The sequence below is a fragment of the Stenotrophomonas sp. SORGH_AS_0282 genome (genome assembly GCF_030818125.1).
Lineage (GTDB): Bacteria > Pseudomonadota > Gammaproteobacteria > Xanthomonadales > Xanthomonadaceae > Stenotrophomonas > Stenotrophomonas rhizophila_A.
Map to the genome: position 1 here is coordinate 3,773,282 of NZ_JAUTAB010000001.1, position 54,394 is coordinate 3,827,675.

General features: G+C 65.9%; 58 protein-coding genes, 1 tRNA gene, 1 pseudogene and 1 riboswitch (1 of these 61 only partly in view). Of the genes and pseudogenes, 18 read left to right on the forward strand and 42 right to left on the reverse strand.

The genetic code is table 11. The annotated features are described in order from the left end of the window. Positions 1-11: 11 nt before the first annotated feature. The 4 genes from QE395_RS17085 to birA form a co-directional block, all read right to left on the reverse strand. Positions 12-87: transfer RNA gene (locus QE395_RS17085), tRNA-Thr, on the reverse strand. A 39-nt stretch (positions 88-126) separates the two neighbouring features. Next, the gene (locus QE395_RS17090; RefSeq protein WP_095362575.1) at positions 127-948 is read right to left on the reverse strand and encodes an SPOR domain-containing protein; all 822 of its coding nucleotides are present in this window, start codon (positions 946-948) and stop codon (positions 127-129) included. A gap of 9 nt (positions 949-957) precedes the next feature. Then, complete coding sequence (locus tag QE395_RS17095; RefSeq protein ID WP_093535042.1) at positions 958-1,695, reverse strand: type III pantothenate kinase; 738 nt, start codon at positions 1,693-1,695, stop codon at positions 958-960. Further along, a complete protein-coding gene (birA, locus tag QE395_RS17100) occupies positions 1,692-2,657 on the reverse strand; it encodes a bifunctional biotin--[acetyl-CoA-carboxylase] ligase/biotin operon repressor BirA (protein WP_306990001.1) in 966 nt (321 codons plus the stop codon). The genes QE395_RS17095 and birA overlap by 4 nt, the downstream gene beginning before the upstream one ends. Before the next feature lie 135 nt (positions 2,658-2,792). On the opposite strand from birA, the gene QE395_RS17105 reads away from it, so the two are divergent. Further along, complete coding sequence (locus tag QE395_RS17105; protein ID WP_068848566.1) at positions 2,793-3,065, forward strand: hypothetical protein; 273 nt, start codon at positions 2,793-2,795, stop codon at positions 3,063-3,065. After that, positions 3,032-3,829, forward strand: a complete 798-nt coding sequence (locus QE395_RS17110) for a M90 family metallopeptidase (RefSeq protein WP_306990002.1) — start codon at positions 3,032-3,034, stop codon at positions 3,827-3,829. Before QE395_RS17105 ends, QE395_RS17110 begins: the two co-directional genes overlap by 34 nt. Positions 3,830-3,893: 64 nt before the next feature. On the opposite strand, the gene QE395_RS17115 is transcribed toward QE395_RS17110, so the two are convergent. From QE395_RS17115 to dusA, 4 genes are all read right to left on the reverse strand, one after another. Next, positions 3,894-5,318, reverse strand: a complete 1,425-nt coding sequence (locus tag QE395_RS17115; RefSeq protein ID WP_306990003.1) for a sensor histidine kinase — start codon at positions 5,316-5,318, stop codon at positions 3,894-3,896. A 23-nt stretch (positions 5,319-5,341) separates the two neighbouring features. Further along, positions 5,342-6,025: a response regulator transcription factor gene (locus QE395_RS17120; protein WP_004136763.1), complete on the reverse strand. Its 684-nt coding sequence runs from the start codon at positions 6,023-6,025 to the stop codon at positions 5,342-5,344. A gap of 72 nt (positions 6,026-6,097) precedes the next feature. Then, a complete protein-coding gene (locus QE395_RS17125; protein WP_083214038.1) occupies positions 6,098-6,466 on the reverse strand; it encodes a hypothetical protein in 369 nt (122 codons plus the stop codon). Between the two features lie 213 nt (positions 6,467-6,679). After that, complete coding sequence (dusA, locus tag QE395_RS17130) at positions 6,680-7,693, reverse strand: tRNA dihydrouridine(20/20a) synthase DusA (protein WP_306990004.1); 1,014 nt, start codon at positions 7,691-7,693, stop codon at positions 6,680-6,682. A gap of 139 nt (positions 7,694-7,832) precedes the next feature. Here dusA and QE395_RS17135 point away from each other — a divergent pair, with 139 nt between their 5' ends. Both QE395_RS17135 and QE395_RS17140 read left to right on the forward strand, forming a co-directional pair. Next, positions 7,833-8,147, forward strand: coding sequence for a type II toxin-antitoxin system RelE/ParE family toxin (locus QE395_RS17135; protein WP_068848526.1), 315 nt, complete (start codon positions 7,833-7,835; stop codon positions 8,145-8,147). A gap of 3 nt (positions 8,148-8,150) precedes the next feature. Beyond that, entirely contained in the window at positions 8,151-8,447 is a 297-nt protein-coding gene (locus QE395_RS17140) for a helix-turn-helix domain-containing protein (protein ID WP_068848524.1), read from the forward strand. Between the two features lie 32 nt (positions 8,448-8,479). Here the strand turns inward: QE395_RS17140 and QE395_RS17145 are convergent, their stop codons facing one another. Next, complete coding sequence (locus tag QE395_RS17145) at positions 8,480-8,956, reverse strand: hypothetical protein (RefSeq protein WP_095362572.1); 477 nt, start codon at positions 8,954-8,956, stop codon at positions 8,480-8,482. Positions 8,957-9,065: 109 nt separating this feature from the next. Here QE395_RS17145 and QE395_RS17150 point away from each other — a divergent pair, with 109 nt between their 5' ends. Both QE395_RS17150 and QE395_RS17155 read left to right on the forward strand, forming a co-directional pair. Further along, positions 9,066-10,022: a cation transporter gene (locus QE395_RS17150; protein WP_249833543.1), complete on the forward strand. Its 957-nt coding sequence runs from the start codon at positions 9,066-9,068 to the stop codon at positions 10,020-10,022. 186 nt (positions 10,023-10,208) lie between these two features. Then, on the forward strand, positions 10,209-10,667 hold the full coding sequence (locus QE395_RS17155; RefSeq protein ID WP_249833542.1) for a hypothetical protein: 459 nt from the start codon (positions 10,209-10,211) through the stop codon (positions 10,665-10,667). Here the strand turns inward: QE395_RS17155 and QE395_RS17160 are convergent. After that, positions 10,660-11,490 carry an AraC family transcriptional regulator gene (locus QE395_RS17160; RefSeq protein WP_249833541.1) on the reverse strand — a complete coding sequence of 277 codons (831 nt, stop codon included), beginning with the start codon at positions 11,488-11,490 and terminating at the stop codon, positions 10,660-10,662. The genes QE395_RS17155 and QE395_RS17160 overlap by 8 nt on opposite strands. Positions 11,491-11,601: 111 nt before the next feature. Between QE395_RS17160 and QE395_RS17165 the strand changes: the two genes are divergently transcribed. Then, positions 11,602-12,027: an organic hydroperoxide resistance protein gene (locus QE395_RS17165; RefSeq protein ID WP_093535056.1), complete on the forward strand. Its 426-nt coding sequence runs from the start codon at positions 11,602-11,604 to the stop codon at positions 12,025-12,027. A gap of 167 nt (positions 12,028-12,194) precedes the next feature. On the opposite strand, the gene mmsB is transcribed toward QE395_RS17165, so the two are convergent. The 5 genes from mmsB to QE395_RS17190 are packed head-to-tail and all read right to left on the reverse strand — an operon-like array spanning position 12,195 to position 17,747. Further along, on the reverse strand, positions 12,195-13,085 hold the full coding sequence (gene mmsB, locus QE395_RS17170) for a 3-hydroxyisobutyrate dehydrogenase (RefSeq protein ID WP_068848514.1): 891 nt from the start codon (positions 13,083-13,085) through the stop codon (positions 12,195-12,197). Further along, a complete protein-coding gene (locus QE395_RS17175; protein WP_249833540.1) occupies positions 13,082-14,257 on the reverse strand; it encodes an enoyl-CoA hydratase/isomerase family protein in 1,176 nt (391 codons plus the stop codon). The genes mmsB and QE395_RS17175 overlap by 4 nt, the downstream gene beginning before the upstream one ends. Then, complete coding sequence (locus tag QE395_RS17180) at positions 14,254-15,054, reverse strand: enoyl-CoA hydratase (RefSeq protein ID WP_095362568.1); 801 nt, start codon at positions 15,052-15,054, stop codon at positions 14,254-14,256. Before QE395_RS17180 ends, QE395_RS17175 begins: the two co-directional genes overlap by 4 nt. Then, positions 15,051-16,217 carry an acyl-CoA dehydrogenase family protein gene (locus tag QE395_RS17185; RefSeq protein WP_095362567.1) on the reverse strand — a complete coding sequence of 389 codons (1,167 nt, stop codon included), beginning with the start codon at positions 16,215-16,217 and terminating at the stop codon, positions 15,051-15,053. Before QE395_RS17185 ends, QE395_RS17180 begins: the two co-directional genes overlap by 4 nt. A gap of 24 nt (positions 16,218-16,241) precedes the next feature. After that, positions 16,242-17,747 (reverse strand): CoA-acylating methylmalonate-semialdehyde dehydrogenase, encoded by a 1,506-nt coding sequence (locus QE395_RS17190; protein ID WP_095362566.1) that lies wholly within the window; start codon positions 17,745-17,747, stop codon positions 16,242-16,244. Positions 17,748-17,860: 113 nt separating this feature from the next. On the opposite strand from QE395_RS17190, the gene QE395_RS17195 reads away from it, so the two are divergent. Further along, positions 17,861-19,231: a short-chain fatty acyl-CoA regulator family protein gene (locus QE395_RS17195; protein ID WP_249833538.1), complete on the forward strand. Its 1,371-nt coding sequence runs from the start codon at positions 17,861-17,863 to the stop codon at positions 19,229-19,231. A gap of 124 nt (positions 19,232-19,355) precedes the next feature. Here QE395_RS17195 and QE395_RS17200 read toward each other — a convergent pair whose 3' ends face one another. The 12 genes from QE395_RS17200 to QE395_RS17255 all read right to left on the reverse strand — a co-directional run bounded on the left by QE395_RS17200 (position 19,356) and on the right by QE395_RS17255 (position 30,835). Next, positions 19,356-21,239, reverse strand: coding sequence for a patatin-like phospholipase family protein (locus QE395_RS17200; RefSeq protein ID WP_306990005.1), 1,884 nt, complete (start codon positions 21,237-21,239; stop codon positions 19,356-19,358). 73 nt (positions 21,240-21,312) lie between these two features. Next, positions 21,313-21,861, reverse strand: a complete 549-nt coding sequence (locus QE395_RS17205; protein WP_217537589.1) for a lipocalin family protein — start codon at positions 21,859-21,861, stop codon at positions 21,313-21,315. A gap of 20 nt (positions 21,862-21,881) precedes the next feature. Beyond that, complete coding sequence (locus QE395_RS17210; protein ID WP_306990006.1) at positions 21,882-22,955, reverse strand: class I SAM-dependent methyltransferase; 1,074 nt, start codon at positions 22,953-22,955, stop codon at positions 21,882-21,884. After that, entirely contained in the window at positions 22,952-23,746 is a 795-nt protein-coding gene (locus tag QE395_RS17215) for a DUF1295 domain-containing protein (RefSeq protein WP_306990007.1), read from the reverse strand. Before QE395_RS17215 ends, QE395_RS17210 begins: the two co-directional genes overlap by 4 nt. After that, positions 23,743-24,297 (reverse strand): DUF2878 domain-containing protein, encoded by a 555-nt coding sequence (locus QE395_RS17220; protein ID WP_306990008.1) that lies wholly within the window; start codon positions 24,295-24,297, stop codon positions 23,743-23,745. The genes QE395_RS17215 and QE395_RS17220 overlap by 4 nt, the downstream gene beginning before the upstream one ends. 1 nt (position 24,298) lies before the next feature. Further along, positions 24,299-25,555, reverse strand: coding sequence for a cyclopropane-fatty-acyl-phospholipid synthase family protein (locus QE395_RS17225; protein ID WP_306990009.1), 1,257 nt, complete (start codon positions 25,553-25,555; stop codon positions 24,299-24,301). Beyond that, positions 25,552-26,319 carry a DUF1365 domain-containing protein gene (locus tag QE395_RS17230; RefSeq protein WP_306990010.1) on the reverse strand — a complete coding sequence of 256 codons (768 nt, stop codon included), beginning with the start codon at positions 26,317-26,319 and terminating at the stop codon, positions 25,552-25,554. Before QE395_RS17230 ends, QE395_RS17225 begins: the two co-directional genes overlap by 4 nt. Then, positions 26,316-27,596 carry an FAD-dependent oxidoreductase gene (locus QE395_RS17235; RefSeq protein WP_095362557.1) on the reverse strand — a complete coding sequence of 427 codons (1,281 nt, stop codon included), beginning with the start codon at positions 27,594-27,596 and terminating at the stop codon, positions 26,316-26,318. The genes QE395_RS17230 and QE395_RS17235 overlap by 4 nt, the downstream gene beginning before the upstream one ends. 1 nt (position 27,597) lies before the next feature. Beyond that, positions 27,598-28,557, reverse strand: a complete 960-nt coding sequence (locus tag QE395_RS17240) for an acyl-CoA desaturase (RefSeq protein WP_306990011.1) — start codon at positions 28,555-28,557, stop codon at positions 27,598-27,600. 94 nt (positions 28,558-28,651) lie between these two features. Next, on the reverse strand, positions 28,652-29,422 hold the full coding sequence (locus QE395_RS17245; protein WP_068848485.1) for an anti-sigma factor: 771 nt from the start codon (positions 29,420-29,422) through the stop codon (positions 28,652-28,654). Beyond that, positions 29,419-29,988 carry a sigma-70 family RNA polymerase sigma factor gene (locus QE395_RS17250; protein WP_306990013.1) on the reverse strand — a complete coding sequence of 190 codons (570 nt, stop codon included), beginning with the start codon at positions 29,986-29,988 and terminating at the stop codon, positions 29,419-29,421. The genes QE395_RS17245 and QE395_RS17250 overlap by 4 nt, the downstream gene beginning before the upstream one ends. 70 nt (positions 29,989-30,058) lie before the next feature. Further along, positions 30,059-30,835 (reverse strand): hypothetical protein, encoded by a 777-nt coding sequence (locus QE395_RS17255; RefSeq protein WP_306990016.1) that lies wholly within the window; start codon positions 30,833-30,835, stop codon positions 30,059-30,061. 336 nt (positions 30,836-31,171) lie between these two features. Between QE395_RS17255 and QE395_RS17260 the strand changes: the two genes are divergently transcribed. From QE395_RS17260 to pncA, 5 genes are all read left to right on the forward strand, one after another. After that, complete coding sequence (locus QE395_RS17260) at positions 31,172-31,690, forward strand: helix-turn-helix transcriptional regulator (RefSeq protein WP_306990017.1); 519 nt, start codon at positions 31,172-31,174, stop codon at positions 31,688-31,690. Then, positions 31,687-32,958 (forward strand): HipA domain-containing protein, encoded by a 1,272-nt coding sequence (locus QE395_RS17265; RefSeq protein WP_306990019.1) that lies wholly within the window; start codon positions 31,687-31,689, stop codon positions 32,956-32,958. The genes QE395_RS17260 and QE395_RS17265 overlap by 4 nt, the downstream gene beginning before the upstream one ends. Positions 32,959-33,010: 52 nt before the next feature. After that, positions 33,011-33,242, forward strand: a riboswitch (cobalamin riboswitch). A 213-nt stretch (positions 33,243-33,455) separates the two neighbouring features. Then, positions 33,456-35,753 carry a 5-methyltetrahydropteroyltriglutamate--homocysteine S-methyltransferase gene (gene metE / locus QE395_RS17270; RefSeq protein ID WP_249833528.1) on the forward strand — a complete coding sequence of 766 codons (2,298 nt, stop codon included), beginning with the start codon at positions 33,456-33,458 and terminating at the stop codon, positions 35,751-35,753. Between the two features lie 66 nt (positions 35,754-35,819). Beyond that, entirely contained in the window at positions 35,820-36,491 is a 672-nt protein-coding gene (locus QE395_RS17275) for an epoxyqueuosine reductase QueH (RefSeq protein ID WP_093535527.1), read from the forward strand. Between the two features lie 57 nt (positions 36,492-36,548). After that, entirely contained in the window at positions 36,549-37,175 is a 627-nt protein-coding gene (pncA, locus tag QE395_RS17280) for a bifunctional nicotinamidase/pyrazinamidase (protein ID WP_249833527.1), read from the forward strand. Between the two features lie 247 nt (positions 37,176-37,422). Here pncA and QE395_RS17285 read toward each other — a convergent pair whose 3' ends face one another. Together QE395_RS17285 and QE395_RS17290 are read right to left on the reverse strand one after the other, a co-directional pair. Then, positions 37,423-42,051, reverse strand: a complete 4,629-nt coding sequence (locus QE395_RS17285) for an autotransporter-associated beta strand repeat-containing protein (RefSeq protein WP_306990022.1) — start codon at positions 42,049-42,051, stop codon at positions 37,423-37,425. 249 nt (positions 42,052-42,300) lie between these two features. Then, positions 42,301-42,900 (reverse strand): TetR/AcrR family transcriptional regulator, encoded by a 600-nt coding sequence (locus QE395_RS17290; protein WP_306990024.1) that lies wholly within the window; start codon positions 42,898-42,900, stop codon positions 42,301-42,303. Between the two features lie 75 nt (positions 42,901-42,975). Between QE395_RS17290 and bdcA the strand changes: the two genes are divergently transcribed. Continuing rightward, the gene (bdcA, locus tag QE395_RS17295; protein WP_306990026.1) at positions 42,976-43,686 is read left to right on the forward strand and encodes an SDR family oxidoreductase; all 711 of its coding nucleotides are present in this window, start codon (positions 42,976-42,978) and stop codon (positions 43,684-43,686) included. 26 nt (positions 43,687-43,712) lie between these two features. Here the strand turns inward: bdcA and QE395_RS17300 are convergent, their stop codons facing one another. Together QE395_RS17300 and QE395_RS17305 are read right to left on the reverse strand one after the other, a co-directional pair. Continuing rightward, a complete protein-coding gene (locus QE395_RS17300) occupies positions 43,713-44,144 on the reverse strand; it encodes a DUF4279 domain-containing protein (protein WP_306990028.1) in 432 nt (143 codons plus the stop codon). Positions 44,145-44,516: 372 nt separating this feature from the next. Continuing rightward, positions 44,517-45,386 carry an NmrA/HSCARG family protein gene (locus tag QE395_RS17305; RefSeq protein ID WP_306990029.1) on the reverse strand — a complete coding sequence of 290 codons (870 nt, stop codon included), beginning with the start codon at positions 45,384-45,386 and terminating at the stop codon, positions 44,517-44,519. Between the two features lie 97 nt (positions 45,387-45,483). Here QE395_RS17305 and QE395_RS17310 point away from each other — a divergent pair, with 97 nt between their 5' ends. Together QE395_RS17310 and QE395_RS17315 are read left to right on the forward strand one after the other, a co-directional pair. Next, a complete protein-coding gene (locus QE395_RS17310) occupies positions 45,484-46,380 on the forward strand; it encodes a LysR family transcriptional regulator (RefSeq protein ID WP_306990031.1) in 897 nt (298 codons plus the stop codon). Between the two features lie 150 nt (positions 46,381-46,530). After that, positions 46,531-46,763: pseudogene (locus QE395_RS17315) on the forward strand (transposase); the annotation flags it as partial. A gap of 143 nt (positions 46,764-46,906) precedes the next feature. Here QE395_RS17315 and QE395_RS17320 read toward each other — a convergent pair. The 9 genes from QE395_RS17320 to QE395_RS17360 form a co-directional block, all read right to left on the reverse strand. Further along, entirely contained in the window at positions 46,907-47,083 is a 177-nt protein-coding gene (locus QE395_RS17320) for a hypothetical protein (protein WP_306990033.1), read from the reverse strand. A 58-nt stretch (positions 47,084-47,141) separates the two neighbouring features. Beyond that, positions 47,142-47,267: a hypothetical protein gene (locus QE395_RS17325; RefSeq protein WP_306990036.1), complete on the reverse strand. Its 126-nt coding sequence runs from the start codon at positions 47,265-47,267 to the stop codon at positions 47,142-47,144. Between the two features lie 69 nt (positions 47,268-47,336). Next, entirely contained in the window at positions 47,337-47,687 is a 351-nt protein-coding gene (locus QE395_RS17330; RefSeq protein ID WP_306990038.1) for a hypothetical protein, read from the reverse strand. Between the two features lie 155 nt (positions 47,688-47,842). Continuing rightward, the gene (locus tag QE395_RS17335) at positions 47,843-48,286 is read right to left on the reverse strand and encodes a hypothetical protein (protein ID WP_306990040.1); all 444 of its coding nucleotides are present in this window, start codon (positions 48,284-48,286) and stop codon (positions 47,843-47,845) included. Between the two features lie 77 nt (positions 48,287-48,363). Further along, entirely contained in the window at positions 48,364-48,834 is a 471-nt protein-coding gene (locus QE395_RS17340) for a nuclear transport factor 2 family protein (protein WP_306990042.1), read from the reverse strand. Between the two features lie 12 nt (positions 48,835-48,846). After that, positions 48,847-49,854, reverse strand: a complete 1,008-nt coding sequence (locus QE395_RS17345) for a saccharopine dehydrogenase NADP-binding domain-containing protein (RefSeq protein ID WP_306990044.1) — start codon at positions 49,852-49,854, stop codon at positions 48,847-48,849. Between the two features lie 18 nt (positions 49,855-49,872). Beyond that, positions 49,873-50,226, reverse strand: coding sequence for a nuclear transport factor 2 family protein (locus tag QE395_RS17350; RefSeq protein WP_306990046.1), 354 nt, complete (start codon positions 50,224-50,226; stop codon positions 49,873-49,875). Next, positions 50,219-50,623 carry a VOC family protein gene (locus QE395_RS17355; protein WP_306990048.1) on the reverse strand — a complete coding sequence of 135 codons (405 nt, stop codon included), beginning with the start codon at positions 50,621-50,623 and terminating at the stop codon, positions 50,219-50,221. The genes QE395_RS17350 and QE395_RS17355 overlap by 8 nt, the downstream gene beginning before the upstream one ends. A gap of 19 nt (positions 50,624-50,642) precedes the next feature. Beyond that, positions 50,643-51,386: an SDR family oxidoreductase gene (locus QE395_RS17360; RefSeq protein WP_306990049.1), complete on the reverse strand. Its 744-nt coding sequence runs from the start codon at positions 51,384-51,386 to the stop codon at positions 50,643-50,645. A gap of 138 nt (positions 51,387-51,524) precedes the next feature. Between QE395_RS17360 and QE395_RS17365 the strand changes: the two genes are divergently transcribed. Next, positions 51,525-52,421 (forward strand): AraC family transcriptional regulator, encoded by an 897-nt coding sequence (locus tag QE395_RS17365; RefSeq protein WP_283938966.1) that lies wholly within the window; start codon positions 51,525-51,527, stop codon positions 52,419-52,421. A gap of 71 nt (positions 52,422-52,492) precedes the next feature. On the opposite strand, the gene QE395_RS17370 is transcribed toward QE395_RS17365, so the two are convergent. Next, positions 52,493-53,242, reverse strand: a complete 750-nt coding sequence (locus tag QE395_RS17370) for a glucose 1-dehydrogenase (protein ID WP_068848441.1) — start codon at positions 53,240-53,242, stop codon at positions 52,493-52,495. Between the two features lie 176 nt (positions 53,243-53,418). Here QE395_RS17370 and QE395_RS17375 point away from each other — a divergent pair, with 176 nt between their 5' ends. After that, the gene (locus tag QE395_RS17375) at positions 53,419-54,324 is read left to right on the forward strand and encodes an AraC family transcriptional regulator (RefSeq protein ID WP_208856122.1); all 906 of its coding nucleotides are present in this window, start codon (positions 53,419-53,421) and stop codon (positions 54,322-54,324) included. 8 nt (positions 54,325-54,332) lie between these two features. Here the strand turns inward: QE395_RS17375 and QE395_RS17380 are convergent, their stop codons facing one another. Next, positions 54,333-54,394: the end of a LysR substrate-binding domain-containing protein gene (locus tag QE395_RS17380; protein WP_306990053.1), read on the reverse strand. Its footprint extends 325 nt past the window's final position; only the last 62 of its 387 coding nucleotides appear in the window; its start codon lies off the right edge, out of view — the gene reads right to left on this strand; its stop codon occupies positions 54,333-54,335.

Here is a 54,394-nt window from a genome sequence, read left to right on the forward strand (position 1 = left end):
CTGGAGGAAAATGGTGCCGACACCCGGATTCGAACTGGGGACCTACCGCTTACAAGGCGGTTGCTCTACCAACTGAGCTATGCCGGCAAAGGCACGGCGACGGCATTGCCGGCGCGGAGGGCGATTCTAGCGCAAGCCCGCGCATTCCAGCGAGCGTTGCTGGGCCGCGCCACTGCGCTGGCGGGCTGCGCCCGGGCTGGCCTTGTCGGCCAGGGCCGCATCCACCCACCACTGCGCGCTGCCTTCACTGCCGCCGACCAGGCGGGCGCTGAAGCCGGCCGCGCTCAGGGCGGCCAGGCGGCGCTCGGCGCCTTCGCGGTTGCGGTACTGGCCCAGGGCGATGGCGTTGGCGTCTTCGCCCTGGGCCATGATGTAGTAATCGCTGATGCCCGCGGCGGCAATGCGTTTGACCGTGGCCTGGGCCTCTTCGCGGCTGGCGGCCGCCGGCATCATCACCCGGTAGGTGCTGCTGGCGCCGGGTTTGGGGACTTCACGCAGGCGCGAACGCTGAACGAGTTCGCCGGCCTTGCCCTGGGCGGCCATGGCGGTGTCGCGATCGGCGAAGGGGCCGAGGCTGATGCATTGGAGGGGGCCGGGGGGTGTGGGGGCCGGCGGCGTTTCCGTGGGCCGGCCAACGGCCGGCGCCACCGAAGCCGTCGTCGGCGCGGGGTTGGGTGCGGCCGGTTCCGGAGTGGCTGGCGCGGTGGGCTTGGGCGGTGCCGGGGTAGTGTCTGTCAGTGCCGTGGTGGTGGCAGCGGGCTGCGCGCTTGCGGCGCCCGGTGCGGGTGCGGCCGCTGCCGGTGCACTGGGGCTGTCGAGCAGCTGCAGCTGGGCTACGCCGGTAGGCGTGGCGGGCGGCGCCGCCGCGGGTTCGCCGCGCAGCATCCACCACAGCGCAACGCCTACGTTGAGGATGGCCAGTACGACGATCAGGGCACGGGTAAGCATGCCGCGATCCTACCGCGACGCCGGTGGCTGGTGCACCGCCCAGCGCGCGAGACCATCGAGCACCAGCGCCGGCTGGAACTGTGCATCGGCCAGCAACGGCATCAGCGCCGGTGCGCCACCGCCGTGCACCAGCAACGCCGGCACCCTGCCCAACACAGCGGCGGCCTGCACGCGGCTGCGTTCGATCAGCGCGACGGCTGCGCCGTCGCAGCCCGACGCGAGGGCGTCGGCGGTGTCGTTGGCGAACTCGCTGTAGTCGCCACCCTGCGCCGGCAGCTGCACCGCGCGTGCATGCAAGGCTTCGCGCATGGTGGTCGGCGAGGCAGCGATGCGGCCGCCGTGATGCTGGCCATCGGCATCAAGCAGGTCGATGGTGAGCGCGGTGCCGACACCGGCCACGACCACGGCTTCGTGCCGTTCGGCGGCGGCGATCAGCGCCAGATAACGGTCCACCCCGAACTTCGACGGATCGGCATAGGCGATGCGCACGCCGGCGCAGCTGGCTTCGGTGGTTGCCACGCGAACGTGGGTAAAACGAGCGCGCAGCACCTCGAGCATGCTGGTGGTGAGAGCCGCGGCGGCCACGCTGGCCACGTAGGCGGTGTCGCCGCTGGGCAGCTGCGCCAGCGCATCGGCCGGCATCGCTTCGGCGCCATGCGGCCAGGCCTGCACATCGCCCGCGCGGATGCCCTGCAGCGGTGCGAACTTGAACCGCGAATTCCCCAGGTCGAACAACCAATCGCTCATTGCGCCCTCACGCTGACTTCCCCGGCATGGAACACCCGCTCGCTGCCGTCGATACGCACCCGCAGCGCGCCATCGTCGGCCAACCCCAGCGCCTGCCCTTCATGCATCACGCCACCATCGTCCACCCGCACCGTGCGTCCGGCCAGGCTGTCCAGCGCGGCATAGCGTGGCAGGAACGGGGCCAGGCCGTCGCGCTCGAAGGCTTCCAGTGCCGGCAGCAGCGCCGCCAGCAGCCAGGCCACCACCGCGTTGCGTTCGATGTCGTTGCCCAGCAGCGTGGCCAAGTCGGTCCACGGCTGGGTGATCCCGGCAGCGAACGCGGCCGGCATGCGCACGTTGATGCCCAGCCCGATCACCGCGCGCGCGGGGCCGGCGAACTCGCCGCCGCCTTCGACCAACAGGCCGCCGAGCTTCTGCCCGTCCACCACGATGTCGTTGGGCCACTTCAGGCCTACGTTGGCAACGCCATGCGCGTGCAGCGCTTCGGCCACGGCCACGCCCGTGACCAGGCTCAGCCCGCCCAGCCGCGACAGCCCGCCCGCGAAGCCGCGCAGCACCGACAGGTACACGTGCGCGGCCAGCGGCGAGGCCCAGGCCCGGCCGCGACGGCCACGGCCGCCGGTCTGGCGTTCGGCCAGCAGCACCCGCGCGCCGCGCTCCGGCGCGCTGCACCGCAACAATTCAGTATTGGTCGAACCGACGGTCCAGGCCACCTCAAGGGTGTCCAGCAGGGGCCTCAGCGCAGGAGGGAGCTGGGCCGTAATGGCCTCGGCATCGAGCAGATCCAGGTGCTGCTGCAGCTGGTAACCATCGCCGGCGCGGCCATCGATTTCGATGCCTGCCGCTCTAAGCCCTTGAATTCGCTTCCAAATTGCGGCACGGGTCTGGCCCAGCTCGCGGGCCAGCGCGTCGCCGGACAGTCGCCCGGCGCCCAGTTTGGCCAGCAGTTGGCGGTCGTCCACGGCAGCTTCCATCGGTTGATCGGCAAAAGTATGCGGGAAAGCGCCGGACAGCGCCCGCCCGGGGGGCTTCCAATTGAGACAGTGAATCGGGCTAGAATCGAAGATTGACCCCCTTCGCCCTTCCGGATGTTGACGATGCGCCCGTTCGCCCATTGCCTGCTCCTGCTGTTGGCCCCGATGGCCGCGCACGCTTCCGATGCGCTTACCAGCTCGGGCCGGGGTGGCTGCGTGTATTCGGCAGCTGAAGAGCGTGCGGCCCCGGCGACCACGCCGACCAGCACCGCGCCGACCACGGTCAAGCCGAGCGCAACCGCACCGGGCAGCACCGGCGGTGGCGGCGACGACGATGTGTTGCCGCGCCTGCGTGCGCCGAAATGGCACAGCTTCCTGCCGGGCATGTTCCGCTGATCCAGTCGTTGTTGCGCTGGCTGCGCTCGTCACCGCGCCCGATTCCTGATTCCGCCTGGCAACGCACCTGCCAGCGCACCGCGTGGCTGCGCGGCTTGCCGCCCGAACGTGTGCAGCGCCTGCGTGTGCTGTCCGCCGCATTCCTGCACGACAAGACCATTACCCCCATTGGCGGGCTGCGGCTGGGCGACGATGACGCGGTGCTGATTGCCGCGCTGTGCTGCCTGCCGCTGCTGGAACTGGGCGAGGTGGGATTGCGTGGCTGGTCGCAGGTGCTGGTGTACCCCGAAGGCTTCATCGTGCCGCAGAGCGAGATGGACGAAGACGGGGTGCTGCACGAATGGGAAGAGGAAGCGATCGGCCAGGTGTCGCACAACGGCCCGCTGCTGCTGTCCTGGCAAGACGTGCAGGCCGAACTGGAGCATCCGCACGAAGGGGCGTGCGTGGTGGTGCATGAGATGGCACACCGCATCGATGTGCTCGATGGCGTGCTCGATGGCACCCCGCCGCTGCCGCGTGCGTGGCAACAGCAGTGGGCCGCCGATTTCCAGCAGGCATTCGATGCGCTGTGCGCGCAGGTCGATGCCGGCGTGGAGACGGTGATTGATCCGTATGCAGCCGAAGCGCCGGATGAGTTCTTTGCGGTGGCGACCGAGTATCACTTCTCGGCGCCGGATGTGCTGGAAGCGGAGATGCCGGTTGTGGCCGGGCATTTGAGGCGGTTTTATGGGGCGCCGCCTGCGGTTGGGCTCCGTACCGACTAACAGTCGGTACCTACCGGAAACAGCGCAGCGGTAGGTACCGACTGTTAGTCGGTACGCTGTGGACCTACGGCCCGGGCGGCAACTTCACTTCAAACCGCGCGCCACCCAGCTCCGGCGAACGCTTGACATGCAGTTCGCCGCGGTAGTCCTTGATCAGGTCCTGCACGATCGACAGGCCGATGCCGTGGCCCTGCACGCGTTCGTCGCCGCGCACGCCACGCTGCAGCACCTTGGCGATGTCGTCCGGGGCGATGCCCGGGCCATCATCGTCCACCGACAGCACCAGACCGGCGCGACGCATGCCCGGCGCGCTGAACGGCTTGGCGGTGAGCAGCACGCGGCGGTTGGCCCACTTGAAGGCGTTCTCCAGCAGGTTGCCCAGCAGCTCCTGCAGGTCGCCCGGCTCGCCATGGAAGCGCGCGCCGTCGTCGATGTCGAATTCGCACAGCACGCCCTTGGAGGCGTACACCTTCTCCAGCCCGCGCACGATTTCCTCGGCGTTGGACTCGATCGGCAGCGGCGCCGAGAACAGCTTGTGGCCCGACGATGCCGCGCGCGCCAGCTGGTAGGACACCAGGTTGTTCATGCGGCGCAGCTGCACATCGAATTCCTGGCGCAGGTCCTGGTCGGCCGCACCACTGTCGAGCTGCGTGCGCAGCACCGCCAGCGGCGTTTTCAGGCTGTGCGCCAGGTCGGCCAGGGTGTTGCGCTGGCGCTCGAGGTTCTCGCGCTCGCTTTCGATGAAGGCGTTGATGCTGTCGGTGAGCGGTTCCAGCTCGCGCGGGTGGCGTTCGCTCATGCGCTCGGTTTCACCGCGCTGCACTTTGGTCAGCTCGGTGATCACCCGCCGCATCGGGCGCAGGCTCCATTGCAGGATGACGGTCTGCAACAGCAGCAGGATCAGCCCCGCGCCGCCCATCCAGAACCACACCCGGCCACGGAACACGCGCAGCTGCGCACCGAGCGCGCGCGAGTCTTCCATCACGTAGATGGTGTACGGGAATTCGGTGGCGGGGTCGGCGTCGGCGTCCCACACCAGGCCCAGGCCATAGCGGTACACCGAGCCCTGGCTGCCGTCGATCTGGATCATCGGCAGCGGGCCTTCGAAGACTTCCTGGCGCGGGGCCAGCAACTTGCCGCCCACGGTGGGCAGCATCGGGCCTTCGGCGGACATGGAGTTGCCCTTGCCGTCCGGCATGACGACCTGCAGGTACAGGCCGCTACCAGGCACGTCGAAACGCGGATCCGGCGGTTGCTCGCGGATGTACAGCGAGCGGTCGCGGGTGAAGTCGATGCCGGCCGCGTAGGCAGTGGCATAGTTTTTCAGTCGCTCGCGCAGGTTGGCGCGCGCCGTATCGGCGAACGCGGCATCCAGCGCGTAGCCTGCAATCGCCAGGAAGGCGAGCAGGCTCACACTGGCGGCCAGCAGCTGCCGTGCCTGCAGGGAGCGCGGCCGCCAGCGTTTAAAGAACCACAGACGGCCTGACATCATCCCATCGCCGGACTAACGGCTCAGCCCTCGTTGCGCGGAATCGCGAAGCGGTAGCCGCGGCCACGCACGGTTTCGATCGGCTTGAGTTCGCCGTCCGGATCCAGCTTCTTGCGCAGGCGGCCGATGAACACTTCCAGCACGTTCGAGTCGCGGTCGAAATCCTGCTGATAGATGTGTTCGGTGAGGTCGGCCTTGGAGACCAGTTCACCGGCATGCATCATCAGGTATTCCAGCACCTTGTACTCGTAGCTGGTGAGGTCCACGTTGCTGCCGGCAACGCTGACGGTCTGCGCGGCAAGATCCAGCGCAACCGGACCGCATTCGAGCGTCGGCTTGCTCCAGCCCGCCGCACGGCGCAGCAGCGCGTTGACGCGTGCCAGCAGCTCTTCGACGTGGAACGGCTTGACGAGGTAATCGTCGGCGCCCTGCTTGAGCCCTTCGACCTTGTCCTGCCAGCTCGAGCGGGCGGTAAGGATCAGCACGGGGAACTTCTTGCCCTCGTCGCGCAGCGCCTTGATCAGTTCCATGCCCGACATCTTGGGCAGACCCAGATCGATGATGCCAACGTCGAACGGCACTTCGCGGCCCATGTACAGACCTTCCTCACCGTCCTGTGCGGCATCGACGGCAAAGCCTTCGCGCTTGAGCCGGGCTGCAAGGGTTTCCCGCAGCGGGGCTTCGTCTTCGACCAGAAGGATACGCATGAACTCTCCCTAGTGTCCTGGGTGTGGCCTGGGGCCAGTGGCTAACAGATGACTGCGGACAACTATCCCCGTTCAGGGGTTATCGCCGCGTAGTGATGACATATCCGAACGCGGCGTGCGGGGCTGTGAACGCGGCTGGGCCGGATCGTCCATGTAGCGGACGCGCCCCCTGTCATCCATGTATTTCACCCGGTTGATGTCCCGGCCATCGAAGGGCACCCGTTCGGCGCCGAGGATGTGTCCACCGGTGGTCCGCTGGACCCGACGCACGGCGTCGGACAGGGAGCGTTCCGGCGGGGCACCACGCGAGGCCCGCACCATCTCGGCCCGGGCCGGATCCGGCTGGGGGGCCTGGGCGCCGGCACTGCCAATGGCAGCAACGGCACCGCTCGCCAGCAGGGCGGCAACGGCAAGACGGCGGTGGCGGGTTACGGATGACATCAGGTCTGATCCTAGCGGAGCGCGTCAAAACGTTCAAAAGTTGTGAATCGGCAGCCGCCAGCCTGGGCCGGCACTTTACGAATCTTTTGCAAATTCTTGGTTTTACGCAGTGAATCCGGTCTGAACTTTTCTGACCGCCGCATCGCTTTGTTCATCTAGGTGAACATTGACGGCTACTTGTCGCCCGATGTCAAGCGCGGTCTGAGACGCGGTTCACGCTGCGACGCGTTCTGCCTGGTCGCGTGTGATGGTCAGGGCCTGCTCGATCAGGCTCCAATCGGCACCGGGGCGGTGCGCGCCCTCGCTCAGCACCTGGCGGAAGGCGCGGCCACCGGGCTGCCCGTGGAAAAGGCCCAGCAGGTGGCGGGTGATATGCTTCAGCGCCAGCCCACCGGCCAGCTGGGCCTCGATATAGGGGCGCATGGCGCGCAGCAGCGCCTCGCGCGGCTGCAGTGCAGCACCGGTCTGCGCAGCCTCCAGCTGATGCAGCACGTAGGGGTCGTGGTAGGCCGCGCGGCCCAGCATCACCCCGTCCAGCGCGGGCAGCTGGGCCTGGGCAGCCTCCACCGTGGCCAGGCCGCCGTTGAGCACGATCTGCAGCTGCGGGCGGTCGGCCTTGAGCCGGTGTGCCCAGTCGTAGCGCAGCGGCGGCACTTCGCGGTTTTCCTTCGGCGACAGGCCCTTCAGCCACGCATTGCGGGCGTGCACGATGAACATCGCGCTGCCGGCGTTGGCCGATTGATCCACGAAGTTAACGAAGTTTTCGTAGTCGTTGTCGTCATCCACGCCCAACCGGCACTTCACCGTGATCGGGATGTCCACCGCCCCGACCATGGCCGCCACGCACTCCGCCACCAGGGTGGGCTCGCGCATCAGGCAGGCGCCGAAGCGGCCGGCCTGGACCCGGTCGGAGGGGCAGCCGCAGTTGAGATTGACCTCGTCGTAGCCCCAGTCCTGGGCGATCTGCGCGGCCTGCGCGAGCAGGGCCGGATCGCTGCCGCCGAGCTGCAGGGCCAGCGGCTGTTCGCTGCCATGGAAGCCGAGCAGGCGCTCCCGGTCGCCGTGGATCACGGCGTTGGCGTGCACCATTTCCGTGTACAGCCGCGCACCCGGGGCCAGCAGCCTGTGGAACACGCGGCAATGGCGGTCCGTCCAATCCATCATGGGGGCGACGGAAAGGCGCAGGGAAGCGGCGTAGCGGTCTGCAGGGGTGGCAGGCAGGGTCATGGGTATCGGATCAGGCTGGGAAGTGCTGGGTTTACCAGCGCGATCAATAGTTTACACCGATCGACTGAACGTCACGCCCGACATCCAAAAGCTGAACGTACGTCAATGACGTATGTGCGCCATTGGCGTACCGTGCGTTATGCTCTTCATTGAAACGCCCACCTTTACCCGCGCGATCAAAGGACTGATGCCTGACGACGACTACGCCAGGTTCCAGCTTGAGTTGGCCGCGTCGCCGCTGGTGGGAGATGTAATTGAGGGAACCGGTGGGCTGCGCAAGGTTCGCTTGGGAATCCCAGGACGTGGGAAGCGTGGCGGTGCGAGGGTCATCTACTACTACATCGCCCCTTCGTCCCGGATCATCCTGCTTCTGGTGTACCCAAAGAATGTTCAGGACGCGCTGACCGCAGAACAGAAGATCGCACTCCGATCCATCATTGAGAACTGGAAGTGAGCCATGGACAACACCCTTTTTGCCGAACTGATGGGAAGCGTGGCTGAGGCCGATGAGATCCTGAAGGGTAATCAGGTACCGTCGCGTGAGCTCCATGTCAGCCCCGTGCAAGTGCGCGAGATTCGCCGAGCGACGGGGCTGTCGCAGCAGAAATTCGCGCGCATCATCCACGTGGACGTTGGCACGCTGCGAAACTGGGAACAGGGGCGGCGGGACCCCACGGGTCCGGCACGTGCCCTGCTCCACGTCATCATGAAGAATCCCAAGGAGACGCTTCGGGTGCTGGCGGAGGCGGGTTGATTCCTCGCCCGGTGGCCGGTCATTCTCTTGAATCAGGGGTTTTGCCAATCGCCCGCACGCCGGGTGCCCAATGCGACAAGCTCAATCTGGATGTGCTCGCGGACTCCTCCCCAGCCGTAGACGGCCTCAACGCTACGCGGTGCGCTGGTCGGGTCATGGGCTGTCACCTCCATTACCCGGTCAAGCATCAGCTTGCCGTTGTGCGAAGAACCTCTCCATAGCTCCAGCCGTAGCTTCAACGGAAGCAGCTCGGTGGACTGGTCCGCTTTCATGACGTTTACCCCGAGCGTATAGCCATCCCTCTCACTTGCGCCGATCGATACTTCGGCACGGCCAGCGGTTGGCATCCCCAGAATGGGGGCCATCACTTCCCTTCCGTTTATCGATACCTTGAACGACATGGCCTGGACGTTTTCAGGCATCTCCGATGCCGCTTGAACCGAAACCGGGATCGCGGTGACGGCCACCCACGAAGCAGCTACGAAGATTCCCCTGAACAATGGAAGCATTGAAGTTCACCTTGGATTGCGTGACCAAAGAAGGGCAATCTACTGCCCAAGTCGCCCTTGGCTCTCCAATGGCCGTCACGGATCCCGCTAGGATTTCCCCGAATTCACCATGAGCCTTTTTCACCCTTCCAGCTTCGACAGCACCACCGAACAAGGGGTCCTGCGCCTGTCAATCGCAGGCTCGTTCGGTGTCGCGGCAATCGCCGTCGCCTTCGGCTTGTTCGCCAATTCCTCGCTGATCATCTTTGACGGCATCTATGGCCTGATCGATGTGGTGATGACCTGGCTGTCGCTGTTGGTAGTTCGGTTGATCAGCATGTCCACCAATGTGGATGCGTTGCAGTCCCGCTTGAACCAGCGCTTCACCATGGGCTTCTGGCATCTGGAACCCATCGTGCTCGGTGTCAGCGGCACACTGATGATTGGCGCGGCCTTGTATGCAGCGGTCAATGCGGTGGACGCATTGATGTCCGGTGGCCGCGAGATCGCGCTGGGGCCTGCCATCGTGTTCGCGGTGATTTCCATCATCATCGAAAGCGGCCTGGCGCTGTTCGTGCGCCGCGCCAACCGCTCGATCGGTTCGGAGTTCATTGCGCTCGACGCGAAGAACTGGGTCGTCGCCGCGAGCATGTCGGCCGCCTACCTGGTCGCCTTCGTCGGCGGCTGGCTGCTGCGCGGCACGGAGTGGGCGTGGCTGGTGCCCTACATCGACCCGGCCATCCTGCTGGTGGTGTGCCTGTTCGTCGTGGTCGCGCCACTCGGCACCGTGCGGCAGGCACTGTCGGACATCCTGCTGATCACTCCGGTTGAGCTGCAGGCGCATGTAGATGAGGTTGCACGTGAAATTGTCGCCAAGTACCGCTTCATCGAACATCGCAGCTACGTGGCCAAGGTGGGCCGTGGCGATCAGATCGAACTGTTCTTCGTGGTGCCGGCGAACGACCCGCCGCGCCCACTGGTCGAATGGGACCAGCTGCGCGACGAGATTGGTGAAGCGTTGGGCGAGGAATCGACCGACCGATGGCTGACGATCATGTTTACTACTGATCGCGAATGGACGATCTGACGAGTCTGCTTGTGACGGGTGTAACGGAACATTCATCACGATAGGTTTCATTGAATCAAAGCGCACTGCCGATCTAAACGTTGCATTGGGCTTGAAAGACGCAGTGAATTACGGTTCTCGCAGCCCGCCTGACGGCGGCGCGCGCAGCGGGTGTTCCGTTGCGCGTAGACGAAAGGACCTTGATCAATGAAGAATGGAATTCCAACCCTTGCTGCGGCGGCCCTGGCGGTTTTCATCGCCGGCACGCCTGCCTCTTCAGCGCATGCGGACACCCGGTCGCCGACCATTGTTGTCGTCAACCAGTCGTGGGAAGCACATGAAGCGGAAGGCATCAGGGTGCTTGACTGGGTTGCCGCGCATTCTCCCGACCGAAGCCCAATCGGACGCAACGGACGGGTAACTGTTGAGCAGGTCAAGAAGTTTACTCGTACACGTCGGTCGAGCTCGGAAACCTCCGCGCCTCCCGGCGGCTTGCCGGACAAGGGTTCACAGGGCGAAGAGTACAACGTGGAAAACACCCTTCCAGACGGAACCACGCAGACGTGGAGCTATCGCTGGACTGAACCATCGACGGGCCACGGCGGACGTTGGGAAATGGTTGGCTACTCCTACCGCAAGGGCGATGATCCCCTCAACGTCAGGTAGTGTGCACGCCCTGCTTCCACTGCCGCGGCGATTGCCCGGTCTGCGACTTGAACGCGCGCGACAGCGCCGCTTCGCTGCCGTAGCCGACATCCACCGCGATCCGCTTTAGCGGTTGGCCCTTGCGCAGTGCCTGCTGCACCAGGCGCGTGCGCCAGCCCTGCAGGTAGTGGCCGGGGGTGCTGCCGATGGTGTCGCGGAAGCTGTCGGCAAACGCGCTGCGCGACATGCCAGCGCGTTGGGCAAGCAATTCGAGCGTCCATTCCTGCGCGGGTTCTTCGTGCATGGCCACCAGCGCGTGGCGAAGGCGCGGGTGTGCCATGCCGGCGAGCAGGCCGACGCGCAGCTGGCCGCTTTCCATCAGCGCGCGCAGGATCTGGATCATCACCACTTCGAACAGCCGGTCGAGCAGCGCCTGGCGGCCGCAGCGCTGGGCGAAGGCTTCTTCGAAGAGCACCGAGAGGATCGGTTGGCCACCGTACAGTTCCGACAACGGCAGGCAGATCACAGGTGGCAGCGCGGCGGAGACGGGGTTATTGCCGCCGCCTTCGAACTGGAGGTGGGCGCAGGCGAAGTCGGCGCCGGTGTCCGGGTCGGTGACGAAGCGGTGCGCGAGCGGGCGTGGGTAGACCAGCACGCTGGGCTCGGTGATCTCGATGACGCTGCCGTCGGCATGCTCGACCCGGACCTGGCCGTCGCGGATCAGGTGTAGTTGGCCGCGCTCGCCGTCGGCGGCCAGGTCGTTGATGCCGCACAACGCGCCGGCATGGAAGACTTCGGCATTGACCGCAAAGCGGCCGAGCAGGGATTGCAGGCGGTCAACCATTCCGGACTCCAGATCAAGTTTTCTGGACCTTATGTTGCCACACGTCCGCCCTGGAGGCGCACAGTACACCTCACCAACCGGTCCACCCCATTTACAGCCAGGAGCTATCCCATGTCGATTGAAAAGGTTCTCTACACCGCCCACGCCACCGCCACCGGCGGCCGCGAAGGCCACGCCACCTCGTCGGACAACGTGCTGGACGTGCAGCTGTCCACCCCGCGCGAGCTGGGCGGCGCCGGCGGCCCGGGCACCAACCCGGAGCAGCTGTTTGCTGCCGGCTATTCGGCCTGCTTCCTGGGCGCGCTGAAGTACGTCGCCGGGCAGGCCAAGGTCGCGCTGCCGGCCGAGACCAGCATCACCGGCAACGTTGGCATCGGCCAGATCCCGACCGGCTTTGGCATTGAAGTGGAACTGCAGATCAGCGTGCCGGGCCTGCCGCGTGAGCAGGTGGAAGAGCTGGTGCAGAAGGCCCACATCGTGTGCCCGTATTCGAATGCGACGCGCGGCAATATTGATGTGACGCTGACCATCGTTTGATGGGAGTGTGTGCCGACCAACGGTCGGCACCTACCGCGGTCAATACGTCGGTAGGTCACGACCGTTGGTCGTGACAAAAAAAATGGGCGGATGCCGGTCGCGTTGACCGTGCATCCGCCCATCCCACCGCGGTGGATCCCGTTTCCGGGATGCATTCGTTGTTTCGGTTACTTTTCCGGGGTTACCAGCTGCACTACGCTGGAGAAGTCGAGCTTGCCGCGGCCTGCCTGGTGGTTCATCGAGTACAGGTTGCGGGCCAGTTCGCCCAGCGGGATCGAGGCGCCTACGCTCATCGCCGCTTCCACGGCCAGGCCCATGTCCTTGAGCATGAGGTCGCTGCCGAAGCCGCCGCTGTAGCCGCGCGAGGCGGGCGCATTTTCCAGCACGCCCGGCCAGGGGTTGCATACTTCGGTGGCCCAGCTGCGGCCGGTGCTGACCGCCATCATCTGCGACAACACCTTCGGGTCCAGGCCATGGGCCACGCCCAGCGCGATCGATTCGCCGGTCACGGCCATGATCACGCCCAGCGCCATGTTGTTGCACAGCTTGGCCACCTGGCCGGCGCCGCTGGCACCCACGTGGAAGATGTTCTTGCCCATCGCCTGCAGAAGCGGGCGCGCGCGTTCGAGCGCATCGCTTTCGCCGCCGACGATGAAGGTGAGGGTGCCGGCCTGGGCACCGGCGGTGCCGCCGGAGACCGGGGCATCCAGCATCTGCAGGCCGCGTGCGGCCGCCGCTTCGGACACCTTGCGCGCGGTGGCAGGCGCGATCGTGCTGCAGTCGATCACCAGCGCGCCGCCGGGGATGTCGGCCAGCAGGCCGTCCTCGCCCAGGTACACGCCTTCGACGTGACGGCTGGCCGGCAGCATCGAGATGACCACTTCGGCGTCGGTCAGCGTGTCCAGCGCGGAGCTTGCGGCGGTGGCACCGGCGTCGACGGCGGCCTGCACGGCGGCCGGCACCAGGTCGAACACGCGCACGGCGTGGCCGGCCTTGGCCAGGTTGGCGGCCATCGGGCCGCCCATGTTGCCCAACCCAATGAATGCAATACGGCTCATGCGTGGCTCCTTTCAGGAACAGTGGCACCCAGGTCGGCCAGCGGGTGCGTGGCGGCTGTCCAGGGCGAAGCGAAGAAGGTGTCGGCCCAGCCCACCGTGGCCTCAGCCAGCGTCTGCGGCTGCCAGTGCGGGGTGCGGTCCTTGTCGATCAGCAGCGCGCGGATGCCTTCGGCGAAATCGCCGTGGGCGGCGCAGTGCAGCGCGGCGATGTACTCCAGGCGATAGACGTCGGCCAGCGACGCACCGGCGGTGCGCTTCTGCAGTTCCCAGGCCAGGCGCGCCGATCCGGGGGCACCGGCGGCGAGCGTGGCCTGCGCGGTCTGCAGCCACGGGTCTTCGGTCTGCAACGCGGCAATTGCGTTCACCACCGCAGGCACATCGCTACCCTCGCACAGCGTGTCGATCAACGCGGCGTTGCGCAGCAGCGGACCGGTCGCGGCATCGCTGGCGTGCTGCTGCAACAGGGTGCTGAGCTGTTCGTGGTTGCGCTTGGCGTCCGCACTCCAGTGCACGTCGGCCAGCGCGTTGAATACGTCGGCGCGCTGGGCCTCGGCGATATGGATATCGGCCATGCCGGCATAGATGGCGTCGCCGGCATTGAGCGGCGCGCCGGTCAGGGCCAGGAACAGGCCGGCCTTGCCCGGTACGCGCGGCAGCAGCCAGCTGCCACCCACGTCCGGGAACAGGCCCACGGTAATTTCCGGGAACGCCAGCTTGGAGCGCTCGCTCACCACGCGGTGGCTGGCACCGGACATCAGCCCAATGCCGCCGCCCATGACGATGCCATGGCCCCAGCACAGGATCGGCTTGGCGTAGGTATGGATGGCGTAGTCGACGCGGTACTCCACGTCGAAGAATTCAGAGGCATAGTGGTTGTCGCGCACATCGTCCGCGCCGGCATCGCGGTAGGCGCGCATGCTCTGGTACAGGCTGTGCAGGTCACCACCGGCGCAGAACGCCTTCTCGCCCGCGCCCTGCAGCACCACCAGCGCGATGCCGTCATCGGCAGCCCAGGCGCCCAGGCGCTCGTGCAGCAGGTGCGCCATCGGCAGCGAGAAGCCATTGAGGGTACGTGGTGCGTTGAGCGTGGCAATGCCGATGCGGGTGCCGTTGGCGGCAGTGCGCTCTTCGAACAGCACCGGCGCCTCCACGCTGGCCTCGGGCGTGGTCATGCGTTCTTCCACTGCGGTGCGCGCTTTTCCAGGAAGGCGTTGACACCCTCGCCCTGGTCGGCGCGGTCGAACAGGTCGACGAAGGCCTCGCGCTCGGCGACCAGGGCCGAAGCGTGGCTGATGCCACTGCGGGTGGCCTGGACCAGCGTCTTGCAGGCCGCCACGCTGGACGGGCTCTGCTTGCCGGCCTTGTTCGCCCACTCGAGGGCCAGCGCCTTGGCTTCGCCCTTGCCAACTTTTTCTTCTGCCAGACCGATTCGCACTGCGGTATCGGCGTCGATGCGTTCGCCCAGCAGGATCATCCGCTTGGCCCAGCCCTCGCCGACCAGGCGGGGCAGGTTCTGGGTGCCGCCGGCGCACGGCAGCAGGCCGACGGTGGCCTCGGGCAGCGCGACCTGGGCGTGTTCTTCGATGATGCGCAGGTCGCAGGCCAGTGCGCATTCCAGCCCGCCACCCATGGCGTAGCCGTTGATGGCGGCAATCGAAACGCCGCGGAAACCGGACAGTGCTTCAAACGCTTCACCGAAGCGACGCGCAGCCTCACGGGCCAGCGCCTTGTCGCCGGAGGCGAACTGCTTGAGATCGGCGCCGGCGGAGAAGAACTTCTCGCCGCCACCGGTGATCACCAGTGCGTAGATGCTGGTGTCAGCATTGAGCGCACCGATCAGATCGCGCAGCGCCGACAGGCTGTGCACGGTCCACGTATGCGCCGGAGGGTTGTCCAGGGTCACCACGGCGGTGTGGCCGTCGGCCTCGACCTTCAGGCCCACGTGTTCCTGCTTGCGCCAATCCATCATCGCAGTTCCTCATCGGTGTTGAGCAAGTGGCGGGCCACGATCACACGCATGATCTCGTTGGTGCCCTCCAGGATCTGATGAACGCGGCTGTCGCGCAGCAGGCGTTCGATCGGGTATTCACGAATATAGCCGTAGCCACCGTGGATCTGCAGCGCGTCATTGCAGACCTGGAAGCCGGCGTCGGTGGCGAAGCGCTTGGCCATCGCGCACCACACGTTGGCATCGCTGGCACCGGCGTCGAGCTTGCGCGCGGCGGTGTGCACCATCTGCCGCGCGGCCACCAGCTGGGTGACCATGTCGGCCAGCTTGAACTGCAGCGCCTGGAAATCGGCCAGCGGCTTGCCGAACTGGCGGCGCTCGCCCATGTAGCGGCGCGCGGCATCCAGCGCGCCCTGCGCGGCGCCCAGCGAGCAGGCGGCGATGTTGATGCGGCCGCCGTCCAGGCCCTTCATGGCCAGCTTGAAGCCACTGCCCTCTTCGCCCAGCAGGTTGCCCACGGGCACGCGCACGTTTTCGAACGTGATGCCACGGGTGGGCTGGCTGTTCCAACCCATCTTCTCTTCCTTGCGGCCGTAGCTGATGCCGGCCAAGTCGGCCGGCACGGCCAGCGCGCTGATACCACTGGCGCCGGGACCACCGGTACGCGCCATCACCACCAGCAGCTCGGTGGCCCCGGCGCCGGAGATGAACGCCTTGGCGCCATTGAGCACGTAATGGTCGCCATCACGCACGGCACTGGTCTTCAGCGAGGCCGCGTCCGACCCGGCGCCCGGTTCGGTCAGGCAGTACGAGGCCAGCTTGCTGCCCGAAGACAGCGCCTGGCCCCACTCGGAGCGCAGTGCTTCCTGGCCCCAGCTGCTGACCATCCAGGAGGCCATGTTGTGGATGCTGATATAGGCCGCCGTGGACGGATCCACATTGGCGAGCTCCTCGATGACGACGGCGGCGTCCAGACGGCTCAGGCCGCTTCCACCGACTTCAGGATCCATGTACAAGCCACAGAACCCGAGTTCCCCTGCCTTGGCGATCGCCTCGCGCGGAAAGATGCCCTCCGCATCCCATCGCGCGGCGTGCGGCGCCAGTTCGGCCTGGGCGAAATCACGCGCGGCTTCTCTATAGGCCTGCTGCGCTTCTTCGAGTTCCGTCGTCATCGAGTTGCTCATGAACACTCCGTGCCTTGCAGGCGCTTACTTCAGGCTGATGGTGGTGTTGACGCCGTGACCCAGGGTCTCGTCGTCGAACCAGCGCGCGGTGATGGTCTTGGTCTGGGTGTAGAACATCACCACCTGCTTGCCATACGGGCCCAGGTCGCCGAGCTTGGACGCACGCGAACCGGTGAACGAGAACAGCGGCACCGGCACCGGGATCGGCACGTTGATGCCCACCTGGCCGACGTCGATTTCTTCCTGGAAGCGACGGGCCGCCGCGCCGGACTGGGTGAACAGCGCGGTGCCGTTGCCGTTGGGGTTGCTGTTGATCAGCTCGATGGCGTCATCCAGCGTTTCCGCTTCCAGGATGACCAGCACCGGCCCGAAGATTTCTTCGTCGTACACGCGCATGCCCGGCTTGACGCCGTCGAAGATGGTCGGGCCCACGAAGTTGCCCTTCTCGAAACCGTCCACCTGCGGGTTGCGGCCGTCGAGCACCAGCTTGGCGCCCTGCTCCACCCCCGAGGCGATCAGCGCTTCGACGCGCTCGCGGGCGGCGCAGGAAATCACCGGGCCCACATCGGTACCGGCCACGCTGCCGGCGCTGACCTTGAGGGTCTTGGCCTTGGCCACCAGGTCCGGCACCCACTCGCGCGCTTCACCGACCAGCACCAGGGTGGAGGCGGCCATGCAGCGCTGCCCGGCCGCGCCGAAGGCGGCACCGACCATGGCGTTGAGGCTCTGTTCCTTGTTGGCGTCCGGCAGCACCACGGCGTGGTTCTTCGCGCCCATCATGCACTGCACGCGCTTGCCGGCCAGCGAGGCGCGGTTGTACACGTGGGTGCCGACGCGGGTGGAGCCCACGAAGGAAACGGCCTTGATATCCGGGTGGTCGCAGATCGCGTTGACCACTTCTTCGCCACCGTGCACGACGTTGAGCACGCCCTTGGGGATGCCCGCTTCCAGCGCCAGTTCGACCAGGCGCATGGTCACCATCGGGTCCTGTTCGGACGGCTTGAGGATGAAGGTGTTGCCGGTGGCAATGGCCATCGGGAACATCCACAGCGGAATCATCGCCGGGAAGTTGAACGGGGTGATGCCGGCGCAGACGCCCAGCGGCTGCAGCAACGTGTAGGTGTCCACGCCGTTGGCCACGTTGTTGGCCAGCTCCCCCAGCTGCAGGTTGCCGATGGCAGCAGCGTGCTCGACCACTTCCAGGCCGCGGAACACATCGCCTTCGGCGTCCGGCACGGTCTTACCCTGCTCGGCGCTGAGGATGTGCGCCAGTTCGCTCATGTGCTCGCGGATCAGCTGCTGGTACTTCAGGAAGATGCGCGCGCGGGTGCCGATCGGGGTCTTGCGCCAAGTCTTGAAGGCTTCCTTGGCCGAGGCCACGGCGGCGTCCACTTCGCCCGCAGTGGCGAACGGCACCTGGGCCAGGACGTCCTGGGTGGCCGGGTTGACCACGTTCTGCCAGTGCGAGCTGGCCGATTCGACGAACTGGCCATCGATCAACATGCGGATACGGGGCGCTGCAACAGTCATGGCAATACCGGCGGGGTGCGAAAGGTGATTGGCATTATTCACAGGCGACCTATCGATTTCCGGGCTGTCTGCGCTTAATCTGGCCAACGTCCGCTACGATTTCTGTTAATTCTGTGAATAGCCAGCTCCCCCATCGCCAGATCGGCCTGCGCCTGCTCAAGCTGCGCGAGCAGCGCGGCTACAGCCAGGCCGACCTTGCACGGTCCCTGGGGCTGTCGGCCAGCTACCTGAACCAGATAGAGCGCAACAAGCGTCCCCTGACCCCGGCCGTGCAGGCCAAGCTGCGCGAGGTGTTGGGCGACGTTACCGACCTGTTCGACGTCGATGAGCCCGGCGCGCTGCAGGAGGCACTGGGCGAGACCCTGCGCGACCTGGGCCTGGATGAGGTCAGCAGCACCGAGCTGCGCGCCATGGCCGGCAACCTGCCGCAGATCAGCCGGGCCCTGCTCGACCTGCACCGGCGCCACCTGCTGCTGCGCGAACACGCCGCCGCGCTGGAGTTCCAGCTGGGCGACCCGCAGGCCGGGCATTCGCTGCCGGCCGGCGACCAGGTGCGGGATTTCTTCAACCGCATGCACAACCACATTCCCGAACTGGACGACCTGGCCGAGCACCTGTTCGGCGAATGGGGGCTGGTGGCCGGGCACGTAGCGCCGCGCCTGCGCCAGCTGCTGGCCGACCGCCACGGCGTGCTGGTGGAAGTGGGGCCGCTGCAGGCCGGGCGCGAGAAGCGCGTGTACGACGGCGGCAGCCGCACGCTGTGGCTGCCCGATTACCTGGAACCGGGCCAGCAGGCGTTCCAGATGGCGGCCGAGCTGGCGTTGCTGGGCTATGCGGCCCAGATCGATGCGGTGATCGCGCGCGCGGGCTTCCGGGAACCGGAGCAGATCGCGCAGGCGCGGATCGGCATGTCCAATTACTTCGCCGGCGCGCTGGTGATGCCGTATGCGCAGTTCCTGCGCGCGGCCGAGCACAGCGCCTACGACATCGATGCGCTGGCGCACCGTTTCGGGGTGGGGTTTGAAGCCGTGTGCCACCGGCTGAGCACCCTGGCCCGGCGCAGTGCGCCGGGGCTGCCGTTCTTCTTCATCCGGGTGGACCGCGCCGGCAACGTGTCCAAGCGGCACTCGGCCACTGATTTCCACTTCTCGCAGGTGGGCGGCTCGTGTCCGCTGTGGATCGTGTACGAGGCCTTCAACCAGCCCGGGCGGGTGCTGACCCAGACCGCACGCATGCCCGACGGGCGCCGCCATTTCTGGCTGGCGCGGCAGGTCAGCAGTGGCCCGATTGGTCATGGCCAGCCGCGCAAGACCTTCGCGGTGGCACTGGGCTGCGACCTGCAGCACGCCGAGCGGCTGATCTACTCGCGCGGGCTGGATATCCAGAGCCCGGGCAACTCGGTGTCCATCGGCCCGGGCTGCCGCGTGTGCCCGCGCGAGGACTGCATGCAGCGCGCGTTCGCGCAGCTGCCGGGGCGCGCGTAGGGGGCTGGCGTGCGTGCGCGGCGAGAGCGTACCGACCAACGGTCGGTACCTACCGGGGGTGGCGGAAGTTACGGTTGTTCACGCACACCGGTAGGGCACGACCGTTGGTCGTGCGGCGGCGCGTTCAGTAACTGGGCGTCACCTTCATCTGTGGCAGCGGGCGCGGGGCGCCGTCGGTGAGGTCCGGGCCGAGGTCTTCCCAGGTCTGGCCCTGTTCGACCATCAAGCGCCACAGCTGCTGCGACTCGCGGCGCTTCTCTTCCGAACTGAACCGGTAGGAGGGCGGCGGTGGCGCCCCCTGCGCCACCGATTCGTAGGCGTCCTGCCAGGCGCTCACGCGCTGCGCGGGGTCATCGGTACGCGCCACCTCCACCGTGTAGCGCTGATACGCCGACGCCAGGTTCCGCCAGCGGATCCAATAATGATTGGCGAACGAGAAATCACAGAAGCGCTCGCCCGCCACACTGCCCTTGGCGGCAATGCGGCTGAGCACCGCTTGCGGCATGTCCAGGTTCATGCCGCCTTCGTCGCCCTGCAGGGTGACGTGCACGATGCGGTCGCGGTAGCCCGGTGCGCGTGCCTGCAGCACGTCGCGCCAGTTCTGCATGGTGGAGACGATGGAGAACAGGAAGCCCGACATCTCCGCCGCCGCCAGCGGCCGCGCGATGGACTGGTAGCTGCGCTGCCAGCCATGCCGGTTTTCGGTGGGCAGGAACACGGCGGCGTTGATCGCGTCGGGCGAGTCTGGCGCGGCGCGCAGTGGTTCGGCGGTGTGCGGGTACACCAGGTTGATGCCGAAGGTGGGCCAGCGCGGCAGCGCGGCGTCGAATAGATGGATGGGGAAGTTGCTGCTGATGCCGCCGTCGGAGAACCAGCACACCCGGAACGCGGTGATCGCCGGGCCGGTGCCGTGGCCACCACTGGTCAAGCCTTCGGTGCTGTCGGCCACGTTGCGGTCGCCGTGCGCGGGCGCGGCATCGGCCATGGGTTCGCAGCGGCGCTCGCGGCGGGCCGGCTCATGCAGGGGCACCGCGCTGATCAGCAGCGGAAAGCTCAGGCTCATGCGCGTGGCCACCAGTACCGGCAGCTGCTCGCCTTCGGGCAGGCGGTAGTAGTCCACGCCGTCCACGTGATGCGGCGCGCCCGCGCGGGCGAGCAGCCACGCCATCACGCTGGCCGGGAACAGCTGCTCGAACTCATCGCGCCGGAACCAGAACTGCGAGGCGCCGAACGGCAGCGTGCGCGGCTCGGTATGCGATACACAGGTGGTGATCATCTGCAGGCTGACCGCGTGCGCGCCCTCCGGCTCGCCGCTGTAACGCGGGGCGTCATGCAGGTCGGCAAAGGTCAACGGCTGGTCCAGCGGCTTGCCGGCCAGGGCCTGCAGCTGGGTGTGCAGCCAGTCGGTCAGCGCAGGTTTGTCGGCGCCGCTCTGGGTGGCGCCCGAACACAGGCCCAGCAGGTTGCGCCGCGCTACCCGCGCCACCCGCAGCGCGGACGCCAGTACCCCCGCCCCATAAGCGCACAGCAGCGACGGCAGCAGCGTGGCCCACATGCCCTCCACCCCTGCGGCCAGCCAGCCGATGCCCAGCAGCGCCACCAGCGCGGCCAGCAGTTCCAGCGGGGCGATGGCGAACACCGCCGCCAGCAGGCACAGGATCTTGCGCGGCAGGCCCGCCTTGCCGGTGAGCATCACCAGCAGCCGGTAAGCGGTACGCGCGCCGTACGCCGGCTGGAACAGGCTGTAGATGAAGCCGCGCCGCGACAACTGGGTGGACACATCGGCCAGCCCGGCAAAGCCCGCCTGCGGGCCCATCGGTTCACCGGCCCGGCAGCGCCGGTCGCCCAGCGCCGCGGCAGCGGCCACGGCAGCGGCGATCGCCCCGGCCGAGGTGCCGCCGATGTTCTTGAAGCGGTACTCGCGGGCCAGCGACAGCACCGCATTGGGGTACACGATGCCGCTGGTGATGCCGCCCTTCATGACCAGATCGCAGTACTTGTCCGCCATGTCGCCGCCCTCTGTCCGCCTTGGGTTCCAGTATCCCCCAAGGCCTTCTCAGGGCCTGAGAACCGCGCCCCAGTTATGGTTTCGGGCGGTTGGTCGCGGCTGACTGGGGTACCCGGCGCACCTGCGACAGGTCATAGCCCAGCGCGGCAATCCGGGTCATGGCCGCCTGGTAGTCCTGCTCGGAGATCTGCGGGGTGCGCGCCATCAGCCACATGTAGTCGCGCTTGCTGCGGCCGACGATGGTCTGCTGGTAGTCATCGTCAAGGTACACGATCACGTACTCGGCCTTGATCGGCCAAACGAACTGCATGCCCCACTCGGCACCGTTGGTGCCTTCCTTGACCGTGCCGATCGGATGCATGGTCTTCACCGGCGCATCGAAGCTGCCCTTGCGGTAGGTGAAGGTGGTCTGGATGCGGCCGTCCGGGCGAAGCGCGTAGGACTCCACCGCATCGAACGCTTCGCGCTCGGGCCGGCTGGGGATGTGGGCAATCACATACCAGTCGCCCATGAAGCGCGGCACGTCCACGTGGGCCACCGGCGGAATGGGACGGGTATTGCCACCGCAGCCGCCCAGCAACATGCCGGCGGCGAGGAGGGGGAGCAGTGGGCGGAGCTTCATGGCGTTTTCCTCATGAGGGGTCAGGCGCGGTCGAACAGGTAGTGGGCCACCATCCACTGCTGGCCCTTCTGGTAGCCGAACAGCTCGGCGCAGGCCATCCAGAACATGCGCCAGCGCTGGAACCACAGTGCGGCGGCGGCCTCGCCGTAGCCCTGGCGCAGCACCGCCATCACGGCGTCGCGGTGCTGGTCCTGGCGCTCCAGCCAGTGGTTGGCGGTACGTTCGTAGTGGGTGCCATCCAGCAGCCAGCGCTGCTGCAGCTGCATGTACTGGGGGAAGTGCAGCAGGGTGTCGGCGGCGGGCATCAGCCCCCCGGTGAAGAAGTGCCGCCCCATCCAGTTGTCATCGCCTTCGGTCTCGAACGGGTACATCAGCGTGCGGTGCACGAAGATGTGCACGAACAGCTTGCCGTTCGGGCGCAGCCACTGGTGGATGCGCTGCAGCAGCCGGGCGTAGTTGCGCACGTGTTCGAACATCTCCACCGACACGCAGCGGTCGAAGCTGCCCGGTTCCAGGATCAACTCGTTCACATCGCGGGTCAGCACCGTCACGTTGGTGAGACCACGTATGCGGCACTGGCCCAGGATGTACTCGCGCTGGCTGTTGGAATTGGATACGGCGGTGATGCGCGAGGCGGGATAGCGCTCGGCCATCCACAACGTCAGCGAGCCCCAGCCGCAGCCCAGCTCCAGGACGTCCTGGCCGTCGGCCAGCTCGGCGCGTTCGCCGTACAGGGCCAGCATCGCCTCTTCGGCCTGATCGAGCGTTTCCGTGCCGGTGGGGTAGTAGCAGCTGCTGTACTTGAGCCGTGCACCCAGGCAATCCTGGAAGAACGCGGCGGGCACTTCGTAGTGCTGGCGGTTGGCCGCATCCACGTGCAGCGCCAACGGGCTGCGCGACAGCGACACGATGCGCGCGGAAAAGCGCTGCGCCTGCTCTTCCACGGTACCTGCGCTTTCCTCGCGCAGGCGCGCCTCGCACTGGCGGCGGATGCCCAGCCGCAGCAGCGCATCGGGCAGCAGGCCGCGTTCGGCCAGGCCGGTCAGGCCGGGCGCGTAGTCGGGCAGCGGCAGCGATTCTCGGGCGACATTCACGGTGAAGACTCCTTGCGGGGCGAAGCAGTGCGGGAGGGGAACCACGGAAACAGCATCGGCGTGCTGCGCTGGTAGTCGCGGTAATCGTCACCCCGGGTGCGCAGCGCCTGCGCCTCGGTGAATGGAATGCCGCTCACCCAGCGCAGGAACACGTACATCACCACGGGTCCGGACCAGGCCAACCACCACAGCGGCGAGTGCACGGCCAGCAGCACGTAGGTGAACCAGTGCAGCCATTCGAAGAAGTAGTTTGGGTGGCGCGAGTAGCGCCACAGGCCGCTGCGGCAGGTCTTGCCCTTGTTGGCCGGGTCGGCGCGGAAGCGTGCCAGCTGGCGGTCGGCCAGCGATTCGCCGCCCACGCTGAGCAGCCACATCGCAATGGCGGCGATGATCCAGCCCATCGGCAGCCCGGCGCTCTGCGACACCGCCACGAATGGCAATGCGAACAGCACGATCAGCAACGCCTGGAACTGGAAGAAGCCGAAGATCTTGCCCTGGTGGCCGTTCCAGTGCCTGCGCAGGTGCTGGTACCGGCCATCCTCGTCTTCGCTGCGCACGCGCTTCCACAGGTGCAGGGCCAGCCGCGATCCCCACAGCCCGCCCAGCACCGCCAACGCGATGCGCGGCGCCGTTGCGCCATCGCCCAGCCACGCCAGCAGCAGTGCCGAGGCGCCCACGCCCTTGGCCCACAGCACATCCACCACCCCGATGTTCTGGTGGCGGCGCTGCCACCACCAGCCCCAGCACATGATCAGTGCGGCATACAGCCAGACCCATCCGAGATTCATCATGCATGCGCTCCATTGGTGTTCGTAGCCGCTGGCGCCGTCCCGCGCTGCCAGTGCCGCGCGCAGAGGGCCAGCAGGGGCAGTGCGATGGCCCAGCCCAGGGCAAGAACGGTCACGCCCTGCCAGGACGGTGACGGGAACGCCACAGCCGACCAGCCGCGCGCGGCGGAGAGATACGCCAGCGGCGCGATCAGGCCGAGCAGCCCGGCAAGCCAAAGCCGCCGCTGCAGCACCTTCAGGGAAACCGTAAGCGTCATCGCGAATGCGGCCCACAGGGCGAGTATCCACACCGGCGCCAGCCACGCATTGGGCCAGGCAGCGGCGTAGACCACCTGCCCGCTTGCACCCGCGAGACCATCCACGACCAGCCCGCACAACACGGCCACGCCAAGCAGCCTGACGTCGACGCCGGGCTGCGCGGACATGGCGAGCTGGCTGGCCACATAGCCAGCCGCGGCCAACAACGCCGGCCAGCGCAGCCCCTGCCCCGCGCCGACCACCGCGCACAGCCAGACCAGCTGGTTGCCGATGACGTTGGCCCAGAAGTGGCGCATCTCAGTGGGTGCCCTCGATCGGTGCCGGCCGGTACCCGGGGCGCGCCAGCAGCAGCTGCGACACGCCGATGGAGCGTTCCAGGAAGCCGCCCTCGCAGTAGGCGAGGTAGAACTCCCACAGGCGGATGAAGCGCTCATCGAAGCCCTGCGCGCGCACCGCCGGCAGCTGCGACAGGAAACGGCGGCGCCAGGCACGCAGGGTGAGCGCGTAGGACTGGCCGAAATCGTATTGACCGATCAGCTGCAGGTCACTGCTGCGGGTCTTGGCGGCCATGATCGCGTGCAGCGAAGGAATGAAGCTGCCGGGAAACACGAAGCGCTTGATGTAGTCCACGCTGCGCCGCGCCTGCTCGTAGCGTTCGTCTTCGATGGTGATGGCCTGCAGCAGCGCCAGGCCTTCCGGCTTGACCAGCCGGGTGAGCGTGGCGAAGTAGGTATCGAGGTACTGCGCGCCGATCGCCTCGATCATCTCGATGGAGACCAGCTTGTCGTACTGGCCCTCCAGGTCACGGTAGTCCTTCAGCAGCACCGTCACCTTGTCCTGCAGCCCCGCGCTGGCCACCCGCTCGGTGGCCAGCGCGTACTGCTCCCTGGAGATGGTGGTGGTGGTGACGTGGCAGCCGTGGTGAAGCGCGGCGTACACCGCAAATCCCCCCCAGCCGGTGCCGATCTCGACCACGCGGTCGCCCGCTTTGAGCTGCAGCTGCTCGCAGATCCGCGCCAGCTTGCGCTGCGAGGCCACTTCCAGCGTGTCGCCGGGCTCGGCGTAGAGTGCCGAGGAGTACATCAGGTCGCGGGACAGGAACAGCGAAAAGAACGCATTGCCCAGGTCGTAGTGGGCGGCGATGTTGCGGCGGCTGCCTTCGCGGGTGTTGCGGCGCAGCCAGTTCCAGCCCTGCAGCAGCCAGCCGCCCAGCCGCGCCGGGCCGCGCTCCATGCCATCGAGCAGCGCGCGGTTGCGCACCAGCAGCTGCACCAGTCCCACCAGGTTGTCGCAGCGCCACTCGCCGCGGATGTAGGCCTCGCCGGCACCGACGCTGCCCTGCGCGCCGACCGCACGGTAGAAAGCCGGATTGTCGACCCACACCGTCACCTGTAGCGGTGCAGCGGCGTCACCGATGGAGACATCGCCCAGCGCATCGCGCAGCTGCAGCCTGCCACCCTGCAGCGGGGCCAGCTGGACCAGCAGGCGGCGGCGCAGGAACGCTTCCAGCGTGCTGGGCTCAGGCAGGGCAAGCGGTCGGGTCATGTCGTTCATGGGTGCTTTCCAGCAATGGAAGGGTGGTCGTGGACGGGCGTGCGCTTGAGCCACAGCCGCAGCGCCTGCCAGTGGATGGCGGCCACCACCTGCACCGTCATCAGCGGGTGGCGCAGCAGCACGCGGGCCAGGCCTGGGCCGGTGAGGGGATGGCGCTGCAGGGCCAGGTCGGCGTCGAACTGGCGCTCGCCGTTGCGCCACACCTGCATGTGCACGTGCAGGTCATCGCCCGGCGCGGTGAAGCGCCAGCGGTACTCGCAGTCCATCGGCAGGAACGGAGAGACGTGGAACTGCTTGTCGAAGGTCCAGGCCAGCGCGCGGCCGTGCGCGTCGGCGTGCGCCACGGGCAGCACGTAGGCGTGGCGTTCCTGCCACGGCGTGTTGGTGATTTCGGCCACGATGCAGTCCAGCGTGGTGCCATCGGCGGCGTAGCAGTAGTAGAAGCTGACCGGGTTGAAGATGTGCCCGGCATGGCGCAGGTGGGCGAGCATGCGCACGGGACCCGGCGGTGCATGGCCCAGCGCCCGGGTGATTCGTCCGCGCACGGCATCGGCCAGCGGCTGGTCCGGGTCGCCCAGGTAATCGCTGCGCCGGAACTCGGCCAGGTTGCGGCGGTTCACCGACCAGAACCAGCGCCCGTCGAACAGGCGGTCCAGCTCGTCCAGGTCGATCAGCAGCTGCGCGATGGGATAGTCGAACGCGTGCGGCTGCGGCGCATGCCGGCGGTGCTGCATCCTGCCGCGATAGATCGCACTGGCCGTCATGCCGGTACGCCCTGCGACAACGGCCAGTACGCCTCGGCATCCAGCGATTGCAGCGCCTCCACCACCCGGCGCGCACTGCGGATGCCATCTTCATGGAAGCCCCAGCCCCAGTAAGCGCCGGCAAACCAGGTGCGGCGCCGCCCCTGCACTTCGGCCCAGCGCCCTTGTGCACGCACCATGGCGTGGTCGTGCACGGGGTGGGCGTACTGCATCCGACGCAGGATCTTCTCCGGCGCAATCGCGTCGGTACGGTTGAGCGTCACCACCAGCGGCGTGGGCGTATCGATGCCCTGCAGCAGGTTCATGCAGTAGCTGACCGTGCACGGTGCCAACGGGTCGCGCGGCACGTGTGCGTTCCACGCCGCCCAGGCCTTGCGGTTGCGTGGCAGCAGGTTGGCATCGGTATGCAGCACCACCTCGTTGGGCTGGTAACGGATCGCGCCGAGCACGCTGCGTTCGGTGGCATCGGCATCGGACAGCAGTGCCAGCGCCTGGTCGCTGTGGCAGGCCAGCACCATCTGGTCGAAGCCTTCCAGCCCATCGGCGGTGAGCACGCGCACCCCGTGCTCCTGCCGCTCCACGCCCAGCACACGGCATTCCAGCCGCTCGCGTACCCGCCAGCGCCGCCGCATCGCGTCCACATAACGCGCCGAACCGCCCTGCACCACCCGCCACGCCGGGCGGCCGGTCATCTGCAGCATCTGGTGGTTGGCCATGAACTGCACCAGGTAGCGCGCCGGGAAGTCGGCCAAGGCCTGGACCGGCGATGACCACAGCGCAGAGGCCATCGGCAGCAGGTGCTCCTGGACGAAGGCCTCGCCGTAGCGGCCCTGCTTCAGGTAGTCGCCCAGTGACAGGCCCTCTTCCCCGCTGTGCAGCAGCGCCGGCGCCTGGCGATAGAAGCGGCGCAGGTCGCGCAGCATGCCCCAGAAGCGCGGCGAGAGCAGGTTGCGGCGCTGGCAGAACAGGGTATCCAGCGTGGTGGCGTTGTACTCCAGGCCAGTGCGTTCGCTGTGCACCGAAAAACTCATGGTGGTGGGCTGCGACGCCACGTGCAGCTCATCGAACAGCGTGGTCAGCAGCGGGTAGTGCTGCGGGTTGAACACGATGAAGCCGGTGTCCACCGCCTGCGCGCGGCCATCCACCATCACGTTGTGAGTGTGGGTGTGGCCGCCGAGGTAGTCGTTGGCCTCGAACAGCGTCACTTCATGGCGCTGGCTCAGCCACCAGGCGCTGGCCAGTCCCGCGATGCCCGATCCGATCACGGCAATGCGCATGTCAGTGCTCCGCCTTGGCCAGCACCCAGGCCGGCACCGGTTTGAGGTCACGCACCAGGCCCAGCGCGGCCATCGCGCGCAGGCCGTACCAGGTGATGTCCACTTCCCACCAATAGAAGCCCTGGCGCACCGTGCCCGGGAAGAAATGGTGGTTGTTGTGCCAGCCTTCGCCGAAGGTGAGCAGGGCCAGCCACAGGTTGTTGCGGCTGTCATCGCCGGTGTTGAAGCGGCGGCGGCCAAAGCGGTGCGCCAGCGAATTGATCGTCACCGTGGCGTGGAACAGCACCACCGTGGAAATGAAGAAGCCCCACACCAGCATCTGCCCGCCGCTGGTGCCCAGGCCCGGCGCGACGTGTTCCAGCAATGCACCAAGCCCGTACAGCGCAGCGGCCAGTGCCACCGGCACCAGCGTGTCGAAGCGGTCCAGCCAGCGCAGCTCCGGGTACTTCGCCAGGTCCGGAATGCGCGCCCAGTCGGTGCGGAAGCCTTCGGTGGTGAGGAACCAGCCCATGTGGCTCCACCAGAAGCCGTGCACGGTGGGCGAATGCGGGTCCGCAGCGGTTTCGGTGTGGCGGTGGTGGTTGCGGTGGTGCGCGGCCCACCACAGCGGGCCGCGCTGCACGCTGGCCGCGCCGATCAGTGCGAACACGAACTGCACCACGCGCGAGGTGCGGAAGGTGCGGTGCGCGAAGTAGCGGTGGTAGAAGGCGGTAATGGCGAACATGCGCACCGCGTACAGCGCCAGCGCCGCGCCTACCGCCACCCACGACACCCCCACCCAGATCACCGCCAGGCAGGCCAGGTGCATGCCCACGAAGGGAATCGCCCGCAGCCAGTCCACGCGGTTGCCGCTCCCACCGGCGGCCGGCGCGGCGGCGCCGGTGTCGAACCAGCGCAGCACGGTGGCCCAGCGGCCGCGCGGGGCGCGGGCGGGTCGGTCGGGGGTGGAACGGGACAGCATGTCGCGCGTCTCCTGAGCGGTTCATCAGGAGATACGCAGGCTCGCGCCGTTTGGATGCACCCTTCCGAAAAATAATTTCCGGAAGGGGTGGCCGTTACAGGTTGGCGATGTCGCCCTTGGCGATGACCGGACCGGTCGGAATGCCCTGCGGCGCCCCGCTCGACGGTTCCAGCGTGATCGCCAGCACCGATCCGTTCACAAGGACATCACGCAGCGCGTCGGGCACGGCCACGGTGTGGGCACGGTTGATGGACACCAGGCCCAGCGAACGCGGCGTACCGCCGGCCGGAATCAGCCACAGCTCCGGTGCGCGGCCAGCCGCATCGGCCGGTGCGGGGACGGGCACCATCAACACCTTGCCCTGTGCCTTGTCGACCGAGGCCAGCCAGCCGGGCGTGCCATCGTCGTGCAGCAGCGGGGTGACCGGCTTGGTCGCCTGCTCCGGCTCGGCCGGGGTCGGCGCCGGGGTGACGGCCACCGGGGTGGACGGGGCGGTGGGCAGCGGCTGGCGGTTGAACACCGCCACCAGTGCCAGCGCCGCCGCCAGGGCAGTCATGCCCTGCCAGAAGCCGGTGCGCTGCCAGAGCCTGGGCGCGGCGGTCACCGCCGGCCAGCCCAGCTCGCTGCGGATGCGCGGCCACAGGTGCGCCGGCACCGCCTCGCTGCCGAGCTCTTCCAGCAGCGGGGCCAGCCGCACCTGCCACTGCTCGACCAGCCGGGCGAAGCCCGGGTCGGTGGCGATGCGGTGTTCGATCTTGAGGCGCTCGGCGGCGTCGTGCACGCCCAGCACGTATTCGCCGGCCAGGATGTCGGCGCTCGGCGGCTGGCCGTCGTCTTGGATATCGTGAAGGTCGCGGATGTTCATCGTTCGAGGCACACCCGCAGTTGGCCCAGCCCGCGCCGGATCCAGCTCTTCACCGAACCCAGCGGCGAACCGATGCGGCGGGCCAGCTCTTCATAGCTGGCACCGTGCAGGAACGCACTGCGGATCAGCGAGCGGCGGCGCGGTTCCAGGGTATCCAGGCAATCATCCAGACGCTCGCGGTCGGAGGCGTGCTCGGCCGCCTGCGCCGGCTGCGGCGCGAAATCGGGAATCTCTTCGGCCACGGAAAGGTCATCCAGCGGGCGCGGCGGGGCCGAGCGCAGGCGGTCGATCGCGCGGTTGCGCGCCATCATCGAGAGCCAGGTCATGGCCGAGGCCCGCGTGGCATCGAACTGGGTGGCCTTGCGCCAGACCGTGGTGAAGACATCCTGCAGGACCTCTTCGGCATCGCGGCGGTCGCGCAGGGTGTGCAGGCAGATCGCGAACAGCCGACCCGAGGCCAGCTGGTAGACCGACTCGAACGCCTGGCGGTCGCCCTCGGCCACCTGGACCAGAAGCCGGTCCAGGCGTGTTGATGCGGGGGTATCGGAAGCATCCAGCTCAGGCATCGCGGGCTCGGTGTCGGCAGGTAGCAAGCCTGCATGGTCGTTGCTCCTGAGGACGGCTGCAAGAGGGTATTCATGAGTCGCATGTCTTCACCAACGCTTGCCCCCGCGCCGTGGCAAGCTCGGCCGCGCCAGCGGCTACGGGCGGCGAGGGGAACTCCACGCGCACCTGCGGGTAGCGCCCCTTGTGGTCGCGTACGTTGCCGGTTCCGGTGAACTGCAGCAGGCGCTGGTCGGCGCTGGCATAGATGAGGGTTACCGCCGGCACGGCGAAGCCGAACCAGGCATCGAGTTTCATCTGCAGCTGCTGCGCCGGCTGGCCTTTCCAGGTGAGCGCCCGGGTGCGTTGCAGCTTCAACGGCACCAGTCGCTGGCGGCTGGGCAGCAGGAACTGAAACGCCACCGGCTGCCCTTCGAGCAGAGCTGCCCAATGCCTGCGCACGGCCGCATCGAAACCGGCATCGACCACCGCGCCCGCGGGCACCTCCAACGCGCGGCTGACCGGGGTTGCATCCGAAGTGGCCCGCACATAGACCGTGCGAGCTGCGCCATTGCCGCGCACGCCTTCCTGGTAGCCGTCGCGGCCGTCTTCCAGCGCGAAATCCGGCGTCTGCGGGCTGCCCTGCGGCGTCATCCACTTGCGCGCGAAGGGGCGGCCGTCCGCGCAGCGGTACAGCACCAGCCGTGACTGCGCCTGCTGGGATCCCTGCAGCCAATGGGTTTCGCGGTACAGCAGGGTGTCGCCGTTTGCCGCGTAGGCACGACCTTCCTGGCGCTGGACGGTCTGGGCAGAGGCCAGCGCGGGGCATAGCAGGAGAAGCGACACAGAGAGAGAAGGGTGCGCGCGCATGCCGGGCTCCACGGAAGTTGTGGAGAGATACGCGGGAAGTCGAGGTACGGATGCAGGGGCGTGGCTGAACCTGCAGAAGGGTTACGACATAGCCAAGGCGCGAGATGGACTGGCCGAAGTGCTGACCAGCATCGAGCCGTACCGGCTTGCCTCCTGAAGGGGCTCGCCTCTCAGAACGACGATAGCGATAATATTATGGCATTATTTGGCTAGTTTAGCCATAATACTTCTACATTTGGCGTTTTTCGATCAGGTTGGGCTTGCAAATGATCCATCCTTGTTCATAGTGCTAATATTGTGGCTCTTTTCATTCAAAAACGCAGGAATAATAGCGCCATGGCGAAGAAGACCGCTCCACTCCTGCCCTCGACGGAAATGCTCCTCGCCGAGTTTGGGGAGCGACTCAAGCTTGCACGTCTGCGGCGCAAGATCACGGCCAAACAGTTGGCAGAGCGCTCAGGAATGTCGCCGATGACGCTGCGGTCGCTTGAGTCCGGGGCAGCGGGAGTGACCATGGGTGCTTATCTTTCGGTGATGCAGGTGCTTGGCATTGAACGAGACCTCGCGTTGCTCGCCGCCGACGATGAGTTGGGTCGTCGGCTTCAGGACTCACGCCTTGTAACAGGCAGCGTTCGTGAACAGGCGCTGCCCAAGGCCACCAGGTTCCCAAAAGCCAAGCCGCCGACTCAGAAGGCCGGAAGAGCCATGATGGCCAAGCAAGGTGAAGCGCCTCGCAAGGGCGAGTACGTAACCCCGACAACTGGATCTGCCAAGCCAGTTGCAATGACGTCTGCAGGTCTTGCCTCACTCTTGAAGCCCTCCAGCAAGAAGCGCGACCAAGGCAATACGAAATGACGATGATCGCGGTGTATGCGGATTGGGAAGGCTTGCAGCAACCTCGCCGGCTGGGCTATCTGAACTCCCGCAGGACGCGAGCTCACGAGACGTTCGAGTTTCAGTACGACCCTGCGGCATTAGCCGACCCTGTCATAGGTCGAGTCGCACTCGACCGGAAAATTTCCCTTTTCGAGGGTCCCCAGTATCCGCCTGCACCCCATGACCGGTTCGGCGTGTTTTCCGATTCCAGCCCCGATCGCTGGGGTCGCCTTCTTATGGATCGCCGCCTTGAACGTGAGATCCGTGCCGGCGCCCGGCCGGCCGGAACGCGACTGTTCGAGACGGATTACCTTCTTGGCGTACACGACCTCTATCGCGTGGGCGCGCTGCGCTACAAGCAGGAGGACCGCGGAGAGTTCCTGGATGATTCCATCGGACTCGCGGCCCCGCCCTTTGCGCAGATTCGTGCCTTGGAGCAAGCGAGTCGCGCGCTGGAGGATGATCAGGACAACGTGTCCCAGCAAGGCCAGCAGTGGTTGAGGATGCTTATCGTGCCGGGCGGTTCGCTGGGCGGTGCCAGGCCCAAGGCGAGCGTTGCCGACGAACAGGGACGCCTCTACATCGCCAAGTTTCCGAGTTCGCGTGATGACTACGACGTCGGCGGCTGGGAAATGGTCGTCAACGCGCTTGCCGTTGGCTGTGGCCTCAATGTAGCCACCGCCCAAGCGCGAAAATTCGCCAGTGACCATCACTGCTTCATGGTTCGAAGGTTTGATCGCACCGATGAAGGGAAGCGCCTGCACTTTGCCTCAGCCATGACCATGACGGGCCATGTAGATGGCGATGACGCCTCCACGGGCGTGAGTTATCTGGAACTGGCCGAGGTGTTGATCAGGCATGGCTCCCAAACGAATGCGGATCTCCGGGAGCTATGGTCGAGAATCGTCTTCAATATCCTTGTCTCCAACACCGATGATCACCTGAGAAACCACGGCTTCATCCTGGTGCCGGGATCGGGATGGCGCCTCTCGGAAGCGTATGACATGAACCCGGTGCCGGTTGCAGACGGCCTGAAGTTAAACATCACCGAGGCAGACAACACTCTGGACCTGGAGCTCGCGCGCGAAGTCGCCGCGTACTGCCGGGTGGGCCTGGATGAGGGCGATGAAATCATCGAGGAGTTTCAGGGGATTGTCCGCCAGTGGCGGACGCTGGCCATGCAACTTGGGCTTTCCGCGCGCGAGCAGGATCGGATGGCCGACGCTTTTCGTCTCGCTGGCTCATAAGCGAAGCCGATATAAGACCTGCCCTCCCCTTGACCGCCGCCCCAACTCGGCTTACCTTGTGCTGGCCGAAGGTATCCATCTCTTCATGCAGATGAAGGGATGGGTTTAAACGGGAATCCGGTGAAGGTGCCTTGCGCACCCATTCCGGAGCTGCCCCGCAGCGGTGAGTGGAAACGAAACCTGCCAACAGCACTGGGCTTGGCGCCTGGGAAGCGGCAGGAAGTAGGTGGGCCCCGTGCCCGTGTCCATCAGCCCGAATACCGGCCCCGGCCGGAGGACACGACCGTCCTCTGATTCGACCTGGAACGTCCGCGGGGAGGTTGCCGGGGCCTGCCGCCATGCGTTCTGCGTGGCGCTGCCCCCGTGCGTCCGCTTCACGGCATCCGGTTCGCCCGCGGGGGCGAAGGTCGCTGGCGGGGCGGACACGGCAGCAATGGCGTGGGTGCCGCGCAGTTCCTTCGTTCCTCAATGCCGCTACTGCAATGAGGACACGTTCCATGACCACTGTTACCAACCTGGGTTTCCCCCGCATAGGCGCCAAACGCGAGCTCAAGCGCGCGCTGGAAGCGTACTGGTCCGGCCAGAGCAGCGCCGAAGCGCTGCAGGACACCGCCACCGCCCTGCGCACCACGCATTGGCAGCTGCAGCGCGATGCCGGGGTGGATGTGCCGCCCAGCAACGACTTCAGCCTGTACGACCAGGTGCTGGATGCCGCCTTCCTGTTCGATGCCATTCCCGCCCGCTACCGCGCGCTGGCCGATGCCGATCCGCTGGCCGGCTATTTCGCGATGGCGCGCGGACTGCAGCGCGATGGCTTCGACCTGCACGCGCTGGAAATGACCAAATGGTTCGACACCAACTACCACTACCTGGTGCCCGAACTGCAGGCCGGCCAGGGCTTCGCGCTGCGCGGCGACAAGCCGCTGGCCGAGTACCGCCAGGCCAAGGCACTGGGTATCGAAACCCGCCCGGTGCTGATCGGGCCGTTGACCTTCCTGCTGCTGTCCAAGACCACCGACGGCACCCCCGCGCTGGACCTGCTGGATGCGCTGCTGCCGGTGTACGTGCAGCTGCTGGGCCAGCTGCAGGCCGCCGGCGCGCAGTGGGTGCAGCTGGATGAGCCGGCGCTGGTGCAGGACCTCAGCCCGGAGGCGCGCGCCGCCTTTGAACACGCCTATGCGGTGCTGGCCACCGCCGCCCGCCCCAAGGTGCTGGTGGCCACCTACTTCGGTGCATTGGACGACAACCTGGAACTGGCGGCCTCGCTGCCGGTGGATGGCCTGCACGTGGACCTGGTGCGCGCACCGGAACAGCTGGATGCGGTGATCAAGGCCCTGCCCGCCGGCCGCGTGCTCTCGGCCGGCCTGGTCAACGGCCGCAACATCTGGCGTACCCACCTGGACAACGCACTGGTGCTGGCCCGCTACGCACACGGCCAGCTGGGCAGCGATTTCCTGTGGCTGTCACCGTCGTGTTCGCTGCTGCACAGCCCGGTGGACCTGGCGCATGAGAAGAAGCTGGACGATGAACTGCGTGGCTGGCTGGCGTTCTCGAAGCAGAAGCTGGAAGAGCTGCGCGTGCTGGCCGATGCCATCGACGCGCCGGCCCGCGCCGAAGCCGCGCTTGAGCTCTCGCGCGAGCGCATCGCCTCCCGCAAGCGCTCGCCGCGCGTGCACAACCCCGCCGTGGCCGCGCGCCTGGCCGCACTGACCCCGGCCGATGCACAGCGCCACAGCCGCTACCCACAGCGCCACCTGGCCCAAGCCGCCGCACTGAAGCTGCCACGCTTCCCCACCACCACCATTGGTTCGTTCCCGCAGACGCTGGAAGTGCGCGAAGCCCGCGCCCGCAACAAGTCCGGCACCCTGCGCGACGCCGACTACGATGCGTTCCTGGCCAGCCAGACCGAGCACTGCGTGCGCATCCAGGAGCAGATCGGGCTGGACGTGCTGGTGCACGGGGAGTTCGAGCGCAACGACATGGTGGAGTACTTCGGCGAGCAGCTGGAGGGCTTTGCCTTCACCAAGAACGGCTGGGTGCAGAGCTACGGCTCGCGCTGCGTGAAGCCGCCGGTGATCTACGGCGACGTGACCCGCCCACAGCCGATGACGGTGCGCTGGTCGCAGTACGCACAATCGCTCACCGACCGCCCCATGAAGGGCATGCTGACCGGCCCGGTAACGGTGCTGCAGTGGTCGTTCGTGCGCGATGACCAGGCCCGCGCCGATACCTGCCGGCAGATCGCGCTCGCGCTGCGCGATGAAGTGCTGGACCTGGAGGCGGCCGGCATCGGCGTGATCCAGATCGACGAACCGGCCATCCGCGAAGGCCTGCCGCTGCGCCGCGCGCAGTGGCGCGAGTATCTGGACTGGGCAGTGGAAGCGTTCCGGATCAGCGCCAGCGGCGTGCGCGATGCCACCCAGATCCACACCCACATGTGCTACTCCGAGTTCAACGACATCATCCACTCGGTGGCGGCAATGGACGCCGATGTGATCTCCATCGAGACCTCGCGCTCGCGCATGGAACTGCTGGATGCCTTCGTGCGCTTCCAATACCCCAACGAAATCGGGCCGGGCGTGTACGACATCCACTCGCCGCGCGTGCCGGACAAGGAGGAGATGCTCTCCCTGCTGCGTAAGGCCGCCGAGGTGCTTCGCCCCGAGCAGATCTGGGTGAACCCGGACTGCGGGCTCAAGACCCGCGGCTGGCCGGAGACGCGGGCCGCGCTGGAAGCGCTGGTAGCGGCGGCGCACCAGCTTCGCGCCGAGACGGCCGACGCCAACGCCGCCTGACCTTTCCACTGTTGCACAAGGACCCCGCTGCCGCCGTTGCCGGCAGCGGGGTCGATGGATTTCCGCATGACCGATTTCATCCGCCCCACCCTCACCCTGCCAGGTGGCCACGACAAGCTGTTGCTGCATTCGTGCTGTGCGCCCTGCTCCGGCGAGGTCATGGAGGCCATCACCGCTTCCGGGATCGACTACACGATCTTCTTCTACAACCCCAACATCCACCCGGCACGCGAGTACGAGCTGCGCAAGCAGGAGAACATCCGCTTCGCCGAGCAGCATGGCGTGCCCTTCATCGACGCGGACTACGACACCGACAACTGGTTCGCCCGCGCCCGTGGCATGGAGAACGAACCCGAGCGCGGCATCCGCTGCACCATGTGCTTCGACATGCGCTTCGTGCGCACCGCGCTGTACGCGCATGAGCATGGCTTTCCGGTGATCAGCAGCTCGCTGGGCATATCGCGCTGGAAGGACATGAACCAGATCAACGACTGCGGCCACCGTGCCGCCGCCCACTACCCCGGCATCCAGTACTGGGACTACAACTGGCGCAAGGGCGGTGGGGCCGCGCGCATGGTGGAGATCAGCAAGCGCGAGCAGTTCTACCAGCAGGAGTACTGCGGCTGCGTGTACTCGCTGCGGGATGCCAATCGGCACCGCCGGGAGAACCAGCGCGAGCGGATCAAGATCGGGCTGTTGTATTACGGCCAGGACAACGACACGCCCAAGGGCGATTGACGTACGCGCGGGGGGCCGCCACGCTGGTTGCCCCTCTTTCGTTGCGCTGGACCTGCCATGACCGCCCTGCCCGCCGATGTGGCCCTGCTGGTAATCGACCTGCAGCCGGACTTCATGCCCGGTGGCGCGCTGGCCTGCGAAGACGGCGATGCGTTGGTGTCGCCAATCGCCGACCTGTTGGCGGAACGCCGCTACCGCACGGTGGTGGCAACCCAGGACTGGCACCCGGCCGACCACGCGTCGTTCGCCAGCCAGCATCCCGGCAAGCTCCCGTTCGAGACCATCCTGCTGCACGCGCAGCCGCAGACCTTATGGCCGAACCACTGTGTGCAGGGCAGCCAGGGCGCCGTGCTGCACCCGGGCGTGGACTGGACCGTCGCCAACCTGATCCTGCGCAAGGGCACCCGCCGTGAGGTGGACTCCTATAGTGCATTCCGGGAGAACCATGGGCCCGACGGCACCCGCCCCGCCACCGGGCTGGCCGGCTGGCTGCACGAGCGTGGCATCCGCGAGGTGCATGTGTGCGGGTTGGCGCGCGATTACTGCGTGCTGTGGAGTGCGCAGGACGCGATGAAGGCAGGGTTCCGGGTGAAGTTCCACTGGGAGCTGACCCGGCCCGTGACGGAAGCCAACGACGGGATGGTGCGAGAGGCGCTGGCCAAGGCCAAGATCGCAGTGATCTAACGCACGGGACTGGCACGCGGCCGAATGGGACGTAGCCGCTGACTCCGCATCCGGTAGGTCACGACCGTTGGTCGTGACGGACCATCAAGTGCGGCGGAGGTCTGCGTATCCGAGTTTAGAGTTCTCGACAAGCGATCAACCGATTGAACTCGGACACCAATCAAAGGAAAGGCCGCGCACCCCAATGGGCTGCGCGGCCTCGATTGCATGCCGCAGCGGGAAGGCAGTGCCCTCCCGCTGCCTGGCATCACAGCGCGATGCGGATGCCCGCGTTGACGCTGTTGTTCTCCACGCCCGACCCCTGCTCGGTGCTGACGCCACCGTACAGGTAGCTCGACGCTCCCAGGCGCACGGTGCCCTGCAGCTGGGCCCGACCGAAGGCCTTGCCCGCCTCGGCGGCAGACAGGTCCACGCGCTCGCCGGCAAGTGCGGTAGTCACCGTGGCCTGGCGGGCCTGGCCGTGGTTGATGCCCGCCTGCAAACCGAACTGCCAGGTCCCGCGCGCCGCCAGCGGATCGTTCAGCAGCGAGCCGACCGACAGGCCGAGCGTGGCGCGGCTACCTTCCGCCTGGAGGCGTGCGACGTCCAGCGCCGCCAGCGAGTCACCCGCTTCGCGGTAGGCATTGCGCTCAACCTTCTGCCAGTTGCCGCGCAGTGAGGGCTGCCAGCTCAGGCCTGCCGCCGTGAAGGGCAGACTGACGCCGGCACTGGCCATGCGGGTAGTACCCGAGGCCTTGCCGGACAGCGGACCATCGGCACCCAGGGCGTCCGGACGCTGGCTTTCCCAGCGATCGGCCGAGTAAGACAGCATGCCGTCCAGCACCACCGCACCTGCCCTGGCGGCGCCATAGGCAAAGAACGCGTTGCTGTCGAGCGTGTTGTCCAGCGGGCTGCGCTCCAGTTCCGACGTCGTGCGACCCAGGCCAGCGCCCCACGCCACGTTGGAGGAGCGGTACACGTCGATACCGGCCGTGGCACGACGCTGGCGGGCATCGAAGCGGTCGGCGCTGGCATCCGCGTCCACCGACAGATCCCCGTAGCCGATGTTGGCCCACAGCAGCTGGTCGATACGCGTGCTGGATGCATCCAGCAGCACACCCTGGCCCAGTCGACCGGTCACGTCGTCGGCCAGTGCGGTCGCATTGGACTGCGCCAGCGCGGCCAGCTTGGCGTGGCTCTCACCGGTCAGGGCGGTCACCAGCACCGGCAGTGCCACCGCATCCTGCTGCCATACCGCGCGCAGCAGATCGGTCTGCTCTGCGGTGGTGGTGCCGGCGTCGCTGGCTTCCACCAAGGCATCCAGTGCAGCGGCAGTAGCCAAGCCGTTGCCGTTGACCTTGCCCACCAGGTCAGCGCTGTAGGCTGTCGGTGTCACGTACAGGTCGATGTCGAAACCGGTGGTGTAGTACACCTGGAAACGCGTGCGGGCGGCCAGGCCCTCGGTCGGCTGCAGGATCCGGTCGAAGGTGCCGGTCACGCCGCCCTCGCCACTCACGATGCGGAACATGTCGCCCACCTTCGGGGTGAAGGTGTTGCCCGCATTGCCACTGATGCCGCGCAGCAGGGGCTGCAGGGTGCCGTTGGCGACGAAGCGACCGGCCGCGCCGGACACCAGCAGGCGCGAGTAGTTGCCCGCGCCGGCGCCGGTGCCGTACCCGTCGATATCGATCTGCAGCGTGGCGTCGTCGGTCAGCGCGACCGTACCCGTCACTGCCAGCGTGCCCGGCGAGTTACCCGGGGCCAGCGTGCCATCGACGCGCATGTTGCCGGCGATGGTGCCCGTGCCACGCACCGTGCCCTCACGTTCCACCTGCACATTGCTCAGCAGTACGCCATTGGCACTGAGGGTGCCTTCGTTGACGCACGTACCATTGGCCAGGACTGCGGTGCCTGCCATGTTGAGGCGACCCGCACCACTCTTGATGAAGCAGCCGGTGCTGCGCGAACCGTCCAGCATGCCGGTCAGCTGCGTCGTGGTTCCCGAGGCCACATCCAGGGTAGCCTCGCCCATCACCAGCAGCGGCTGCGCCACCTGAGTGTCGACCGTCGTGCGCAGGGTCGCGTCATTGATCGCCACGGCGCCGGAACCCAGCCCGCCAGCATGCGCCAGCACGACCGTGCCGCCACTGATCAGCGTGCCACCTGCGTGGGTGTTGGCCGCGCCAAGCACCAGCGTGCCCTGGCCGTCCGCCACCAGGGTGCCGCCGCCGCTGATCGGACCGTTGACCGTCAGGGTGCTGCCTTCACTGCTGCGCAGCGCGCCCACGCTGTCCAGCACCATCGACCGGCTGGTGGTCATCGAAGAGGATGCCTGCAGCGTGCCGCCATTGAAGGTCAGGCCACCCGATGCATCGCCGAGGTTGCCGTCGCTGCTGACGTTGAGCACGCCGCCGTTGAGCGTGGTGCCACCGGTGTAGGTGTTCTGGCCCGACAGGGTCAGCTCGCCTTCGTTGACGGTGGTGCCACCGCTGTGGCTCACCGTACCGGTCAGCTCCAGGCCGCCTTCGCCATTCTTGATCAGGCCGCCCATACCGGACACATCGCCGCTGTTGGTCAGCGTGGTGTTGGTGTCGGTGGTGAAGGTGCCGTCGCCCGCAAGGACCACGTCGCGATCACTGTTGACGTCGCCGGTGGTGTGCAGGGTGCCGCCATTGAAGGTCAGGCCGCCCGTTGCATCGCCGAGGTTGCCGTCGCTGCTGACGTTGAGCACGCCGCCGTTGAGTGTGGTGCCGCCGGTGTAGGTGTTCTGGCCCGACAGGGTCAGCTCGCCTTCGTTGACGGTGGTGCCACCGCTGTGGCTCACCGTACCGGTCAGCTCCATGCCGCCTTCGCCGTTCTTGATCAGGCCACCATTGCCCGACACGTCGCCGCTGTTGGTCAGGGTGGTGTCGGCGTCAGTATTGAAGGTGCCGTCGCCCGCAAGGACTACGTCGCGATCACTGTTGACGTCACCGGTGGTGTGCAGCGTGCCGCCATTGAAGGTCAGCCCGCCTGCGGCATCGCCGAGGTTGCCGTCGCTGCTGACGTTGAGCACGCCGCCGTTGAGCGTGGTGCCGCCGGTGTAGGTGTTCTGGCCCGACAGGGTCAGCTCACCTTCGTTGACGGTCGTGCCACCGCTGTGGCTCACCGTACCGGTCAGCTCCAGGCCACCTTCGCCGTTCTTGATCAGGCCACCATTGCCGGACACGTCGCCGCTGTTGGTCAGCGTGGTGTTGGTGTCGGTATCAAACGTGCCATTACCCGCAAGGACGACGTCACGAGCGCTGTTGACGTCGCCGGTGGTGTGCAGCGTGCCGCCACCAAGCGTGAGCTTGCCTGCGGCGTCGCCCAGGTTCTCATCACTGCTTACCTGCAGCACGGCGTTGTTGCTGACCGAGGTACCGCCAGCGTAGGTGTTGTTGCCCGAGAGCACCTGCGTGCCGCCCTTGATGGCCACGTCGCCCTGCCCGCCGATGGTGCCTTCGAACTCGTCGTTGGCATCGGTGATGGACAGCGTGTTGTTGCCCAGCGCCACATCACCCTTGCCGTCCAGCGAGATGATGTTCACGACCGGAGCAGCCTGGGTCACGTCCAGCGTCCCGTCGATCACGAGCTTCTTCGACTTGTCGATCGAACCATTGCCGGACAATGCCAGCGTGGCGTTCTCGTCGACCTCGGTGGTACCGGTGTAGCCGTTGTTGTTGGTCAGCGTGACCGAACCGCCGCTGCCGCTGTTCTTTACGATCAGCGAGCCAGGGACGCCATTGGTGGCGTCGTCGATCTTGCCGGTGAACGTTGACTCGTGGCCGTTCTGATCGATGGTGCCGGGCTTGTCGTCGATCTTGAAGTCGACATCCACGTTGGTGTCCTTGTCGACCACCAGCGTACCGCCCTCGAACGAGGCCTCGTCTTCGTTGCCCAGCTCATCGGTGCCCTTGGGCCCATCGATTACGATCGGGCCGGTCGGGGTCGTTGGCGTGGTCGGCGTGGTCGGCGCTCCGCTGCCCGGATTGGGCGCGACCGGACCGAAGGGCACGCCCTTGTCGAATGTCAGGCCCGGCGCCTGGTCGACGAACAGCACGGGGCTCAGCTGCGTGTCCTGCAGATTCAATGACATGAACCCCAGGCGGTACGTGCCAGCCGTGCTGACCTGGTACGTTGCGACCTGCCAGCCGGTTGCACCATAGCTCCCGGTGGAATAGCTGCCCGTGCCGAGGTTGGTGGCACCCAGCAGCGCATACTGCGCGTTCTGGTTGTTCACCGTCGCGAACACCGAGGCGTCGCCGAGGTTGACCAGCGAGGTCAGCGAGGCATCGTTGAACGGCTCGTAGTCGGTCGAGACGTACTGCCACGCCATGCTGAAGTAGTCGCCTGCAGCGAGGGTCAGGTCCTGGTACAGCCACGATGCATTCGTGGGCGAGCCGGCCATCGTGCTTGCAACCAGCGCACGGCTTGCAGCGTCCAACCCAAGTGCGGTTGCAGCCGTGGTGAACGAGTCCGAACCGGCGCCGGCCTGCAATGAGGCCATGTTGTTGCCGAAGGGCGTCACCGTCCAGCTATGGGTGCCGTTGTCGGCCTCGAAATCGGTCATGCCGGTGACCACCGCGGCGCCGACACCAGTGGTGCCATAACTGGTTGAGCCTTGGGTGCCGGTCTTGGAATACGTCCAGCCGCTAAGCGTGCCGGTTTCAAACCCGATGTTGGTGATGTCCACCGCCGCCATCGCGGAGGGACCATACAACGCCAGCGCGGTCATCAGGCTCAGGGCCGCCAGCGGGCCGGTGGTCAAGCGGTTGGCCGTGCGGCGGGTGCGGCCAGCTGCGGCCGTGCCGAATTCGGAGGTCACAACCCACTGACCCACGGCCTTGCTCCATACCACCTTGAATACTTTGTTCATTCCTTGGTCCCCTGATGACGCAATTGTTTAAAAAACGTGAAAGTGTGCCGTGCATCACATCATCGGCATCAGGGGACCAATCTTTAGTTTTTCCTGCAGATGCCCGGCGCCATCCGTGAATGGTTAAGTAAAACAGCAACTTGGAGGCGCTCGCGGCCTGGCGCCATCGACCTCGGAGGTGATTTCGTCCCATGAAAAAGGGCCGCACGAAGCGGCCCTATGACATGCCTGGCCAAGTACCAGCGGCGGCTACCCGGGGCCGGCCACCGCCCGCTCCAACCCCCCAACCGCCAGTCGCGCGGACTCCAGCAGCCGGGCATGGTCATGCCCTCGGCGCGCATTCGTGGACAGCCCCATCATCACGGTGGTCATGTAGTCCATCACCCGGTCGGCGGCTTCCGGGTGGCGCGCCGCGACGAAGTCACGGATCGCCGCTTCAGCGCCGACCAGGAACACCATGGCCGCCCGCTTGGCGTCCTCATCGATGGACTGCACCCCTTCAATGACCATGCACCCGGACGCGCCCGACTTGCCGGCGTATCGGCATGCAGCTTCCTCAAGCACGGCGGCCAGGCAGTCGATGACGGGCCGGGCCGGATCCAGCAGTTGCCGCAGCGGGATCGCCCCGTCGCATTCATACCGGTCGAGTACCCGGCCAAACAGCTCCGCCTTGCTGCCAAAGGCGGCGTAGAAGCTGGGCGGATTGATCCCCAAGGTGCCGGTGATGTCCGCCACGCTGACGTCGTCATAGCTGCGCTCATGGAACAGCTGCTGCGCGGTGGCCACGGCAGCGTCGGGGTCGAACGCCCGGGGACGACCGCGGGGTCGAGATTGTTTTGTATCGACCACTATTAAATTCCTTGACAGCCGCCGCGAGCCATTTCTATAGTGAAGGTTACATTAATCACCAGGGCGTGTCCAACAATGACGTTCAACAACAAGAAGGTGCTGGTCTTGGGTGGCAGCCGTGGCATTGGCGCCGCGATCGTGCGCCGCTTCGTGGCGGACGGAGCTTCAGTGACCTTCACCTACAGCGGGTCCCCCGATGCGGCGCATGCGCTGGCCGCGGAAACCGGGGCGACGGCCGAGAAGACCGACAGCGCGGACCGTGACGCGGTGATCGCACGCGTCCGCGACACCGGTCCGCTGGACGTACTGGTAGTGAACTCGGGCATCGCGATCTTCGGCGATGCGTTGGAGCAGGACCCCGACGCCGTGGATCGTCTGCTGCGCATCAACGTGCACGCGCCCTACCACGCCTCCGTCGAGGCGGCGCGCACGATGGGCGATGGCGGTCGCATCATCGTGATCGGCTCGGTGAACGGCGACAGGATGCCGGTACCGGGCATGGCGTCCTACGCGGTGAGCAAGTCCGCGTTGCAGGGGCTGGCACGCGGCCTGGCACGCGACTTCGGGCCGCGCGGCATCACGATCAACATCGTTCAGCCCGGCCCCATCGATACGGATGCCAATCCCGAGGATGGTCCCATGAAGGATCTGATGCACAGCTTCATGGCGATCAAACGTCACGGTCGCCCGGAGGAAGTGGCGGGCATGGTGGCCTGGCTGGCTGGGCCGGAGGCAAGCTTCGTGACTGGCGCCATGCACACGATTGATGGTGCATTTGGGGCTTGATGCGGGGCTCAGGGCAAGATGAGCTGTTAGAACCCGGCATTGGACTCTTCTTCATCGTGATCATAGATTTCCAGCCCGAGTGCGATCCCACGCTGACCAAGGGCGAGTAACGCTTCTCCTGAGAGCCATGTCCCGTCATTGCTGCTAGCCATGAAAAGGCCGCAGTAGATGTTGGGTTCAAACCGCGCTAATGAGGCCCAGATAGTGAGATCCTGGGTAAGTTGCTGGAGGATCTCAAAGATCTGGCTCTCCAGGTCTTCTGGCTTGCGATCAGCCGCGCTGAGTCTCCAAGATCCGGTCTTGGTGATGCGCTTGATCCCGGTGCGGCTGCCGATAAGCTCCTGGCCCTTTTGATACGACACCGTTGGACTCGCCCCCAGCAGCGCGCTGATCTCGTCGGGCACGAGCTCGTCCCCGAAGAATCGTAGTATTGCCAAGGAATGATCTGGTGCTCCCATAGGAAATACCTATCGATTTGACGGACCCATGGTCCGATTGTTCATCTTGTCTAGAGGGCGCCAGGTATTGAACTTTCGGCGTCGTCCACCCGGTTGCCGGATCATATTCAGTCATCAGCCGCGCGACCCGCAAAGTTGGTTCGGGTTGGGTGAACTGTTAGTCGAGGTCGTCTCCAGACTGCTCCGACTCCTCCGCGACCTTCCGAAAAACCAGTTTTGCCCGCCATCCCAAAATAACTCCCGGCAATGCGATCGCACCAATTGTGGGCGGGTCGAGCCCTGAAGCAGCGTCAGTTTGCCATGTGGATGTTAAAGATGGCGAAGGGTGAAACTTTACTGGGCAGCGGTTCAACCGCTGCCCAGGCTCCGCCCTCAGCCCCCTGACGCATGCTCCGCCGCAAACGCGGCGTACGTACGCAACGGCCGACCCAGCAACTGCATCAACCGCTCCACGTCACCCGCGCCCGGCAGCATGCCGTCGCTGATGAAACGCTCGGCCATCTGTCGCATGTCGTAGGCCATCCACGCCGGCATGAACTGGCGCAGGTTCTGCTCGAAAGCGGCGGTGTCATCACCGCCGTAGGCGATCGGGCGGTTCAGCACATCGCTCCAGATGGCGGCCACCTTTTCTCCGGTGAGTGCTTCCGGGCCCACCAGGTTGAGTCGGGTCAGTGCGCTGTTGTCCGGCGCCTGTTCGCGGTTGAGCAGTTCGATGGCGGCAATCTCGGCGATATCGCGGGTGTCGATCATCGCCAGCCCCTTGCTGCCAATCGGCATGGGGTACACACCGTAGCCCTGCACCACGTCCTTGATGGTGAGGTCGTTGTCGATGAAATAGGCCGGGCGCAGGATCGTGGCGCTGAAGCCCATCTTCTCGATCATGCGCTCCACGCCGAACTTGCCGGCGAAGTGCGGCACGTCGACGTAGCGGTCGCTGTGGATCACCGACAGGTACACCACGCGCTTCACCCCCGCCTCGCGGGCGACGTTGAGGGTGATGAGTGCCTGGGTGAATTCGTCGGCGGCCACGGCGTTGAGCAGGAACAGCGTGGAGACGCCCTCGAGCGCTTGGCGGAGGGCATCCACATCCAGCATGTCGCCCTGCACCTGCTCCACAGTGGCGGGCAGGTCGGCGGCGGCAGGGGTGCGGACCAGTGCGCGAACGTTTGCGCCGCGCTGGATGAGGTGATGGACGACCTGACGGCCGATGGTGCCAGTGGCGCCGGTAACAAGAATGGTCATGGGGTACTCCGGGTGGGTGGTGAGGCCTCATGGTTGTTGATCCACGTGCGGGCCGATAGCCCATATACTTGGACCACCTGTCTCACTGGTGGAACACATGGACCTGCTGGCCTTGGCCGACTTCAACCTGGTGGCGCGGCACGGCGGGTTTGGCCGTGCCGCGCGCGCAGCGGACCGACCGAAGGCCACACTCTCGCGCCGCGTGGGTGAGCTGGAGGCCAGCCTGGGGGTGCGGCTGTTCGAGCGTGGCTCGCACACGCTGAAGCTCACCGAGGAGGGTCGGGCGCTGTTCGAGCGCACCGAGACGCTGCTTACCGAACTGGACGAAGCGGCCGCGTCCATTGCCTCAGGTGGCGACACGCCCCGGGGGCGGCTGCGCGTGAGCGCACCGATGCTGTTCTCGCAGATGGCGCTGGGCAGGATTGCCGCCGAATTCGTGAAGCGCTACCCACAGGTCCGGCTTGATGTCACCACCGAAGACCGCGCCGTGGACATGGTGGAAGAAGGCTATGACCTGGTGATAAGGGTCAATCCGGATCCGGATGAGCGGCTGGTGGGGCGGGTGCTGATCCGGGACCGCCTGGTGGCGGTGGCGCACCCGGACCTGCCCCTGCCCGCGCTGGGCGAGACGGCGCCTGCGGTGTTCCGGCCGTCCAGCGATGCCACCGGCTGGGACCTGGTGACGCCGCGTGGCGAGATGCGTATCGCGGTGGATCCGGTGCTGCGCCTGGGCGCACTGACCATGGTGCGCGATGCCGTTCGTGCAGGCACCGGCGCGGCGATGCTGCCCTTCTCGCTGGTTGCTGACGATCTCAGGGATGGCGCATTGGTGTCGTGGGGAAATGCAAAGGCGCCGCCCATCGAGATATGGGCGCTGTACCCGTCGCGACGACTGCTCAGCTCAAGGGTGTCGGCGCTGCTCGACCTGCTCAAGGAATCCTTCCCCGAAGGTCAGGCGGAGGAGCTGGCCGCCTTCGCAGGCGGGGGCCGCTGACGGCCAGCAGTGGCTGCTTGTATGGTCACAACTGATTGGTAGCGAAAGCCTGGAGTGAGAAGCCTTCCCGGTAGGACCGTTGATCGTCACTGCGATCAACGTGCCACCCTGCTCCCACTAGCCTTTGTATGCCGAATACCTAAGCGGCACTTCGGAAGGAAGGCGCACATCGGTGTCGATGAGTTCTCCGGACTGGTGCACCACGCGGCATGCACCTTTGCCAACGTCAGCGATGTCACGGTCACCTACGCGCTACCGCATGGTCGGGAAGACTGTGTGCTGGGCGATAGCGGCAATATCGGTGCGGATGTGCGACGGCCATCGGGAATGCACGCGACCGCCGTCAGCACGAGAGATGGCGGCGCTGCGAGGCAAGTATGCGGCCTAGCATGGCAAGTCGGCCCGTCGGCAGCCTGCAACGCCACAACCCTTATGCCTGCAATGGGCTGACCATACCCAAAGGCATCACGGATGCCCCTCAATAAGCGCCACCGGCCTATGGGTGCAACAGTTGTTCCGAGCGTCCCTAATGCGAAGGGGGACGCTTGATTGCAAGCGTACCCATTGATGCAATCACTACGCCGATGCCTGCCGAAATTGCGATGCCCTTTGGGCAGCCAAGCAGGGAAAGTACGGCGGCAAGGACGGCGCCAACAACTCCCATCGACAGCCCGAGCAGGACCGCCCGCTTGTAGGTACTCATGTCCATCTCCTCATGTGTTCGGTGCTGTCGCGTCATTTCGCGACAGCACCGCGCAATATTACTTGGCCATCTCTTCGAACAGCTTACCGAGACCGCCAGTCACCGCGCCGCCGACCGCGCCGCCCAGCCCTCCAGCCAGCGCACCGGGGCCTGCCGCGATCACCAGCGAAAGAGCCTCCGTCAATTCTTACCAATTGATGGTACTGCTTCACGTCATTTCTCCGCCCGGTCATGTCCGCGTTGTTAGGCACTCTTACAAGCGGTCAATGGAGCTGACCATTATTTCTGCAGGAGTGCCCGACATATGTCCGCAGCCACCGAAAAGTGGATCTGGCGCATGGAGCGTACCGAGTATCGAAACCCGATGACCGTCCAGCTCTTTTAGGCCCCGTTCGTTGAGCTGCACGCTACCCGAGCCGGTGCTGAGCCAAATGCTGGAGCTAGCTTTCCCAAACGGTGCAGCATCACGTCTTTCCGCTTTCGGGTAGTGCCAAATAGCAATGTGCTCGAACTCGAAGCGCAGGATTCCACGGATAGCAACTGGCTTCCCGTTGAGAAGGTCCAGTTGATCTAACGCCTCATTGACGGACAGCGGACCTGACATAGCGTGCAAACTCCTGAGCCAAGCCGAGTCGCGAAGCGGCGTTAGCCTTAATGACTTTTTGTTAGTCGTGCGCGTCCAGCCGAGAGCGCAAAAATAGCATCGCTACGGAATCTGGTTCTATTGCGTGGCCGCTATTGGCCAGAAGCGGACGTTGCTCAAAGATCCGCAGCATCTTCGACCAGCGCCCAGTCTTTCATATCCTCAATCACCCTCGCCTTGACGAAATCGAACACGTCTTCGTAGGCGTCACAGACGATGTTCCATGTCCTGGGCGATGGCTGGCTGCTATCTGCAAAAACAGGATGGAAGTACACAACCCGGTCTGTGATGCGGCCATCAACTACCAATAGACCCGCGAAGTCGTCGCAATCCTGTCGGCCGGCAAAAACAAAGACTTCTCCGCCGCTTACGTCCTCGCGCTGGAATGCGCGGGAGGCGAATGCAAAGTCAGAGGCGTCGGACAAAAAGTGCCAAGGCGTGAACCGCGTCAGCCCCTGACTGAGAAACCAACGGAGGGCATTTGGCCACACAGGATCGATCTTGGTTGGCTCCATGAGTCTACGAGTCGATAAAATTCGCTTTGGGTCGGAAGCGGACATTACCACGGGATCAACAACCCCGTCCTAGGCGGAGCGTCCGCTCCCGGCCAGAAGCAGACTAGTGACCACCCAATCAGTCAGATCCCAGCGAGCACGCTCGGATCACCCGTCCGCCAGACGTTGTCCACTATCACGTGCTTGATCTCCCACCCCGCGCCGCTGCGGTCCAGAACAACGTCATAGCGGTTTTTCATCAGGTACTGGCGTGCGCCGTCAACGCTCGATACGTGCTGCGCTTCGACCAGCACATCCACCTGCGCCGTATTGCCGTCCACCACCACCCTCGGGTTGCTGAAGGAGTGGGAGGTATCGAGGCCGTTGAGCGACGTGGACAGCGCCTCCACGATGGTTTCCCGCCCCTGCAGCACGGGGTACTCGAAGCCCGCCTTTGCGCCGGCGGGGCGGAAATCGGAGATGGCGTCTTCTGTAAAAGCCGACGAGAGCAACGCGCGGTCGCGCAGGTCGATACCTGCGGCGAAGCGGTACAGCGTGTCGACCACGGCCAGTGTGTCGTGAAGGGCATCGGGGGTTTTTTGGCGCAATGACATGGGGTGGATTCCTTAGCGGGTCGTGGGGGTGGCTGGGTCAATGAACGTGATACAGGTGTCGGCGATGGTCTCAGCGAAGCCACTGCCGAATACCCCTACAGGCGTCTGGAAGCCCGGGCGCGCCTCGCCTGCCAGCACACGGCGCGCAGCCACGATCGCGGCCAGGGGCGTGAAGCTGTAGCCGTTCACGGTGTCCAGCACTGCGCAGGTGATGGCACCGTCCGCGCCGACCACCTCTACCGCTGCCTGGTACCGGTTGTCGGCACGCTCCTGCGCGGTGGGTCCATCCGGCAGTGCTTCGATCCCGCCTTCGGGGAACGCGCTGCCGGAGACATGCACGTAGGTTTCGATATCGCCAACGCCGGTCTGCCTGGCGATGGTGATCAGATCAGGCAGCGTCACCGGGAAGCAGCTCAATGGGCCTTTGCCGAAATCGAGGTCGCGCAACGCGTCCGGCGCACGCGGTGTGAGTACATCATCCTTTCGCATCAGGCACGTGGCCGTTACGTTCTGGCTGGCACTGAGCGCCGATCCGCGTGACATCGAGCCCGCTACATGCAGGGCGATACGGATGGATACCGGTGACGGCACACGCTCCACCGCACGCGCGGCCAGGCTGCCAAGCATCGCCACGCTGCCGCCGCTACCCGGCATCAGCATGACACCGGCCTTGGTGGCGCTCACGTCATGGCGCTCCGCCAGCTGGTAGCTGTCCAGCTCGGCGGCAATATCCAGGTAATGGACGCCGGTACGCAGGCAAGCCTCCATCAGCGTTCCTGCGGTATGCGCGAACGGCCCTGCACAGTTGAGCAGCACCGTGATGTCCTGAAGCCCGTAGTCCACATCGCCAGCGTTATCCAGCGCAAACACGCGGTACTCCACGCCAAGGCGCTTGGCCAGCGTCTGCAGCGGGGCCTCGTCGCGCCCAGCCAATACCAGCTTCAGCCCAGCTTCTTTCGCGTGCGCTGCAGCCATGCGCCCGGTGTAGCCGGATGCACCGTAGATCATCAATGTTTTCATCGTGTGTTCCTCGCCACCCTATTCGAGTGAGGCGTCAATGCGGGAGATGCGGCCTGCTGAATCCATGGCCACTAGAAGAATTCCGATCTCGTGACCGAAGTCGCCAGTGAAGTCGACCCGGGCCCGTGCACGTGCATCGCCAAGGCCTTCCAGCGAAAGCAGACGGGTAACCGTGTGGTAACCCACGAAGTACTTTTCCAGATAGTCACGCACACCGGCGTGCTCGTTGAAGGTGCATCCGGTGGATGGGTCATCGATCACTGCTGTCTTGCTGAACAACGCCAGGGCGCGTTCGATATCGAACGCGTTCGTCGCGTTGATGAAGGCCACTACCGTGGCTTTCACGCGGTGCGATGCTGCGACGTCATTCATGGCCGTGCTGCCAGCTCTTGTAGACGAACTCCAGGCTGTAGCCATCCGGATCGCGTACCTGCGCGGCGTAGTAGCGCGGGTCGTAGTGCAGCTGCGGGCCCGGCGGATGGATCTCGCTGGCGCCAGCGGCCATCGCGGCGGCATGCGCGGCATCGACCATCGCGCGGGAATCTGCCACAAAGCCAACATGTGCCGCCTGCGCCGCCGCCACGCCCTGCCGCAGCCAGAAGAAGACCCGCCCGCCTGCGCCGAAGCCCTTCAGGTCCGGGTGGCCGGGTGGACCCTGCCGGCCGTCGTAGTCGAGCCGGTTGACGATGCCCAGCGGGGCCAGCGCCGCCGTGTAGAACGCAACCGAGCGGGTCGTGTCGGTGACAGTGAGGAAAATGTGGTCGAGCATGTCGAACTCCCGTTGCAAACTAGATGTTGTAGCCGCCTGCAACTTCAATGGTCTGCGCATTGACCCAGGCCTGCTCATCACCGATCAGCCCGGCAATGACGCGGCCCACGTCGTCCGGCTCACCTACCCGGCTCAGTGCCGTCTGCGAGGCCAGCAGGGCTTCGAATTCATCATTGAGGCCGCCGCCCAGCTCGGTTCGGATCGCCCCGGGCGCGACCGCGTTGACGCGGATGCGGCGCTCGCCGAACTCCTTGGCCATATAGCGGGTGAGCACTTCCAGCCCGCCCTTGAAGGCGGCGTAGGGCGCCACCCCGGCGGTGGCAACACGCGTGGTGGCGCTGGTGACGTTGACGATGCTCGCGCCGGTACCCAGCAGCGGCAGCAGTGCCTGCGTGAGGAAGAACGGCCCCTTCAGATGCACGTTGAACAGACCATCGAACTGTTCCTCGGTCACCGTCTCGATCGGATTGAACAGCCCGAAGCCGGCGTTGTTCACCAGGCCATCCAGCGCGGATGCGCCCCAGGTTCCCTGCAGGGTGTCCTTCACGTTCGCCGCAAACGCTGGAAAGCTACCGGTATTGCCCACGTCCAGCTGCAGGGCCACTGCCGTGCCGCCTTCTGCCTGGATACGCTCCACCACCTGCTGGGCAGCGTGCGGCTGGGCGTTGTAGGTGAGGATGACGCCCATGCCGCGCTGCGCGCAGTGCAACGCGGCGCTGGCACCAATGCCACGGCTGCCGCCGGTGATCAGTACGTGCTTCATGCAGGTAGTCCTGTGCAGTGAGGGGATATGCACAGGCTAGGGTCGCCGGCTGCGGCGCGCCGACCTGATCCTCGCCAATTCCTGCCTATTCCTGCTTTCCGCCTTGCCAGCCCCCTGCGGCGGGTGTCCAATGGGGACATGGACAACGCACTGGAAGAACTGCGCCGCCTTGCGGCGCATGCCGAGAATCGCCGTACCGATACGGGCATTCCCCGCGTTGCCATGGTGCAGGGCGAGATCCCGGAGCATGCCCTGGCGGCCGTGTACGAGCCGATGATCAACCTGATCCTGCAGGGAAGCAAATCCATGACGGTGGGTGAGAAGACCCTCGAATACGACCCGGCCACGTACTTCATCATGTCCGTGGACCTGCCGGCGGTGGGTGCCGTGCACCCGGCCAGCACCGGCGAACCGTACCTGGCGGTGAGCCTCACGCTGGACCTTGGCATCATCGCTACGCTGTTGTGCGACACCACCGATGCCGCCACCGGGCGCGGCGAGCCCTCGACCCAGACCGAGGCCTTCAACGTCGCCGCCGTCACCCCCGAACTGATGGATGCGTGGGTACGCATGCTGCGCCTGATGGAACGCCCCGGCGAGATACCTGCGCTGGCCCCGGCCTACGAGCGCGAGATCCTGTACCGCGTGCTGCAGGGACCACACGGATGCATGCTGCGGCAATTGGCCACGCCGGATTCGGCGCTGGCCCGTATCAGCAGCGCCATCCAGCGCATCCGCAGCGATTACGCAAAACCGCTGCGCATTGCGGCATTGGCCGAGCAGGTGGCAATGAGCGAGTCAGCGTTCCACCGCCACTTCAAATCCGCCACCGCACTGAGCCCGCTGCAGTACCAGAAGCAGCTGCGCCTGCTGCAGGCCCGCCAGATTCTGGCGACGCGCGGCACCAGCGTTACCGCAGCCGCGCTTGATGTCGGCTATGAGAGCCCCACCCAGTTCACCCGCGAGTACGCGCGTGCTTTCGGTCTGCCGCCCTCGCAGGATGCGGCGCGAATGGTCGCGAGTCGGCGCGGTTAAATCGCTTGAGGATCTGAACTTCAGAAGGGGGCAGGCGCACGCACCGGTGCGCCTGCGAACGTGCTCAACGATCAGTAGCCAACGCCACGCACGCCACCGGATGACCGGATCGATTCGCCGGTAACCCAATTCGCATCATCTGATGCAAGGAACACAGCGAGCCGCGCAATGTCTTCCGGCTCGCCGAAACGGCCGAGTGGCGTGCCTGCCAAGAGCTTCTTACCAAGCTCGCCGGTGAAATTGCCACTGGTTCCCGGGGTATTCGTATGGCCTGGCAGAATGGAGTTGACCCGGATTCCGCGCCCACCCATCTCGCGCGCGAGGGCAAACGTCAGGGTATCCACCGCGCCTTTGGTAGCCGCGTACACGCTGGAGGCCAAGTACGGGTCGGTGCTGAGGATCGAGCTGATATTGATGATGCTGCCTGAGGAACCAAACAGCTTTGACGCCTCGCGAATGGCCAGCAGATACCCCAGTACGTTCAGATTGAACTGCTTGTGAAACGCATCTTCGGTCAGGTCTTCGATCATCTCAAAGACTGCCACACCGGCGTTGTTGACCAGGATATCCAGGCGACCGTACTCGGATCTCACCGTGCTGAACAGGTTGACCACGTCTGCAGAATTGCTCATGTCGGCCTGCGCTGCCAGCGCTTTACCCCCGCGGAGCTCGATCTCGGCAACGACACGTTCTGCGTCACTTCTACTGGAGGCGTAGTTCACCACCACTGTCGCGCCTTCTGCGGCAAGGGCCTTCGCTATTCCGGCGCCAATGCCTTTCGAGCCGCCGGTGACGACAGCAATTTTTCCGTCTAGTTTCATGTGCTGAGTTCTCTATGAGTAGGATCACTCGGTGGAAGCTGGTGCAGTTCCTTCTCGGCGCTGCGCTTTCACCGGGCCACCAGTATTGGACGGCCCGGAGCCTCCACGCGTGCCCTTTACTCGCACATCCTTGCCTATTCTTATCACTCGCCTGGCTATTCTCTACGCGGGGGCCCATGATCAACCTCATGAACGATTCAATGGCTGAGCTGCGCTCAATCGTCACGCGGGCGGGGGACAGATGGACCGAGACAGGCATCCCAAGGGTCGCCATGGTTCACGCTGAAGCCTGCGCCAGTCAGGTTTACCAACCGATGCTCCATCTGGTCCTGCAAGGCTCAAAGACACTATCGATCGGCGATCAGCTGCGCCGCTACGAGGCAGGAACGTATTTCATCGTCCCCGTTGATATTCCGGCCACGGGACAGATCTTTCCAGGAGAAGGCGGGCAGGCCTACATGGCAACCAGTCTCACCTTGGAACCCGCCATCATCGCGAGCATATCGGGCGGCGCAGAAGCGGCGCCCGCGACGTGGCGAGCGGCTTGTTTCGCCCCGACGCAAGCGTCATCGGAGATGACCGACGCTTGGCTGCGCATGATGCGGCTGGTTGACCGCCCTGGCGATAGGGAAGTCATGGCGCCTCTGATTGAGAGAGAGATCCTGTTCAGAGCCCTGCAGGGACCTCTTGGCGGTGCACTGCGTGAGATCTCCCAGCCAGATGGTCGCCTGTTTCAGATCCGAAGAGCGATCCAATGGATCCGCGAGAACTTCTCCAAGCCATTTCGAGTGGAGCCGCTGGCCGCGATGGCCGACATGAGTGTCGCCGCCTTCTATCGCCATTTCAGGTCTGTTACGGCCATGACACCCATCCAGTACCAAAAGCGGCTTCGCCTTCTTAGGGCGCGATGGTTGCTGCTGTTCGAGCCTCGCGACGCTGCGTCGATTGCATTTGAAGTCGGGTATGAAAGCGCCTCACAGTTCAGCCGTGAGTACGCACGGCTCTTCGGCCTACCACCTTCCCGCGACGCTGCCCGTTTCCGGGCAGGTGAATATGCTGACCCCATCAGCCCAGCAGCGTAACTCCTTCGTCAGGCTCTCAGGAGCTCGCGCATCTCAGCTGCGACGAAGTCGGTGAGCAGCCGAACGCGCG

Bases quoted from the DNA above. Each gene is read 5' to 3' on its own strand.
- QE395_RS17090 (WP_095362575.1), bottom strand. From the start codon at position 948: ATGCTTACCCGTGCCCTGATCGTCGTACTGGCCATCCTCAACGTAGGC.
- QE395_RS17095 (WP_093535042.1), bottom strand. From the start codon at position 1,695: ATGAGCGATTGGTTGTTCGACCTGGGGAATTCGCGGTTCAAGTTCGCA.
- QE395_RS17105 (WP_068848566.1), top strand. From the start codon at position 2,793: ATGCGCCCGTTCGCCCATTGCCTGCTCCTGCTGTTGGCCCCGATGGCC.
- QE395_RS17110 (WP_306990002.1), top strand. From the start codon at position 3,032: ATGGCACAGCTTCCTGCCGGGCATGTTCCGCTGATCCAGTCGTTGTTG.
- QE395_RS17115 (WP_306990003.1), bottom strand. From the start codon at position 5,318: ATGTCAGGCCGTCTGTGGTTCTTTAAACGCTGGCGGCCGCGCTCCCTG.
- QE395_RS17120 (WP_004136763.1), bottom strand. From the start codon at position 6,025: ATGCGTATCCTTCTGGTCGAAGACGAAGCCCCGCTGCGGGAAACCCTT.
- QE395_RS17125 (WP_083214038.1), bottom strand. From the start codon at position 6,466: ATGTCATCCGTAACCCGCCACCGCCGTCTTGCCGTTGCCGCCCTGCTG.
- dusA (WP_306990004.1), bottom strand. From the start codon at position 7,693: ATGACCCTGCCTGCCACCCCTGCAGACCGCTACGCCGCTTCCCTGCGC.
- QE395_RS17135 (WP_068848526.1), top strand. From the start codon at position 7,833: ATGCTCTTCATTGAAACGCCCACCTTTACCCGCGCGATCAAAGGACTG.
- QE395_RS17140 (WP_068848524.1), top strand. From the start codon at position 8,151: ATGGACAACACCCTTTTTGCCGAACTGATGGGAAGCGTGGCTGAGGCC.
- QE395_RS17145 (WP_095362572.1), bottom strand. From the start codon at position 8,956: ATGCTTCCATTGTTCAGGGGAATCTTCGTAGCTGCTTCGTGGGTGGCC.
- QE395_RS17150 (WP_249833543.1), top strand. From the start codon at position 9,066: ATGAGCCTTTTTCACCCTTCCAGCTTCGACAGCACCACCGAACAAGGG.
- QE395_RS17155 (WP_249833542.1), top strand. From the start codon at position 10,209: ATGAAGAATGGAATTCCAACCCTTGCTGCGGCGGCCCTGGCGGTTTTC.
- QE395_RS17160 (WP_249833541.1), bottom strand. From the start codon at position 11,490: ATGGTTGACCGCCTGCAATCCCTGCTCGGCCGCTTTGCGGTCAATGCC.
- QE395_RS17165 (WP_093535056.1), top strand. From the start codon at position 11,602: ATGTCGATTGAAAAGGTTCTCTACACCGCCCACGCCACCGCCACCGGC.
- mmsB (WP_068848514.1), bottom strand. From the start codon at position 13,085: ATGAGCCGTATTGCATTCATTGGGTTGGGCAACATGGGCGGCCCGATG.
- QE395_RS17175 (WP_249833540.1), bottom strand. From the start codon at position 14,257: ATGACCACGCCCGAGGCCAGCGTGGAGGCGCCGGTGCTGTTCGAAGAG.
- QE395_RS17180 (WP_095362568.1), bottom strand. From the start codon at position 15,054: ATGATGGATTGGCGCAAGCAGGAACACGTGGGCCTGAAGGTCGAGGCC.
- QE395_RS17185 (WP_095362567.1), bottom strand. From the start codon at position 16,217: ATGAGCAACTCGATGACGACGGAACTCGAAGAAGCGCAGCAGGCCTAT.
- QE395_RS17190 (WP_095362566.1), bottom strand. From the start codon at position 17,747: ATGACTGTTGCAGCGCCCCGTATCCGCATGTTGATCGATGGCCAGTTC.
- QE395_RS17200 (WP_306990005.1), bottom strand. From the start codon at position 21,239: ATGGCGGACAAGTACTGCGATCTGGTCATGAAGGGCGGCATCACCAGC.
- QE395_RS17205 (WP_217537589.1), bottom strand. From the start codon at position 21,861: ATGAAGCTCCGCCCACTGCTCCCCCTCCTCGCCGCCGGCATGTTGCTG.
- QE395_RS17215 (WP_306990007.1), bottom strand. From the start codon at position 23,746: ATGATGAATCTCGGATGGGTCTGGCTGTATGCCGCACTGATCATGTGC.
- QE395_RS17220 (WP_306990008.1), bottom strand. From the start codon at position 24,297: ATGCGCCACTTCTGGGCCAACGTCATCGGCAACCAGCTGGTCTGGCTG.
- QE395_RS17225 (WP_306990009.1), bottom strand. From the start codon at position 25,555: ATGAACGACATGACCCGACCGCTTGCCCTGCCTGAGCCCAGCACGCTG.
- QE395_RS17230 (WP_306990010.1), bottom strand. From the start codon at position 26,319: ATGACGGCCAGTGCGATCTATCGCGGCAGGATGCAGCACCGCCGGCAT.
- QE395_RS17235 (WP_095362557.1), bottom strand. From the start codon at position 27,596: ATGCGCATTGCCGTGATCGGATCGGGCATCGCGGGACTGGCCAGCGCC.
- QE395_RS17240 (WP_306990011.1), bottom strand. From the start codon at position 28,557: ATGCTGTCCCGTTCCACCCCCGACCGACCCGCCCGCGCCCCGCGCGGC.
- QE395_RS17245 (WP_068848485.1), bottom strand. From the start codon at position 29,422: ATGAACATCCGCGACCTTCACGATATCCAAGACGACGGCCAGCCGCCG.
- QE395_RS17250 (WP_306990013.1), bottom strand. From the start codon at position 29,988: ATGCCTGAGCTGGATGCTTCCGATACCCCCGCATCAACACGCCTGGAC.
- QE395_RS17255 (WP_306990016.1), bottom strand. From the start codon at position 30,835: ATGCGCGCGCACCCTTCTCTCTCTGTGTCGCTTCTCCTGCTATGCCCC.
- QE395_RS17260 (WP_306990017.1), top strand. From the start codon at position 31,172: ATGGCGAAGAAGACCGCTCCACTCCTGCCCTCGACGGAAATGCTCCTC.
- QE395_RS17265 (WP_306990019.1), top strand. From the start codon at position 31,687: ATGACGATGATCGCGGTGTATGCGGATTGGGAAGGCTTGCAGCAACCT.
- metE (WP_249833528.1), top strand. From the start codon at position 33,456: ATGACCACTGTTACCAACCTGGGTTTCCCCCGCATAGGCGCCAAACGC.
- QE395_RS17275 (WP_093535527.1), top strand. From the start codon at position 35,820: ATGACCGATTTCATCCGCCCCACCCTCACCCTGCCAGGTGGCCACGAC.
- pncA (WP_249833527.1), top strand. From the start codon at position 36,549: ATGACCGCCCTGCCCGCCGATGTGGCCCTGCTGGTAATCGACCTGCAG.
- QE395_RS17285 (WP_306990022.1), bottom strand. From the start codon at position 42,051: ATGAACAAAGTATTCAAGGTGGTATGGAGCAAGGCCGTGGGTCAGTGG.
- bdcA (WP_306990026.1), top strand. From the start codon at position 42,976: ATGACGTTCAACAACAAGAAGGTGCTGGTCTTGGGTGGCAGCCGTGGC.
- QE395_RS17300 (WP_306990028.1), bottom strand. From the start codon at position 44,144: ATGGGAGCACCAGATCATTCCTTGGCAATACTACGATTCTTCGGGGAC.
- QE395_RS17305 (WP_306990029.1), bottom strand. From the start codon at position 45,386: ATGACCATTCTTGTTACCGGCGCCACTGGCACCATCGGCCGTCAGGTC.
- QE395_RS17310 (WP_306990031.1), top strand. From the start codon at position 45,484: ATGGACCTGCTGGCCTTGGCCGACTTCAACCTGGTGGCGCGGCACGGC.
- QE395_RS17320 (WP_306990033.1), bottom strand. From the start codon at position 47,083: ATGAGTACCTACAAGCGGGCGGTCCTGCTCGGGCTGTCGATGGGAGTT.
- QE395_RS17330 (WP_306990038.1), bottom strand. From the start codon at position 47,687: ATGTCAGGTCCGCTGTCCGTCAATGAGGCGTTAGATCAACTGGACCTT.
- QE395_RS17335 (WP_306990040.1), bottom strand. From the start codon at position 48,286: ATGTCCGCTTCCGACCCAAAGCGAATTTTATCGACTCGTAGACTCATG.
- QE395_RS17340 (WP_306990042.1), bottom strand. From the start codon at position 48,834: ATGTCATTGCGCCAAAAAACCCCCGATGCCCTTCACGACACACTGGCC.
- QE395_RS17345 (WP_306990044.1), bottom strand. From the start codon at position 49,854: ATGAAAACATTGATGATCTACGGTGCATCCGGCTACACCGGGCGCATG.
- QE395_RS17350 (WP_306990046.1), bottom strand. From the start codon at position 50,226: ATGAATGACGTCGCAGCATCGCACCGCGTGAAAGCCACGGTAGTGGCC.
- QE395_RS17355 (WP_306990048.1), bottom strand. From the start codon at position 50,623: ATGCTCGACCACATTTTCCTCACTGTCACCGACACGACCCGCTCGGTT.
- QE395_RS17360 (WP_306990049.1), bottom strand. From the start codon at position 51,386: ATGAAGCACGTACTGATCACCGGCGGCAGCCGTGGCATTGGTGCCAGC.
- QE395_RS17365 (WP_283938966.1), top strand. From the start codon at position 51,525: ATGGACAACGCACTGGAAGAACTGCGCCGCCTTGCGGCGCATGCCGAG.
- QE395_RS17370 (WP_068848441.1), bottom strand. From the start codon at position 53,242: ATGAAACTAGACGGAAAAATTGCTGTCGTCACCGGCGGCTCGAAAGGC.
- QE395_RS17375 (WP_208856122.1), top strand. From the start codon at position 53,419: ATGATCAACCTCATGAACGATTCAATGGCTGAGCTGCGCTCAATCGTC.